General features: G+C 44.0%; 53 protein-coding genes. 12 read left to right on the top strand and 41 right to left on the bottom strand.

From position 1 onward, the window contains the following. Positions 1-20: 20 nt before the first annotated feature. The 23 genes from ACVBIO_RS03345 to ACVBIO_RS03455 form a co-directional block, all read right to left on the bottom strand. A complete protein-coding gene (locus tag ACVBIO_RS03345) occupies positions 21-743 on the bottom strand; it encodes a hypothetical protein (protein WP_447171944.1) in 723 nt (240 codons plus the stop codon). A 12-nt stretch (positions 744-755) separates the two neighbouring features. After that, positions 756-1,445: a hypothetical protein gene (locus ACVBIO_RS03350; protein ID WP_447171945.1), complete on the bottom strand. Its 690-nt coding sequence runs from the start codon at positions 1,443-1,445 to the stop codon at positions 756-758. Next, on the bottom strand, positions 1,445-1,942 hold the full coding sequence (locus ACVBIO_RS03355; RefSeq protein ID WP_447171946.1) for a baseplate complex protein: 498 nt from the start codon (positions 1,940-1,942) through the stop codon (positions 1,445-1,447). The genes ACVBIO_RS03350 and ACVBIO_RS03355 overlap by 1 nt, the downstream gene beginning before the upstream one ends. Continuing rightward, on the bottom strand, positions 1,942-4,194 hold the full coding sequence (locus tag ACVBIO_RS03360) for a phage tail-collar fiber domain-containing protein (RefSeq protein ID WP_447171947.1): 2,253 nt from the start codon (positions 4,192-4,194) through the stop codon (positions 1,942-1,944). The genes ACVBIO_RS03355 and ACVBIO_RS03360 overlap by 1 nt, the downstream gene beginning before the upstream one ends. A gap of 9 nt (positions 4,195-4,203) precedes the next feature. Beyond that, positions 4,204-4,866, bottom strand: coding sequence for a hypothetical protein (locus ACVBIO_RS03365; RefSeq protein WP_447171948.1), 663 nt, complete (start codon positions 4,864-4,866; stop codon positions 4,204-4,206). Beyond that, entirely contained in the window at positions 4,867-6,063 is a 1,197-nt protein-coding gene (locus ACVBIO_RS03370) for a baseplate J/gp47 family protein (protein ID WP_447171949.1), read from the bottom strand. Next, positions 6,056-6,409, bottom strand: coding sequence for a DUF2590 family protein (locus ACVBIO_RS03375; RefSeq protein WP_447171950.1), 354 nt, complete (start codon positions 6,407-6,409; stop codon positions 6,056-6,058). Before ACVBIO_RS03375 ends, ACVBIO_RS03370 begins: the two co-directional genes overlap by 8 nt. Then, entirely contained in the window at positions 6,406-8,160 is a 1,755-nt protein-coding gene (locus ACVBIO_RS03380) for a phage tail tape measure protein (protein ID WP_447171951.1), read from the bottom strand. Before ACVBIO_RS03380 ends, ACVBIO_RS03375 begins: the two co-directional genes overlap by 4 nt. A 44-nt stretch (positions 8,161-8,204) precedes the next feature. After that, the gene (locus ACVBIO_RS03385; protein ID WP_447171952.1) at positions 8,205-8,330 is read right to left on the bottom strand and encodes a DUF6890 family protein; all 126 of its coding nucleotides are present in this window, start codon (positions 8,328-8,330) and stop codon (positions 8,205-8,207) included. Positions 8,331-8,392: 62 nt separating this feature from the next. Beyond that, positions 8,393-8,656 (bottom strand): putative phage tail assembly chaperone, encoded by a 264-nt coding sequence (locus ACVBIO_RS03390; protein ID WP_447171953.1) that lies wholly within the window; start codon positions 8,654-8,656, stop codon positions 8,393-8,395. Then, positions 8,653-8,919, bottom strand: a complete 267-nt coding sequence (locus ACVBIO_RS03395; RefSeq protein WP_447171954.1) for a hypothetical protein — start codon at positions 8,917-8,919, stop codon at positions 8,653-8,655. The genes ACVBIO_RS03390 and ACVBIO_RS03395 overlap by 4 nt, the downstream gene beginning before the upstream one ends. Next, positions 8,916-9,305 carry a 3TM-type holin gene (locus ACVBIO_RS03400; protein ID WP_447171955.1) on the bottom strand — a complete coding sequence of 130 codons (390 nt, stop codon included), beginning with the start codon at positions 9,303-9,305 and terminating at the stop codon, positions 8,916-8,918. Before ACVBIO_RS03400 ends, ACVBIO_RS03395 begins: the two co-directional genes overlap by 4 nt. A 10-nt stretch (positions 9,306-9,315) precedes the next feature. Further along, the gene (locus ACVBIO_RS03405; protein ID WP_447171956.1) at positions 9,316-9,864 is read right to left on the bottom strand and encodes a glycoside hydrolase family 108 protein; all 549 of its coding nucleotides are present in this window, start codon (positions 9,862-9,864) and stop codon (positions 9,316-9,318) included. Then, positions 9,861-10,076 (bottom strand): TraR/DksA C4-type zinc finger protein, encoded by a 216-nt coding sequence (locus ACVBIO_RS03410; RefSeq protein WP_447171957.1) that lies wholly within the window; start codon positions 10,074-10,076, stop codon positions 9,861-9,863. Before ACVBIO_RS03410 ends, ACVBIO_RS03405 begins: the two co-directional genes overlap by 4 nt. Before the next feature lie 13 nt (positions 10,077-10,089). Further along, positions 10,090-10,539 (bottom strand): phage protein, encoded by a 450-nt coding sequence (locus tag ACVBIO_RS03415; RefSeq protein ID WP_447171958.1) that lies wholly within the window; start codon positions 10,537-10,539, stop codon positions 10,090-10,092. Between the two features lie 24 nt (positions 10,540-10,563). Beyond that, positions 10,564-11,682: a DUF2586 domain-containing protein gene (locus tag ACVBIO_RS03420; RefSeq protein ID WP_447171959.1), complete on the bottom strand. Its 1,119-nt coding sequence runs from the start codon at positions 11,680-11,682 to the stop codon at positions 10,564-10,566. A gap of 13 nt (positions 11,683-11,695) precedes the next feature. Further along, the gene (locus ACVBIO_RS03425) at positions 11,696-12,349 is read right to left on the bottom strand and encodes a hypothetical protein (RefSeq protein ID WP_447171960.1); all 654 of its coding nucleotides are present in this window, start codon (positions 12,347-12,349) and stop codon (positions 11,696-11,698) included. Beyond that, complete coding sequence (locus tag ACVBIO_RS03430) at positions 12,346-12,834, bottom strand: phage tail protein (protein WP_447171961.1); 489 nt, start codon at positions 12,832-12,834, stop codon at positions 12,346-12,348. Before ACVBIO_RS03430 ends, ACVBIO_RS03425 begins: the two co-directional genes overlap by 4 nt. Then, the gene (locus ACVBIO_RS03435; RefSeq protein WP_447171962.1) at positions 12,831-13,322 is read right to left on the bottom strand and encodes a head completion/stabilization protein; all 492 of its coding nucleotides are present in this window, start codon (positions 13,320-13,322) and stop codon (positions 12,831-12,833) included. Before ACVBIO_RS03435 ends, ACVBIO_RS03430 begins: the two co-directional genes overlap by 4 nt. 118 nt (positions 13,323-13,440) lie before the next feature. Then, a complete protein-coding gene (gpM, locus tag ACVBIO_RS03440) occupies positions 13,441-14,109 on the bottom strand; it encodes a phage terminase small subunit (RefSeq protein WP_447171963.1) in 669 nt (222 codons plus the stop codon). 38 nt (positions 14,110-14,147) lie between these two features. Further along, positions 14,148-14,708 (bottom strand): hypothetical protein, encoded by a 561-nt coding sequence (locus ACVBIO_RS03445; protein ID WP_447171964.1) that lies wholly within the window; start codon positions 14,706-14,708, stop codon positions 14,148-14,150. A gap of 81 nt (positions 14,709-14,789) precedes the next feature. Continuing rightward, positions 14,790-15,824, bottom strand: a complete 1,035-nt coding sequence (locus tag ACVBIO_RS03450; RefSeq protein ID WP_447163802.1) for a phage major capsid protein, P2 family — start codon at positions 15,822-15,824, stop codon at positions 14,790-14,792. Between the two features lie 49 nt (positions 15,825-15,873). Next, a complete protein-coding gene (locus tag ACVBIO_RS03455) occupies positions 15,874-16,770 on the bottom strand; it encodes a GPO family capsid scaffolding protein (protein ID WP_447171965.1) in 897 nt (298 codons plus the stop codon). Positions 16,771-16,976: 206 nt separating this feature from the next. Here ACVBIO_RS03455 and ACVBIO_RS03460 point away from each other — a divergent pair, with 206 nt between their 5' ends. Both ACVBIO_RS03460 and ACVBIO_RS03465 read left to right on the top strand, forming a co-directional pair. Further along, positions 16,977-18,782, top strand: a complete 1,806-nt coding sequence (locus ACVBIO_RS03460) for a terminase large subunit domain-containing protein (RefSeq protein WP_447171966.1) — start codon at positions 16,977-16,979, stop codon at positions 18,780-18,782. A gap of 85 nt (positions 18,783-18,867) precedes the next feature. Then, complete coding sequence (locus tag ACVBIO_RS03465) at positions 18,868-19,890, top strand: phage portal protein (RefSeq protein ID WP_447171967.1); 1,023 nt, start codon at positions 18,868-18,870, stop codon at positions 19,888-19,890. A gap of 76 nt (positions 19,891-19,966) precedes the next feature. Here the strand turns inward: ACVBIO_RS03465 and ACVBIO_RS03470 are convergent, their stop codons facing one another. From ACVBIO_RS03470 to ACVBIO_RS03485, 4 genes are all read right to left on the bottom strand, one after another. Next, on the bottom strand, positions 19,967-20,374 hold the full coding sequence (locus tag ACVBIO_RS03470; protein WP_447171968.1) for a hypothetical protein: 408 nt from the start codon (positions 20,372-20,374) through the stop codon (positions 19,967-19,969). Positions 20,375-20,560: 186 nt separating this feature from the next. Then, positions 20,561-20,710, bottom strand: coding sequence for a hypothetical protein (locus tag ACVBIO_RS03475; protein WP_447171969.1), 150 nt, complete (start codon positions 20,708-20,710; stop codon positions 20,561-20,563). 33 nt (positions 20,711-20,743) lie between these two features. Continuing rightward, the gene (locus ACVBIO_RS03480) at positions 20,744-21,103 is read right to left on the bottom strand and encodes a GNAT family N-acetyltransferase (RefSeq protein WP_447171970.1); all 360 of its coding nucleotides are present in this window, start codon (positions 21,101-21,103) and stop codon (positions 20,744-20,746) included. A gap of 48 nt (positions 21,104-21,151) precedes the next feature. Further along, positions 21,152-21,583, bottom strand: coding sequence for a hypothetical protein (locus tag ACVBIO_RS03485; protein WP_447171971.1), 432 nt, complete (start codon positions 21,581-21,583; stop codon positions 21,152-21,154). Positions 21,584-21,793: 210 nt separating this feature from the next. Between ACVBIO_RS03485 and ACVBIO_RS03490 the strand changes: the two genes are divergently transcribed. Further along, a complete protein-coding gene (locus tag ACVBIO_RS03490; protein WP_447161160.1) occupies positions 21,794-22,045 on the top strand; it encodes an ogr/Delta-like zinc finger family protein in 252 nt (83 codons plus the stop codon). Here ACVBIO_RS03490 and ACVBIO_RS03495 read toward each other — a convergent pair. The 8 genes from ACVBIO_RS03495 to ACVBIO_RS03530 all read right to left on the bottom strand — a co-directional run bounded on the left by ACVBIO_RS03495 (position 21,969) and on the right by ACVBIO_RS03530 (position 26,743). Beyond that, positions 21,969-22,181 (bottom strand): hypothetical protein, encoded by a 213-nt coding sequence (locus tag ACVBIO_RS03495; RefSeq protein WP_447163835.1) that lies wholly within the window; start codon positions 22,179-22,181, stop codon positions 21,969-21,971. The two genes, ACVBIO_RS03490 and ACVBIO_RS03495, sit on opposite strands and share 77 nt — an antisense overlap. Positions 22,182-22,363: 182 nt before the next feature. Then, positions 22,364-24,667: a replication endonuclease gene (locus tag ACVBIO_RS03500; RefSeq protein WP_447171972.1), complete on the bottom strand. Its 2,304-nt coding sequence runs from the start codon at positions 24,665-24,667 to the stop codon at positions 22,364-22,366. Next, positions 24,667-24,921: a hypothetical protein gene (locus ACVBIO_RS03505; protein WP_447171973.1), complete on the bottom strand. Its 255-nt coding sequence runs from the start codon at positions 24,919-24,921 to the stop codon at positions 24,667-24,669. The genes ACVBIO_RS03500 and ACVBIO_RS03505 overlap by 1 nt, the downstream gene beginning before the upstream one ends. Then, positions 24,918-25,154: a hypothetical protein gene (locus ACVBIO_RS03510; protein WP_447161155.1), complete on the bottom strand. Its 237-nt coding sequence runs from the start codon at positions 25,152-25,154 to the stop codon at positions 24,918-24,920. The genes ACVBIO_RS03505 and ACVBIO_RS03510 overlap by 4 nt, the downstream gene beginning before the upstream one ends. After that, positions 25,155-25,388, bottom strand: a complete 234-nt coding sequence (locus ACVBIO_RS03515; protein ID WP_447171974.1) for a hypothetical protein — start codon at positions 25,386-25,388, stop codon at positions 25,155-25,157. It abuts the gene before it with no gap. Positions 25,389-25,466: 78 nt separating this feature from the next. Further along, positions 25,467-25,913 carry a hypothetical protein gene (locus ACVBIO_RS03520; protein WP_447171975.1) on the bottom strand — a complete coding sequence of 149 codons (447 nt, stop codon included), beginning with the start codon at positions 25,911-25,913 and terminating at the stop codon, positions 25,467-25,469. Positions 25,914-25,925: 12 nt separating this feature from the next. After that, positions 25,926-26,468, bottom strand: coding sequence for a phage regulatory CII family protein (locus tag ACVBIO_RS03525; RefSeq protein ID WP_447171976.1), 543 nt, complete (start codon positions 26,466-26,468; stop codon positions 25,926-25,928). Between the two features lie 68 nt (positions 26,469-26,536). Beyond that, complete coding sequence (locus ACVBIO_RS03530; protein WP_447171977.1) at positions 26,537-26,743, bottom strand: DNA-binding protein; 207 nt, start codon at positions 26,741-26,743, stop codon at positions 26,537-26,539. An 85-nt stretch (positions 26,744-26,828) separates the two neighbouring features. On the opposite strand from ACVBIO_RS03530, the gene ACVBIO_RS03535 reads away from it, so the two are divergent. From ACVBIO_RS03535 to ACVBIO_RS03560, 6 genes are all read left to right on the top strand, one after another. Further along, positions 26,829-27,512: a helix-turn-helix transcriptional regulator gene (locus ACVBIO_RS03535; protein ID WP_447171978.1), complete on the top strand. Its 684-nt coding sequence runs from the start codon at positions 26,829-26,831 to the stop codon at positions 27,510-27,512. 19 nt (positions 27,513-27,531) lie between these two features. Next, entirely contained in the window at positions 27,532-28,731 is a 1,200-nt protein-coding gene (locus tag ACVBIO_RS03540) for a BRCT domain-containing protein (RefSeq protein ID WP_447171979.1), read from the top strand. An 82-nt stretch (positions 28,732-28,813) separates the two neighbouring features. Continuing rightward, the gene (locus ACVBIO_RS03545; protein ID WP_447171980.1) at positions 28,814-30,217 is read left to right on the top strand and encodes a WYL domain-containing protein; all 1,404 of its coding nucleotides are present in this window, start codon (positions 28,814-28,816) and stop codon (positions 30,215-30,217) included. Between the two features lie 2 nt (positions 30,218-30,219). Continuing rightward, complete coding sequence (locus ACVBIO_RS03550; protein ID WP_447171981.1) at positions 30,220-31,260, top strand: phage integrase; 1,041 nt, start codon at positions 30,220-30,222, stop codon at positions 31,258-31,260. Then, complete coding sequence (locus ACVBIO_RS03555) at positions 31,260-32,531, top strand: AAA family ATPase (RefSeq protein ID WP_447171982.1); 1,272 nt, start codon at positions 31,260-31,262, stop codon at positions 32,529-32,531. Before ACVBIO_RS03550 ends, ACVBIO_RS03555 begins: the two co-directional genes overlap by 1 nt. Before the next feature lie 13 nt (positions 32,532-32,544). Next, the gene (locus ACVBIO_RS03560; protein ID WP_447171983.1) at positions 32,545-33,207 is read left to right on the top strand and encodes a hypothetical protein; all 663 of its coding nucleotides are present in this window, start codon (positions 32,545-32,547) and stop codon (positions 33,205-33,207) included. Between the two features lie 358 nt (positions 33,208-33,565). Here the strand turns inward: ACVBIO_RS03560 and ACVBIO_RS03565 are convergent, their stop codons facing one another. Together ACVBIO_RS03565 and nfsA are read right to left on the bottom strand one after the other, a co-directional pair. Beyond that, a complete protein-coding gene (locus tag ACVBIO_RS03565; protein ID WP_447161143.1) occupies positions 33,566-33,907 on the bottom strand; it encodes a zinc ribbon domain-containing protein YjdM in 342 nt (113 codons plus the stop codon). Between the two features lie 1,057 nt (positions 33,908-34,964). Next, positions 34,965-35,687: an oxygen-insensitive NADPH nitroreductase gene (gene nfsA, locus ACVBIO_RS03570; protein ID WP_447171984.1), complete on the bottom strand. Its 723-nt coding sequence runs from the start codon at positions 35,685-35,687 to the stop codon at positions 34,965-34,967. 297 nt (positions 35,688-35,984) lie between these two features. Between nfsA and ACVBIO_RS03575 the strand changes: the two genes are divergently transcribed. Next, the gene (locus tag ACVBIO_RS03575) at positions 35,985-36,545 is read left to right on the top strand and encodes a CBS domain-containing protein (protein ID WP_447161141.1); all 561 of its coding nucleotides are present in this window, start codon (positions 35,985-35,987) and stop codon (positions 36,543-36,545) included. A 262-nt stretch (positions 36,546-36,807) separates the two neighbouring features. After that, the gene (locus ACVBIO_RS03580; protein WP_447171985.1) at positions 36,808-37,806 is read left to right on the top strand and encodes a lipid A deacylase LpxR family protein; all 999 of its coding nucleotides are present in this window, start codon (positions 36,808-36,810) and stop codon (positions 37,804-37,806) included. A gap of 65 nt (positions 37,807-37,871) precedes the next feature. On the opposite strand, the gene ACVBIO_RS03585 is transcribed toward ACVBIO_RS03580, so the two are convergent. Genes ACVBIO_RS03585 through bshA form a run of 3 tightly spaced genes read right to left on the bottom strand, consistent with a single transcriptional unit; the run spans position 37,872 to position 42,113 of the window. Next, on the bottom strand, positions 37,872-38,693 hold the full coding sequence (locus ACVBIO_RS03585) for a hypothetical protein (RefSeq protein ID WP_447161139.1): 822 nt from the start codon (positions 38,691-38,693) through the stop codon (positions 37,872-37,874). A 43-nt stretch (positions 38,694-38,736) separates the two neighbouring features. Next, the gene (locus tag ACVBIO_RS03590) at positions 38,737-40,941 is read right to left on the bottom strand and encodes a cation:dicarboxylate symporter family transporter (RefSeq protein ID WP_447163765.1); all 2,205 of its coding nucleotides are present in this window, start codon (positions 40,939-40,941) and stop codon (positions 38,737-38,739) included. Continuing rightward, complete coding sequence (gene bshA / locus ACVBIO_RS03595) at positions 40,938-42,113, bottom strand: N-acetyl-alpha-D-glucosaminyl L-malate synthase BshA (RefSeq protein ID WP_447171986.1); 1,176 nt, start codon at positions 42,111-42,113, stop codon at positions 40,938-40,940. The genes ACVBIO_RS03590 and bshA overlap by 4 nt, the downstream gene beginning before the upstream one ends. A 366-nt stretch (positions 42,114-42,479) precedes the next feature. Between bshA and ACVBIO_RS03600 the strand changes: the two genes are divergently transcribed. After that, on the top strand, positions 42,480-43,826 hold the full coding sequence (locus tag ACVBIO_RS03600; RefSeq protein WP_447171987.1) for a DUF6923 family protein: 1,347 nt from the start codon (positions 42,480-42,482) through the stop codon (positions 43,824-43,826). Here the strand turns inward: ACVBIO_RS03600 and ACVBIO_RS03605 are convergent. Beyond that, positions 43,823-44,101, bottom strand: a 279-nt coding sequence (locus ACVBIO_RS03605; protein WP_447171988.1) for a transposase, incomplete at its 5' end; no start/stop codon positions are given. The genes ACVBIO_RS03600 and ACVBIO_RS03605 overlap by 4 nt on opposite strands.

Below are 44,101 nucleotides of genomic sequence, written 5' to 3' on the forward strand. Positions count from 1 at the left end.
CTTCCTTTTGTTTTGCCTAACTACTTACCTGCAGTAACTGTTGATGAACCATCACCATGTGGGCCACCTGTAAAGTGGCAGATGTGGGCACAAGTGACCACGGCCTTGCCACCGTTGAGCTTTATGGTGTCGGCATCTTCGGTGATGTTCTTGGCTTTGATGTTTAAATCTTTGGTGATTGTCATGCTCATCTTGCCCTCGACCAGTGTTAGCTGGTCTTTTAGCACTTTGATTTCTTGCGACTGCTTAACCAGTAACTTATGCATTTGGCCCACTGTGGTGCGAATGTCTTTGTCGGTTTCGGTGATGAGGTTGCCAACATCATCGAATAGCTGATAAACCCCATCGCGCACTTGGTTACGGCTTTCGCCTGCTTTGATTGCTGGCAGGTCCCAGCCAAATGGTAATACTGTTCTGATAAATGGTTTATCTGGCCTGCCGTAAGCAAAGCCGATTTCAACAATTGAGCCAATAGCCGGAGGCTCTAACCGCCCTGCTTTGTCTCCTGCACCTGGTAATGGTAATGGCACTGCTTGCAGTGGTTTAGATTTAGTTTCGGTACCGTTTTCATCTAGCAGCTGCACGTCAACGGCATAACGTGGATAGAATGCATCACTACCGCGTTCGCCATCTTCTTTTGGTAGTTCTGGCAGTGCGACCACTTTTGCCCAGCGCGGTAAGTGCAGGCCTGATGTTAATTCAGGGAATAACCGCCGCACGATACGTTTAATTACTGTTTCCACTTTATCAGCTCCTTACCAACTGATGATCATTTCAGTTTGCTTGAACTCAACTGATTTAATGCGCTCATTATTAGCGGTGACATTTGGGCGCACCATTGGCGCCGCTGGCATGGTTGCCGTTCTGCCTGCTTGGTGGTTGGTCATTAAGGCATTGGGGATCACAACCGGCTTATTGTGCCAGTATGAATCTTGATAACTTCCAATATAGATTTGACCATTGCCTTGTTGTTGCCAGATAAAGTCTGGGATTTGATAGGCACGGCCAATGTTATCTAGGATTTCATAGCCCGAGCCATCGCAATAAAAACACGGTATTGATGCGTTGGCGTAGGCTTTATCTGGGACGACAAAACTCAAGCCTGTTTGCGCGCTGACTTCATCAAGCACTTGGCGCATGGTTGGGTGACGCAGCATTACGCTTAAGTTAAACGCTAGTGATGCGGCCAACTCACGACAAAACAAGGTATACCAACCATTAACGGCTGGCATAACTCTTTCAACGTAACCGATAAACACCCGATCAACCATTTCGCCCCAGCCTAAATCAAGAGCCACTTTATCCAAGCGATTCACTTTAGTATTGACGGTAATTTGGCAAGTACCTGGCGAGTCACTTTTTAACACTAGCCAATGGTTTTTTAACTCCACTTGCTTAGCGTTAACCGTGGCACGGGCAATAAAGCGAGCGTTCGGTTTATTCATTAGGTTCTCAACTCACCAAAATTTTCAGTTAACAGCTTATCCAGTGAAGCGTATTGCACACCGGACTGTTCGACTTCACCGCCTTGTTGGTTGGCGGTTGCTTGTGGCAAGCGTTGCTCCTTTTTCTCTGGCACTGAGCGATATTCACTTAAAGTGAAGTTAACACGCCATTGCCTTGTGGTTTGCTGCTCAACTGCATCAATTTTGCTGGCAAAGCGCACTTGCTTAACACCAAGTGCACTCGCGGTGTGATTGCTGATGCGGTAGATCATTCTTGCGCCCACCTCGGTCGCCTCAGCCATATTGAATAAGTCTGATAAGTGCCCTGCTTCAGTAAAAGGAATGAAGCCGGCTACACTTATCATTTTGGCCTTAGCGCCCGTTTCGGCGCTATCGGTGCTTGAGCTCTGGCCGCTGGCGTCTTCACTGGCGAGTTCTTGACTCGCCGTGATCTGCAAGCTTTTGAGTTTAATTGCTGTAGAGTTTAGGGTTAGCACTATCTTGCTCTCCATTTCACAGGGTAAGAACCGTAGTTTTCCGTACCATTTGAAATGTTAATAAACCTAACTTTAATGGTTCCTGTTCCCGATTGTGTAACTTGAGGTAAAACCGGCACAATCTCATCATTTTGAGGATCTATTTCGACCGCGTAATCTGTCAGCGTTTTTTGTAAACCTGTAATAATACTTGAGCCTCCTAATAACGCCTCAACTCTCCCTGATGCTACGAACCCAGTATTAATTATGTCATTTGTTTTAATTAGTTTTCCTGACCCGTAAATAACTATTTTATCATCATCAATGACCCCTTTAGGGTCATTCAAGAATACAGTTGCGCTATCTTGTATAAGAATATGTTGTATATTCTCATCGCTTCCTATGATTTTTGGGTTGTTTATATAAACTACAGCGCTATTCATCACACGAAACAAGTAAGTATTCTTCTCTGTAGCCTTTGGTGTTGCAAAGGTTGGATAGTTGAATGTAACTTCCGAATCTGACTGGCATCGAATAGCTTCTGTATTTGCTCCTAAAGTGCCTGCGTCCTGTTCGAAATTCGGGCTATTAAATATAATACCAAACGCGCTCCCAGCTATATTCACATGCGGTGCCCCACCGCTACCCGAGTTATAACCATTGAATACGAAGTTTTTACACCCACCAATAAAAAGACCATTAATTGTTGGTTGCGAACTATAACAGTTGTTAAACGTATGATTGATTAACTGGCCGTCCCCTATAAATTTAAAGCTTTCTCCGCAAAAGTTAGCTCTAACATTATCAAACTGATTACTAAACGCATTCCGACTAGACTGATAACCAACACCAAACCAATTTAAAGATATATCTTCTAAATGTATGTTTGTTACAGTTTGCGCATCAGTCAAATCGATCCCTTTACCGGTCCCAACATTTCCATGCTGAAAGCCTTCTTGATAAAAAGAAGCCGATTTTATTTTTGTTGATCTTAATTGTTTACCTGCTTGTACCTTGAAAGCGCTATCCGACGATTTTGGGGTTTTAACTGTAGTACTTATGTCACTTACACCTATTAAACCAACGCCGTAAACGCTTGCAGTTGTCAGCTTAAAAATATAGTCCCCACTATCAATATTAATTACTCCATTTGGATTTTTCCCAGCAATGACTGCTATATTATCAGAACAATCAACCCCAGCATTAACCCCCCATTCCGCGCCATTAACACTTTGATACTGCAATACAGCTACGAGCCCTGGTGCAACATCTAATATATCAACCCCATTAGGAATAAAAATGGCCGGACGTATTTCAAAAAGAGCATTAGCTCTATCTGTTGCAATAACCCTTGATCCAAGCTTTCTGTATTTCCCACTTTCAATTTCATTTATGGTTGTATATATAGCTGTTTTATCGAGTTTTTCACTCAAACCCTCTGTATTTCTCAAATCCTCAACATCATCTGCCGCATTAACTACTGCGAGCTTATACACGTAATGCTGTACACCTTGCACGTCAATGTAATCGTCCATTTCGCCATTAGTGACGGTAAAGGCAACTTGTGGCGTCCAAACACTATTAGCGGTACCGCTAAACCACGCATCTACATACACAAACTGCGGATATGACTGCAGGGTTAAAATGTGTTCTTGCTTAAGTTCGATACGCAGGCCTGACACATAACCCACACCTGGCAACACGCTAAAGCTGTTGGCCGTTGCGCGTGGTGCCACTTTAAAGCCGTCTTCAATAAACCAATCTTTGCCGTTCATATCAGCGGCAAGCTGTTGCGTTAGCTTATCCATACCACCTAAGCGTGCGGTAAAATCTAGCTGCCACGTTTCTGGCGCTACGTTAATACCAGTGAGATCGGCAATACCTGAATACTCAATACCAAAATTACGGTTTAGAATATTACCAGCCACACCCGGCTCGGTGATGGTTTTTACCGTAGTTGGAATATGGTTAATTGCCACTAAGGTTTGGTTAACTGACGAATACAAACCTACCCAGTTAAATTCAAACGGGCCAGTAAGGCTATCTAGCACGGTTGAGTAAACCACCACGTTGTCATTAATGCGGCCAACCTGCTGTACAATTTGCTCATGTACCTTATGTTCGGTAGGTATGCCCTCTTCGCGGTTAATTGGCGCCGTTGGGTCTTGGTTTGGTACGTTGGCGAAAATAAAGGTATCAATATCCAGCTGCTCATTAGCTTGTGCTTTAGCTGCAAAGAGTTTTTCACCTGCGATTGTAATAACTGAAGCCATGTTGTTTCCTTATCTCTTACTAATGAGCTGTTTTTGAACGGTCGTTTTATTGGCAACCGTAAAGTGTGATTCGTTATCCATTAGCGCTAATCCAAGCGCTGGGCGCATATCATCGCTTAGGCTGGCAATTCCGGTTAAGCTGTCTAAAGCAAAGTCTGACGGTGGCGCAACAAGTGGCATGCTCGCAATGGTGTCAAACTGGTAACGTCTGGTTGTACGGCCATACTGGCGACAAATGTTGTCAATTAGCCCCGCCCTTTCGGCTAAGTCACTATCTAGTAGCTGCAAACTCACCACGTCCCAATCGGTTTCACTCACTCGTTCGTCAATGGTGATCCATGGTGTGCCGAGCTTTTCAAACATGTAATACCAGCCCTCTTTACTCCCTGCGCCTTTAGCAAATTTAAGGGCGAACTTTACTCGCGTTCTATAAAGCTGCTCGGTCTCACCTGGTATTTGTTCAATATCTCGTTCCCACGCTAACAAATGCACTAAGGCTAATTCGGCGGTCATGGGGTCGAGTTGCTTAGACGGGAACGCTAGCAAGTCGGCAAAGCGTTGCCAAAACAACACTGCACCTTGGCGTAGTTTGTCTATCTCGCTGGCTGGCCGCGCTAACCAGTACGGCATCTTGGTTAGGCTGTGCCAATTGATTTTGTCTAGTCGCATCATTTATGCATTACCGTTATTAATGGTTAACTCGCCAATACGCGGCACATCGTTACCGCTGGTAATATCCATTTGGTGCCAGTTCAATGACTCAAGCCCTGCAAACTCTTTATGCAACTCTTGGCCTAAGCGGCTAAAGCTAAAGCGGCTAGCGGGCTCGGTTCGGGTGGCGTTGTAGTTGCTGTTTTCGCGAAATGCGCAGCGTATGTAATCTTCAACACCTGCAAGCAATGCGCTAACTTCATCGGCTAGCAATGCAGGTCGTGGGTAAACGGTTACACCAATATTGGTGATCATCGCTGGTATAGCCATAACCTGCAGATCATCGCCATGGCCATGAAAGCCCTTTTGCATCACGTACTCGTTTAAGTCATCAATCAGTGCGCTTGATGGCTCGCCCGTATCAAGCAAAATTAAGGCGTTCGCCGTACCTGGACCACGTGGCGCATCATGTTCAAAAAACAAGTTGTCTGCGTTAAGGCCTGCGCGTTCGGTTAGCATAGCGCGGTAAACCGCATCGATATGCCAAGGCGCAGCTGCAGTAAATGCGTTACGGGTACGTAGCTTTAAATCTTCATTGCTTTCAGCATCGGCGCCCAGTACATCAATCCAATCAGCTTCATTGGTAACACTGCCAATGCCGGTGACTGACTCTGGCAAAATATGGTAATAACCTGCGCCAAGGTTATAAGCCGCACCTGCATGTTCGGCTATAACGGGTACCAACACACTGGCGGCGTTCTCGGCTAAGATCACATCGGCAATGGTTAACACGCGATACACCACGCCATTAATGGCATCGGTTTGTATTACGGTACCAGCGCGAATCAATAGACTTGGGCCACTGCTGGCCGCTCGTAGAAACTTAATTTTGCCCTTGGTAAATTCGGTCTGCTTACGGGTTAAATCATGCTCCCACGCTTTGGCTTCAATAAAGGCATCATCGGTGGCGGTTTGTAAAAACAAGTTAGGTAAGATTTTTTCAACCAATACCTTGTTTACAATCCACGTGGCAGGCTTTGCCACAATGGCGGTGATCAACCGCCAAAATGGCGAGAACGGCGCATCGTTAGCAACAATACAACCCGCCTCTTCAACGTCTTGTTTAAATAACGCTTTCCAGCCGTCTTCCGTCGTTGGAATGCCTGCATCTTCAACTATTTTTTTAAAGTTAATGTCAGACACTGTTTTTTCAGCCATGGTTTTCTCCGTCTGTGCCAGTAGCAATAGCCGTACTTAACGGACCAAAATTAATCGTGTCGGCAAACACCCACCATTGACCTGCTTTGACTTGTTCCACTTTTACTGTGCCCGGCATAATGCGTAAGTCATCTTCGACCAATAACGTAATGCGGGTTTGGGTGTCGGCCGTTACGCCTGTGCCTCTGTCGCTCACTAATAAATTGGCAAGGCCAGATTCGATAATCGCGTGCACAATGTCTTGGGCGATAACCGCGCGATCAGTTAAATAAGTTGGGTTTAATCCGGCATCTAACACCAGATCACCATGCTGAATATGCAAATCACGAAACATGCAATCACTCATCCGTGCATCTCCACATAATTCATAAAGTTGTCGTCGCCCTTAGCTGGGTACACGTTAACCGTGCCCACACTGGTTGATTTACTCTGGTTAGCCGTTGATAGGTTTTGAGTAATACCGCCTCGTTCTACACGGGCTTGCACTGGCGCAATTGCTGCCACACTTGGCATGCTTGAACTCGACATTGATGCATCAATATCAACACCAGGTATTAAATTAAGCTTGTCGATAATCCACGCCATGGTGTCGCTAAACACACTTTTAACGCCTGCCCACACGTTGGCAAAAATACCGCTAATGGCTTTAACCCAGCCCCAATCAGACATAGTGGCTTTTAAGTCGTCCCAGTAATAAACCAAGGCGCCGACAGCGGCGATAGCTAAAGCAATACCCGCGACAATTAAGCCGATAGGGTTCATCATCATCGCCATATTGACCGCCAGCATTACCCCGCGTAACGAGGCCAAGCCCGATGTGAGCATGGCATTAATACCTGCCCAAGCCATCGCGCTTACACCATAAGCGGTCATTGCCATTTTTGCGGCGCCCATCATCACAGTAAAGGCACCACCTGCAATCACTAATCCCGTAAAGGCGATAGCGGTATAGCCAATATATTTAGTTAAATTAGGGAATGTTTCGGTAAACCAGATCACGTCGCTGCCCATATCGGCAATCCAGCCAACAAAGCTATTAAATGCAGGTAGTACGGCGCTGCCTAGCGCTGCGCGGATAACGTACCAACTCTGGCTTAAGCGTTCGCTTTGGTCGGTCATGGCTGCGGCCATCTCTTCGGCCTTGCCCATGCCTTTAACTTTACCAAGGGTATTGATTGAATCGCCAAGGCCGTTAATGTCGGCCATTAATAACTTAACAGTGGCAACCGCTTCTTGTGAGCCAAAAGCTTTGGCCAATGCATCGCCCTCGGCCACATCTAAGGTGTCGCCATACTTGCCTCTAATTTGGTTGAGAATATCGACCATCGGCAACATGGCGCCTTGGGAGTCGGTAAAGCTTAGGTTTAGCGCATCTTGCGCTTTACCCACACCCGCTAAAAATGATTTATATTTGGTACCCGCTTCACTGCCCGACATAGTTGATTGCAGCGTGCCTAAAATCGCCATCTGCTCATGCATGCCAATGCCTGCACTTGTGGCTTCGGCGCCGATACTGGTAAAGGCGCTCGACATCTCCGAACCTGTGGTTTTAAATGCCTGCACTGCTGTGGCGGTCATGCCTGTGACTTGGGCAACCCACTCGCTTTTGCCCATGTCATTGGCTTGATTTTTGAAGATACCAAACATGGTGCCCATGTAATTGGTAATGGTGGCGGCATCGGCTTTGGTAGCCGTTGCCAACACGTTACTTGATAAAGTAAAAGCGGATAAGTCGGCGTCACTTAGCCCTGCAATAGCGGACTGAATATCGTAGCTAGAGCTCACAAACTCAGTGGCAGATTTACCGTATTTAAGCGCGTATTCGTATGAGGTATCACTTAACTGTTTAAGTGCAGAGTCACGCACCCCAAGTGATTTCACTTCACCTAGAACGCGGTCCATTTCAATAGCTGGCATTAGGGCACTTTGCAACGCCAACCCTGCCGCCGCCATGCCACCCACGCCCGTAGCCATTTGCATGGTGCCCGCTTGGTAGTTAGCTGCTAGACCATTAAATTGCTGGCTAATCTTAGCGATTGGCTTAGTGATTTGGTCTATCAGTCCAACGGTGAACATTAACGGCTTAGGTAAGCTCATACTGCCTCTTTTAAAGAACCGCTGATGGCTCTTTCTCTCTATTCCTACTTACCACCGAACGCCTTACAAACGGCGTTGGTGACGATGGCTTCTAAATCTTCGCGCTGCCTTGTTAACAGCCATGCGGCGCGAGCAATACTGATTTCGCTGTCATCTTCATGCGGTAGCAAATGCCGCCGCACAATGAGCAATTGCTCAAGCTGGTTGTTGCCTATGGCGTCAACCAGCGCATTTATTTTTTTACGGCAATTTCAATCGCTGGTGCAAACTGCTGCGTGAGTAAACCCGCAATTTGCATCGATGCACCTGGCGAAGTTTCCAGAACGCCACGCAGTTGCTCCTTGTGGTCAGTGTCGACGGTACGCATCACTAGGTTATGTGCTGGAGCAACTTTGTTATCTGGCATAATTTCATTCAAATAACTGTTGTAGTCGTCAGTAGTTACGGTAAAGCTAATGTCACTGCCTGCGATGGTTAATACGATTGGCTTTTTCATGCTGCATCCTTATTTTTTCTATTGTTAAAAAAGTCTTTTAAGTTAGTGAATCCGTCTTTCATCTGGCGCTCGATACGGTCGCCCAAATCTTTTACGTCGTCTTTAGTGGCATAGTTTTCGGCCACATGGGTTTTATGGTCGCTTAGCTCTTTAGCGGTATTCTTTTGGCTGTTAAATATGCTGGCTAACAGCGGCACTAAAATGGTGAGCACAATGCCGCAAATCGCTAAGAACACACGGATCCAATCTAGGCTTTCGTTCATTTTGCTACTCCCTTAATCTTTTCTACCGTGCGCAAGCCTGCAAGTCCCAGCATGGCGAGGGTTAATTCCATCATCACCTCAAGCGGCAACTCTGGTGTGCCAGCATCAGGCCAAATCCATTGCAAAATAGGGTTAATTAAAAATGCGAATAAAAAACCAAAGCCGCATACCCACATTAAAAATGGTCTTGCGCCTGCAACAAATACTGAGCGGTGTTGCGCGGCCATGGTGTTAGCCAATGCCTGCATGAGCATCGGTTTTTGTTTAATTTCGGTGAGATCGTTATCTAACTGCTTACGTTCTTCGTCCGAGGTAAACAGCGCATCACCCGCTTTGCCAATGGCTTCAATTGGGTTAGTGCCTAAAATCGTACTAAACCAGCCCATGGAAAACTCCTTATAAATGCACGACGCGTTGTAGCCAGCCAAACTGATACTTTTCTTGGCTTTCGTCTTTCACTGCGATGTTGATACAAAAACTAATCCGCATACCTCGCACCGCTTCAATCAATACTTTCAAGCCGTTTTGCTTACGATGCTCAACATACTTATCAAGCGCATATAACGAACGGCTGCCTACAATGCCGTCAGCCACTAAGTCGGGATAAAGCGTTTGACGGTTATTCAGCACGTTAAGCACTTGCTGCAAACACTTGCCTGCGCGGTTAACGCCTGAGTTAACGCCAAAATCAAACAACTGCTCGGTGAGTGTTTCGCTAATGCGACAAATGTCATCAAGTTTTAATGGTGTCCAATAGCGGTCTTGGTAAATCTTGAATGCCAACTCATAAGGCAAGTCGCGCATTGCGCCTTGATAACCATTTTCACGCGCCACATTTAACGTGATGCCATACATGGTTTCACCGCCACGATCCGTTGGGTCGTTAACGTACCCGCCCTCACGTTCGATCAACTCTTCAATTAATCTGTTTTTTAAGTTGCTCATCGCTTTTGCTCACTTAACGTTTGGCAGTCAATACACAACTGCACACCTTTTACCGCTTGGCGGCGTGGCTCGGGGATCTCCTCGCCACACCGGGCACAATGGCTAGCACTGACTTGCTCGGCTTGCGCGACAAGAAGCTTCGTGGCGCGGCCTGCTAAGTATTGGTTTAGGGCTCGCGCTTGCACTCTTACTGACTCGTCGCCTTCGTCCATGCTAATTCACTGCCTATTGGTTAATGTTTTCGATTTCATCGGGGCGCAAATACGGCACGCCATCGATGTGCACAAAATCTGGGTCGGTGACATCAAACGGGATTTTAAACAGCGAGGCTTGACCACCTTTTTTGTCGATATCCAAGATATCGCTGAGTTTGATACGGCAACCAAAGGCTTCGACTTTCGTTTCGTCTTTAGACGTCTTGGCATAAAACATAATGTCGAACGGCTTCATGCCACGCCACGAACCCGCACTTTTAGCAGCGTTCGATATCAACTTAAAGTTGCTAGCATTGACCGATAGTTCACCGCTGGCCGATACATCACCATCAACATAGCCATCGGGTACACCGCTGGTTTGGCTTACGCCACTATTGTCGGTAATGGCAAGGCTTGCCGTGTCAACTTGGATCATGGTGTCGCCTAAGTTGACGTTAAAATTCATTCCAGATAAACGCATGTCTTTCTCCTGCTGCTCTGGTTATTAAAGGTTGCTTAGATCAAGCATGATGTTGACGGTAATTTCTTTCGGGCTGTTATATGGGCGCACAACCATGTAGATCACCACACTCTTATTCGTTGGCCACTCGATAGTAATGTCGCCATCTTTTGGCGGTTGAATATCACCTGGGAACTGAATGCCTAAAATGGTGTAGCTCTTACTCATGATGCGCAGTGGCTTGGTAAAGTAAGCCTTGTTCATTTCAATGCTGTTAGGCGTGGAGTTAAGTACTCGATCAGCTATGCGGCGAATCGCTAAAATACGCACTTCGCGGCTGGCTTTGTGCACTACACGAAGTTGCTCAATGTATTGATAGTCACCGCCTGCAGCATCAAGGGTTGAGCCATCGCCCCAATAAGTGCCCTCAAAGTCTGGGTACCACTGCGGCACACTTAAACGCGCATTGGCTAAGGTTTCTAACGTAGCAAGTTGCAGTGGCTCGGCGCTGCTATCCACTAGTGACTCACTCCCAAGCGTACCTAAGCCCATTACGCTACCCGTTGCCACACGCATTGGGCTGTCGGCAATACTCACGGCGGCATTACATAAGCGGCCAGCGAGTACACCCGCGTTATTGCCATGCAGCTGCGGCACCGGAATTACTAAGTGATTGGCAAGGCCAGTAACTAACGCCACGCTTGCGGCTTCAAATTCTGACCATGTTTGGCTGGCTTTATCGATACCCGCTAGCGCAACAATGCCCGATACAAAACGGCCTAGCTTGGCTTGCAAGCCAAATAGATAATCGTGTTTGTCACTGATCTCTTTTGCGGTTTTGCTAGGGTCACAGAACACCACTGTTTCAAAGCTTTGCACTTCGTTAGCGCGGTCAATGGCAGCAAATACGTCTTCGTCAACGGCAAGTGGATAAACGGCAGCGGTCCAGTTTTGGCCTGCGTTTAACTGCGCGGCAATCACTTGGTCGCGTAGTGGGCTATCGGCAAGAACGGCTTCAAGATCCGTTTGTGCACCAACGCTAAACAGCTGGCTTTCTTCATCAACATGACCAGCGCGACCAACAAAGAGAAAATGGCGTTCAATGGCGTTAACGTCACCTTGTCCCAAATTCAAATTGTTAACTTTTACCTTTCCTAGTGACATGGGGTATTCCTCTTTATCTTTGATTAACTTTATCTATGATGATTGCTAATTGGCGCTGTACGTTTTCAGTGCTGTCGCCTAAGAACGACCTTGCTTTTACTGGAATAGACCAATTTTGCTTGGGCTTCTTATTTCTTAATGCTTCGAGCGCCATTTCTGCCTGACCGACAGTCATACTTGCTGTCAATTCTTTAATAGTTGCCTTGCGGTAACCTTTGCCTTTTGATTTTCTTGCCTTAGCGCCTAGCTTTACTAACGCCTTGGCCTGCCCTCTGGTAATCGGTGCATCGTAATCAGGTTTGCCATGGATGCGCTTCATTCTGGCTGCACCCATTTTTTCGGTAGCGCCCTCTTGATGAAAAGCAGCAATTCGGCCGGTTAATTTGTTTTGGTGTTTAAGCTCCAGTCGGTTGCCACCCGTGACGTATGGCTTTAATCCTTTACCAAGCCGTTTTAATGATTTAGATTCGCTATTTTTTTTGCGGGGAGCAAAGCTCTTACCATCAATATCTTCTTGCCTGCGGATCCGTTCTCTAGCAAGCTTTCGCTCATACCTGCCTAACGTCCCCAATATAAGATTGCGCTTTTTTTCTGGCAGAGATATCAACAACAATTGCTGCTTAACGCTCAATGCCTGCTGCTTGTTCGGTGAAATAACTAAACTCATGCATCCCCCTTTTGCTGTAGATCAACGCTTTCGGCAATATTGATAGGCACTAAAGACACGCGATAACGACCACCATTAAATTGCACCGGACCGTTATCATCAGGAATAAGCTCAATGTCATCCATCAGCTGCAGTTCGATTAATATCGTGGCGTTGTCTTTGCTCACTACATCGATGTCGATTTCAGGATCATCTAGGCCGTAAACATCGCGGGGCCATTCGCTGTCAATCAAGTAGGCCGACACCATAGCGAGTAGGTTGTATGAGTTAATGCGGCGGTGCGGAAACTGCTCAAACGCGATAACGGCGTTGTACTTCCACTTTGCCACTTGGTAACCGTCAATGCCTTTGTCTTCACCGCTTAAAATCAGGGTGCCGCGTTCTTGCCAGGCATCGATGTTGTTGGCCTTAATCACCGGCTGCAAGCTGGCAAGTAAAAACTCGCACAATTGCTGCAACTGGGTTTTGGTTTGGTATTGGCTCATAGCGAGTGCACTCCCGCACGGCCAAGGCCTAACAATAAACGTACGCTACGATTGCTTTGCGCGAGTAGTGCATCTTGTTGGTTTGTATCACTGGCTTTGTTGTTGCCCGCCTCTTTTTGGTCGACGGCAGAAAAATAGCCCAGCAAGTCTGCATGGGAGCGGGCATACACTGCCGCGCGGTAAATGCTGACCTGCTGCTCACTGAAATAAGGAACTAGACTGGCGTCTAGGGCAAAAGGCACATCCTTGTTTTCTGTGTAGCCAGGGGCTGCTGCACTTGATGAAGATGGCGCTAAAACGTAATTCAGTATTTGTTGTTGCACTTCGGCAACACTGCGATTGAGTGAGTCAGCAATGGCTTGCTCTTCAAAGGTTTCAGGTATACGGCGATGCTTGCGAAACTCGCCCGTAGACAACGCAGGCCAACCGCTATCTTTGTCGATATCGATGCTTGCTTGTGCTGCTGCCTCAAATCCAAAACTACTCATAGCATGTTCTCATTCGCATTTAATTGGGTTCAGTGCGGTTAGCGTCGACGTGGTTATTAACAGTCACCCGTTAAACACTCGGCTAGCGCACTGGAGGGTTGGGAGTCGGTCCCTTGCGTTAGTTGGCTTGCTCTTGAGAGCCGTTCTCTTGCGAACCATAGGCCTCTAACGCACGTATTCTCATTTCAATCTTGTTACGTATGGTTTTTACCTGGGCATGCTTATGCAGGCTGGCGGCTTTTTCCAGTAGCGCATCTGCTTGCTGTAAGCGGTCAATGTCGCCCACTTGCGTTGGCTTAACATCACCGTTCGTTGTGCGCAGTAATGCCAAACCCGCGAATTTGTAATACTTGGCGGTAACCACTTCCGGTAATTTCCAACTATTCGCAACATGCTTAAACACCTGGCTAAAATACGGCTCAATGCTATGGCCGTTATCTGCTTGAATCTCGCACCAATCGAATACTGCATCGCTAATAAACCCTGCCCATTGGCGGCGAATAGTGCGCACCATAGGTTGGTTAAGCTCAATGGCTTTGAGGCCGAGTTCAATGCCTTGACTGAGGTCGTCAATGTCGAATAGCCAAACCACGCAATAAGCAAAAATAGGATTGTCAGAAATAGCATTTTTGTCGTTCTCCTTGTCGCTTTGTTGTTCTACTAGGTACTCAGTGACAATGGGTAACCACTTAGGCAGTAACACGTCACGTTTATGGGCAACTTTGTCTGCCCGTCTTACCAAGCCCTTGAGGCGTTTTAGGTCGTCCTCAAGTTCGATAAGTTGCAAGTGCAGGCTTGGCGCATATTGCGCGTCACCTGTCAGACCTACTTTTTCGAGCTGCTTTTGGCTTTGGCGTTTGTCTCGCCAGGCGAGGATGCTAGCTCCGCCGACGGCTTTTTTATTTCGCTTGCCGCCTCTTTAATGTCACTAGCAGCTTCACTAATGCTTTCTGCGCTATAGGCCAGATCACTTGATGTTTCGCTTACGTCATTGGCAGCGGTTTCAACTTTGTCAGCGGCTTGCTCCACTGTTTGAGCAGCATCGGCAACCGTGTCAGCGCTTTGCTGCAGTTCGGTATTAATATCGATGACTTTAATATCAGAGATTGCGCCATCTTCATCGGTCGTCACTTCTGCAGTAACCGACTTGTCATCACCCGCTGCAGGATCAACGTGAATTTGCATTTCTATAAAGCGCGTGTTTTGGGCTACCACTTCACGGGCTTTTTCGATGGCTTGCTCTTCTTCACAACCAAGCAGTTTGGCCAGTAGCGCTAACGCTTCATTTGTGGGTTTTGCTGTCACGTCTTTATGCTCGGCACAATCATGTGCTTGCTTGGCTTTTTGGGCGGCACAACGTTTTTGAAAATTGGCGATAGCACTCATGGCAATATCCTGTTTATTCGATTTAAATATGGAGTTAACAAGGGTTTGATTAGGCACTCAATGAGTGCCTCATCGCAGGGCTTACGCTGCAGGTACAGCGCCAATATTCATGTTGTTTTCATCAATGGCGGCATAGCCCTTGAACTCTTCAACGGCATAGCCTTCCATGCGCCAGAACTTGTCTTCATGTTGCTTGCGGTCTTCAACATTTTCAGACTTACGCGAGCGAGTGCCCACTTGGGTGTAAAGGTGCAGGTTAGAAAGCAGAGTCACGACGATACGCTTACCTGGGAAGAACGGCGGCGTGTAAGCACGCAAACCACCGATGGATTTATCCATCTGCTGTGCGGCCACTTTCTCGCTTGGCTTATCGGCTTCGTTCATCATCTTGGTTTGTGCAGTGGCGGTTAAATCGCTACCCACCAATACGACAAGGCGCGGATCATTACGTAATGATGGATGAATAAGGGTGTTTTTCAGTTCGGTGACAATCGCGTCAAGCGTCTTGTATTCACCAACTTTTAAATCTGCCGTTACTGCATCTGGGTTGAAATAGATTGGGTCGGTAACAATTTGCTCTGGCGCGTTCTCTTTAACGATTTGGTGCCAGCCTTTGTTAACGTCTTCGCCCATTGGGTTGTTAACAGGATCAGAGTTTTCAGCAACCGAGGTGCCATTAAAACCAACGCGGAGTAAATCCAGTGCGAAACGGCGGGTAGCGTTTTGGCTCATTAGCTTTACAAACTCATTTTGCTTGCCTGCGTTTGCCCATACCGCCAGTGTTGCCCACTTAACCGATGCACATGAATCAGTTTCAGTTAGCTCATAATTGTGACCACCGACGCCGTTGACAGTGTTAAAACGACCATCTTTTTTACGGCCGGTAGCGATACCATAATCACCGACTTTAACCACTTGGCCTTTAATCTGGTCAACGTCCATCATTGAGATCAGTGATAGGAACTCAACCGAATCAAGCAAAGCCGCTTTTAGTTTGGTTTCCATTGGGCCAGTAACGCTGAATTGATGTTGCACATCATCAACGCCGTAGCTCTGCGCCATGTTGCTGGTATATGCCAGCAAACAGGCTTTTGCGACTGGTGTTAAAAAATTCATTTTGCTCTCTCTTGTTTAGTGATGAATGTCAGCTATCAATTGCAGCGAGTTATACAACCGAGAATGATTCGCCAAGGCCTGCAGGATCAGGCTCTTGGCCACCCGTTTCTTGGCTTAGCGTCTTAAACTGGGTTTCCATGCCATCAACTTTGGCGGTTAAACCGGTAATCGCTTCATTAAGCGAGCTGAATTGCTCAGGCGTAATACCGCCTTGCTGCTCTTCTGCTGCCGCTTGCTCTTCTTCGGTTTCAGGCTTTTTCGCACTGAAAGCTTCTGTTTTTGCTTCAAGGCTTTCTAATCGGGTGCCGATAGATGCGAATTGGCCCATCAAGGCTTCATGCTGTTCTTTGGTCATGGGTTCTTCCTCAGAAGTAGTGCTTACATGCTCAGTGCTGTTTGCCTGATGCGGCGTAAGGGATTTAAAAAACTTGCCTAACGTGCTGAAAAACGCCTTTTGGTTTTCAGGGATGATCAGCTCTTCGCTGTCTACTGCTGGATAGCTAATAACAAGCTGCTCTGGCGCGCCGTATTGATGTGTTTCAAAACGCTCTTTAGCACCAAATTTAAGGCGGTCAGTGCCAAGGCTTGCAGGCTCATCGGTAACACCAAGGCCTGTTAGGTAGGCTTTGCCTGTGGCGGCAAAATTTGGATCAAGTTCAATCGAGGTGTAGACCTTTTGGTCATTCTCGTTAGCCATAATAAATTGGGAGTTCGGGTTCAACTTACCAAACAGCACTAACTTGCCGTCATGCTCTTCGGTTTTCACTTCTATCACGTCACCCCACGCGCCATACCAACGGCGGTGATCAGGCCAAATGCGCGCACCATAAGTTTTAGGATCATAGGTTTCAGCAATATCGACTAGCCATTGACGTTCAATTGGGACATTACGAAACGTTGCGCCCTCAGTTGCGATGCGTACCCAGTCTGTTTTCAATTGGCTCATTACATAGTCCGGTTAGTGATTTGAATGCGAAAAGTAGAGATATTGCAGGCAGCATAGCCAGCTGCAACGGCGCTGGCACTCGGTTTGGTTCGGAGTAATTCGGATATAGGGCTATATCCGAAACAGGCCGAACATTAGTCCGTTATTGCCTTGTAACTTATGAATACACTGAGGCCAGTTTTCACTTATATGAGCATTCACTTCCCTTGGCTAAGTACTCTCCTGAAATTCGCGAAGCGGTAAAGCGGCTCTATTTAAGGCGCTGGACACCGGACGAGATCCGTCTCGAACTCAACCTGCCTAATACGCGGGTGATTTACTTTTGGGCTGACAAATACAGTTGGCGCGATCTGCTGCGCGAGGAAGAAGTCGACGAGGCCATTGCTCGGCGCATTGTGATGCTGACTGATGTTGCAGATAAATCAGGTAATCAGATTAAAGAGCTCGACATGCTGATTGAAAAGCATGTGAAGCTGAAAAAGCAGCGCTTAATCAGTGAGGGCCATTCGTTCGGTGCTAATGCTAAGAGCAATACCACTAATAGCAGTGGCAACAAAGGCAAAGGTGGCGATCAGCAAAGCGGTGACGCACCAAGCAAGCGCAAAGGCCGTAAGCGTAAGAATGACGTTAGCCATTTAACCGAAGACGATTTTAAAGCCTGGTACGCCTCTTTATTTGAATATCAAAAGGTAATGCATCAAAACCTGCATCGGCGTATTCGTAACATTCTCAAGTCTAGGCAGATTGGCGCCACCTATTACTTTGCCGGTGAAGCATTCGAGCAAGCGGTGCTAACCGGAGATCCGCAAATATTCCTCTCGGCTTCACGTTCGCAGGCCGAAGTGTTCCGTACCTATATTGTGCAAATTGCGCAGCAGTTCTTTGAGATTGAATTAACCGGTAACCCGATTGTGCTGCATACAGCCCATGGCGATGCCGAACTGCGTTTTTTAAGTACTAACAGCAAAACCGCGCAGAGTTACCACGGTCATGTGTATGTGGATGAATACTTTTGGATAGGCAAGTTTGATGTACTCAACAAACTTGCCTCTGCTATGGCCACCCATAAGAACTGGCGTAAAACCTACTTTTCTACCCCATCAACCAAAGCGCACCCGGCATATTCATTTTGGACTGGGGATCATTGGCGCCGTGGTATGAGTGATCGCGAAGAGGTGGAGTTTCCAAGCTTTGATGCCATGCGCGACCGAGGCCGATTTTGCCCCGACAAGCAATGGCGCTATGTGGTCACCATTGAAGATGCCCTTGCTGGCGGTTGTGGACTGTTCGACATAGAGGAGCTGCGCGACGAATACAACGACGATGACTTTAGAAACCTGTTTATGTGCATTTTTGTTGATGATGCCGATAGCGTATTTAAATTCAGCGACCTTGAAAAATGCATGGTTGAGTCGGCGCGCTGGCAAGATCACAAACCCAAAGAGCAACGGCCATTTGGCAATCGTGAGGTGTGGCTCGGTTACGACCCATCACGAACGCGCGACAATGCCACCTTAGTGGTGATTGCACCAGGTGAAAAGAAAGGCGAGAAATTCAGAGTACTTGAAAAGCACTATTGGCGCGGCCTGAACTTTGCCCATCACGTAAGTGAAATTCAAAAAGTCTATGCACGCTATCGCGTGACTTACATTGGCGTAGATACCACAGGTATTGGCGCGGGCGTGTTCGACTCGATTAGTACTCTGTTTCCTCGCGAGGCCACGGCAATTCATTACAGTGTTTCAAGTAAAACCCGCTTGGTGCTGAAAATGATTGATGTGGTTGAAAGTGGCCGCATTGAGTGGGATGCCTCACACAAAGATATTGCCATGAGCTGCTTATCAATACGCAAAACCACCACCGACACAGGCGGGGCGATCACTTTTAAAGCCAGCCGCGATAACGTAACAGGCCACGCCGATGTGTTTTTTGCCATCGCCCACGCCGTTATTAATGAACCACTGAACTTTGCACATAAGAGAACATCGCAATGGCAGTTCCAAAACGGATGACCTTAGCCACGGTGTTAATACGGTTCAACGAACCCATTCATTCGAGCAAACTCTTTCAAATTAACGCACACAAGAGAACATCATCATGGGCGCTACAACACTAAACGCAGCTAACGACGATTCAATGACTGATACAACGACCGAAACGGCAAACGCGCCAGTGGTGTTCAGTTTACCAGAGCAAGTGATGCCCAATATGTGGCTCACCGATTATGACTCACTGTATTACAACGACGGCGAACAATATTGGGAACCACCCGTTGATAGACATTTGCTGGCAAATTTGACTCGCCGTAACGCACAACATGGCGGCATAGTGCAAAGCCGCGCCAACATGGCAACCAGCCGTTTTACCTCTGGCCCCATGACGGCCCAGCATGTTGAGGCTACATTTTTAAACTTGGTGCAGTTTGGTGATGTGGCACTGCTTAAAGTGCGCAATGGTTTTAGGCAGGTGGTTCGCCTGTTTCCATTACCGAGTTATCGCACCCGCGTGGGTAGTGATGGCGGCGCAGTCGTACTTGAGCGCAATAACCAAGTTAAGCGCTATAAAGCCAAAGATATTATTTGGGTGCGCCAGTACGACCCTGTGCAGCAAGTCTATGGTTGCCCCGATTACCTTGGCGGCCTGCAAGCTGCACTGCTCAATGAAGATGCCACACTGTTTCGCCGCAAGTACTACATCAACGGCGCGCACATGGGTTTTATTATGTATGCCACTGACCCCAACTTAGACGCTGATGTCGAAAAAGACATTAAAGAGAAAATTCAAGACTCTAAAGGCGTGGGTAATTTTAAGTCGCTGTTTGTTAATATTCCCAACGGTAAAGAGAAAGGCCTGCAGATCATCCCCGTGGGTAACTTTGAATCTAAAGACGAGTTTATGAACGTGAAGAACGTCTCTTCACAAGATGTACTCAACGCTCATCGTTTCCCACCTGGCTTGGCTGGCATTATTCCGTCTAATACTGCTGGCCTTGGGGACCCGTCAAAGTATGATGAGGTTTACTATAAAAACGAGACTAAACCGCTGATTAGAAAATTAGTCGATGCGGTGACGCAAGATAGTGAAGTTGGCGGGCGCTTGGGGTTGGTGTTTGATTTTTGATAGATATGGCAACTAGTTCAATAATTGCTAATACTACTTATTGTAGTATGAGCAATAACAAGTGCATTAGTTAAAACTATACAGTTAGAAATGCATTAACCATTTTGGTTAAAGTCTTCAAAGACACCCCGACAGTTCCAACTAAAAATAATTCTTTAAATGATTTATGTTCTTCCAACAAATCAGGAGCTTGACTTAAAGCCTTAAGTCCTTTTAGCGTTAAAGTTGCTTTAAAATGGTCTTTTTCTGGTTTTTCAAAATAAAGATAACCCTCCCTATCAAGAAAAAGAATGGTATCAATACAGTTCAAGTATATTTCTTTAAAGGAGTCAAACGCCTCCTTTATTTCTGTATGAACCTTAAAGTACCCCTCAACATCTACAGCTATTTTCTCTGGGTAAATATCTGCAGAGGCGGGAAACTCTTTACAAGCCAAGTGTAATATTTCAGTGAAAGCACATACAAATATTTCCTTCGAGTCCATTTTTCTCTCCTTTATGCGGCGACTGTAGCCGCGAAAATTTTATTACTTCCGTGTCGAGAACTCTTGTTAACCAGTTAATCCCCCTGTATTTAGTACGATGAGGAAGGAGGTTCATTCCCCCTTACCTTATATGCCATGTGGCAGTGATAGTGCATTAATGAATGCCCTCAAATTTATTTATCAGTTTTAGAGTTCCTCTCTATGTAAAATAGAGAACTCTTTATGCTCACCACAAACAGGGCAAGACTCTGGTACAGACTCTTCTTCATAGTAATTCTTACCATTATCACACTTCATACAGTAAGTGCTATAAACAGGCTTTTTCTCGGTACCCATATTAATGATTCCTTTATTCCTTTATTCCTTGAGCTATAACTCTAAGCGAAAATCGATACCACCATCTTCCACTTTAGTATCAAAAATAAAACCATGCTTTCGATAAAAGTCATGAACGGGGTAATCGTCAAATTGAGTATTTCCCCAAATTTCAAATACGCCTTTCTTCAACATTATTTCTTTCAGTTTCTCTACTAGTAAAGAACCAATCCCTTTTCGACGGATACCGTCGTCGTGGACGAGCACATCAACAATTTCAACTGAACGTACACTTCCTTCTCGAACAGCCCAATTAAGATACCCCAATTCAGACCTATCACCATTGATAAAACATTGAATACGACCAGAGCTATCTTGCCAATCCTCAGCGACAACGCTATATCCTTTAGACATGTTTATCTAATCTCCAACGTCTTTAGATAATATAAGTAGACATAACACCTAAATTGCTTCCTCTTCTATGCAATTTGGCAATCCTTCCCCCGCTAACGAGCATTCCTCTTCAAATGTAGCTTTCCGCAAAAAGAGTTTAACTTCATCTTCAGACTTTTCCATTTGAGCTTTCAATAATTCAACTCCACCGAAATGCCTCTCAATTAGCTGACTTTCGAATCCAAAGGTAAGCCCTTCAATGAAAGTACTGTCCACCTTCTCACGAGCATGCTCTTGAACTAACTTTCGATACTTCTCTCGTAACTCTTGCTCTTCTTTTCTACGTTGTTCTTGTTCTGCAGTATTTAACTTTTCTAACACTTTCTCTAATTGTGTATATTGCTCTTGAAGTTCAATTTTTTTATCTAAAATCTCGATTAACTCGTCTTTTCTTTCATCACTAAGATTAGCTATAAAATTGTCAAAATCCTTATCATCCATCTAGTGCTACCTCAGAAAAATATCAACCAATCAAACATAAAGTCAAACTAAATAAAAATCAAAACATTCATACTTTAACGCTTAATATTCTTCCTTTAGTTAGTACTTAATATTGCTTCGGTTGTGCTTTGAAAACATGATAATCACCACTGTTCAAAAACACAGTATTATCGAGTAAACTAAGCAGATTAAAACAATTGGGAGATTGTGATGCGAGTACTTTGTCCAGGCTGTGGTTCTGTTGCTATTATCGGTAAAACAAATCGGCTGAGTTTGGCCCATGCCGATCTGTATTGTTCATGCTCTAACCCTGAGTGTGGCCACACCTTTGTTGCAAACCTAAGTTTTAGCCATACTCTGAGCCCAAGCGCTCAAGCTGCAAGTGCTATTGTGTCGGAACTTGCTCGAGCCCTCTCCCCAACTCAGCGTCAACAGCTGCAGCAGGAACTAAACCTTCTGTGATGTATTGCTGTTCATAAATAGCCAATACATCTGCGAGTATCGCATTACATACATCCTTTTTTGCCTCAGTATCTAAGTTAGGAAACAGGCCATTCAACAGGTCTACTTTCTGGTACAGCATAGATTCATCAGTCATTTTTGTAATTCCATAATTGGCACACCAACTGTGGTGCCTAATCTATTATTCATATATATAAAATCGCGCAACCACCTGCTGCGCTATTTGAAAAAATGCCACAAACACACTTTGAAAAACGCGCAACTAGGAGTTTTCATTGAAAACTCCTTTGAATAAAACTTGATAGGGACAGACCACTATCAGAAGTAATCAAACTCGCAATCCTCTTCATCAAGCAAGCGTTCGAACTGCAACTGGCCGTTGCTTACCCACCAAATTCGTCCCGAATCCGTAAAAACCCTTAAACCTTTGGCAAGCTGCTCAAGCGAATAAGGATCGACTACACCATGAGAAGCAAGATAACGGCGTGACTCCTCTGAAAATCCAGCTGTTTGCTGCGACAAAACTGACTCTGTACAGTTATTCCCACAAGTCCGAGTATCGCCGCTGCCGCGACTCTTAGAGCAAGAGCAACTGCCAACGGCAACAGCTTTAGGCTGCTTCCACTTCGGTATAGGGAGTTTGTCTTCTTTGTTCTCAATACTGATGTTGGTTTTAAAAATCGCGGCACGCTCCTCTTTAAGCTTCTTGTAATTGACCTTCTCGTTTTCATCCATGGTTCTAAGGGTCCACTTTTCACCACGGGTAATGAGTGACCTCACTTTGGTATCAACACCATCAATAGTGGCCAACGCGCAAAGGCCAAGTACTCGCTTGGTCATTTCGCCAAACTCGTTGCCGCACTCGGTTTCTTCATATTCAAGCTTGATAGGGTTAACCGCCAAAGCCTGTTCAAAGGCTTTCCAGTTTGAACTTTCAGCTGCTGCCCTGGCATGTTCGATTTCGGCAGGTTGCGGGCACTCTTTTAAGCGCCTGAGTTCGCGCCATACTTGTACCGATGAAGAGCCGAAGAATTGAAACTGGCGCAGGCGATAACGACTAGCCCATGCCGCCGCATTTGCTGCACCATCACTTGCAGACAATCCAGATTCAAAATCTAACTCGCCCTGCATGTGCTCACCTTTGATGCCCTTAGACAAGTACTTAACGATGTAGCCCACTGCCGAACCTTTGGTTTTATCTATAGGTTCAATCTCTAAGCGGTGCTGCGCTGCGCCGTCTTCATCGCCATCAACCTCAAAGGCATATTTTTCGAGCAGGTCTTTTAGTACATCGCTATGATCCGGATGAACGAAGATCAACATATGCCAATGCGGTGTGCCGTCTTTGTGAGGCTCGCTTACACGTAACCCCTGAATTTTGATTTTGCGATATGATAAAGCAGAGCGGATTTTGCTCCATTGGCCAGAAAGATAGGCTTGAGTGAACTGGGCGTTTTCGCAGTTCCACTTATCTGAATTAAAGTGGTACTTACTAGGGGCCGTAAGCGTCACCATAAAGCCGACTTTGCCGCTTTCTTCTGCCACTTCTTCTAGGCCGCGCGCTCTAACAATCAGTTCAACCAATCGGTTTGATGGATTAGCCGTACCAGCCATAGCCGCATCAATCAGTGGCAAAATCACTCCTGATTCAGATTCAATCATGGTGTTCTCTAACCACTCACGACCACTTCTTTGCTGCTCGCACCACTCGTTAAAACTCTCGCGGCTTAAATAAGGGCTGTCTTCACCCACAAGGCCTGCGGCAACATTCAGATGCTCACAACATAAATCACGTAATGAGCGTAATTGATTAAGCCACCACTTAGGGCTAGTCATGCGCAAAATGGCGCACTCTGCTGCCTCAATAATTTGGTTTCGTTTTACGTCTGAGTAATAAGGCGGCTTAACTTGCCATTGCTTACATACTGCAGCTGCAGCGTCATAAGCCTTTAAAAAGGCCACATCACCGCTGTAATGCTTGGCGGTGTCTTTCACTTCATCTAAAACAATCAGAGCCAGTCGATTAGCCACATCTTTGAGTCTCTTGCTTTTGCGATATTTGATTAGGTCAAAGCCACCGAAATGCGTGGTTCTTCTGCCGTTGCTTTCGTTAACGTGTTTTGACGTGGTACTTAAAAAGCTGCCCACATTGTGGAATGGGTATTTGAGCCACACTTTATTGATAAAATCGGTGGTCTTGCGTAGATAAATATTGGCACTGCGGATCCGCTTACTTGAGTTACCACCCGCTAAGCTAAGGCGGCGCTGATACTCTGCACTGATTTTAAGTCGAAGGTTATTTGGCAGGTGACTCAAACGCGCATTGGCAAAACTGCGGTTACTATTAAGCACCGCATGATTAGGCGATACTTGCTCGAGTAGTTCGTTAACCTCTTTTAGTGCCTGGCGAGCATTGCCGTTCTTCGGCAATTCAGCGGTTCTATAACCATCAAGAAAGGTTAGCTGTTGGTATTGCTCAAGGGTTTTTGGCTCTACTTTTTCAATATGTTGATAGTTAGCCGCAAACAAACACGTGCGCCCTTTAGGCGGTGTTTTGACTAATCCACAAAAAACAACCGAGGGCAATGCCTCGGACTGTGGTGATAATGTAGGGCTATACATTACAGCCCCTCGATACCATGCATCGCTTTGGCTTTTTCCAGCGTTCGACGGATCCCTTTAGCCAAATTGGTAAGGTCATTAGCCAAGGCTTGCCAATATAAGCAGTTCAATGCGCCAGAATGTTTGGCTATTGATAGGTAGCTTGAGTCTTCGCAAGTATGCTGGTGCTCAACATACTGTTTTACGTCACTGACTAAAATGCGCTTTTCAGCCCGGTAATGGTTGAGTAAATGTCTGAAGGCAGCATTTTTCATTTTTTACTCTCCGCTTCGTTTTCTTTCACCTCTTGAATACATTTAGGGCAAGCTGTAGAACAAACTTCACCATCAGTTTCGTAGCCATGCCAACCATCGGCAGCGGCTTTATTAATTGCCTCCCCCACAGTGCTGACTCTCGAAATATAATTTGTGCCGGTACACATGAAACAAGTGATCACAAAGACTGATAAAACCTCAACTTCAGTGGGCTCAACATTGAGTAACTTCATCTAAGCCACCACTTGGTTAACGTGGATATTATTGCGAATGGCAATCAAACGAATACGCAGAGTTTTAGCCACTGGCAACTCAAGTGCTTCAGCAATGCCCAGCAAGGCTTCAATCACTGATTCGGCAACTATGGGCTCAATGGGGTAGTTGGAATGGTTTAAAGCGGTAATGACTCTATTTGCTTCATTGCGAATAGCATCATCTGTTGTTAAACTCTGTTTTGTCGGTTTCATAATGTAAATCCTGTAAGGTCTATTGATTGATTCGACACGGCCACATCCGCTGTAACGGAAGTGGCTTTTTTGTGCCTGTTAATAGCTAACTTGAGCCATTGCGGCCTGATTACTTGCCAACTCCCCTGCAAGTTCTGCAAAACTGTCTTCTGTTGGAGTCTCAATTTTTGCGGTAATGAATTGCTCTCGCCCCAGCCCAACCGAGCTGATTTCTTTTACTAATTCACGAATGGCTAGCATCGACATACGCACCGCCTCTTGTTCATCGAACGTCATGTTTTCAAGCGAAATATGAATGTGGGTACTCGGTTTTAGGCGGGCGCCAAATAGGATGATGGCTTTCTTTTGCTTTGAAAGGCTGCTGTATAAACTGGCCGCGCGGTTACGCCCAAGCATAGAACGCACAGCGGCAATACTTTGCTGACTAGATGGGGAAGCAATATCGTTAGCGGCAGCTTTTTCAATATGTAAGTCGGTTTCTATTCTGGGCAGAGATTCTGGCGCAGTTTGTTTTAGAGCTTTCATATAATTCCCCTTCTACATCAGCCCAGGCATGGGCATGGCTTGCATTGCATCGCTCGCAACAGTGAGTACCGGAATGGCTTGAAACTTCTGCTCTACGTCATGCACAAAAATGGCTAACTCCGCCATCACGTAAGACGCTCGTTTTACTGTTTCATGGCGCATCCGCTCAGTGACGCGTTTGGTCGCTTTAACATCTAAAGCCAGCGCGCCTAACTGTGCGGTATTGGCATTAATGTCTAGCGCCCTATCGGTTAACGCGGTTTTGCTTGCATTGGCTAAGTCGCCCAGTGACACCGAAGCCGCACAACCAAGATCCATCAACACCCCATCAACAATGCAGCGATTACCACTGGCCTTGCTGATTTTCACTAATTCACTCACCGTCAATTGATGCGGTTGCTCGGGTAGCAACTTATTGCGCAGCATTTGCGGGCGTTTCATTCCTGCAGTCTTGGCGATATCGCTTATCACCTCGTCATTTGCAAATTGACGCAACGCACCTGTTAAGTGAGCTTGCTCATTTGAATACTGTGTGTTGCTCGAATTGGCATACATAGACGCAAAACTCCATTTTGCTACTCTTCAATTGAAGATAAAAACATTCAAATGACGACTTTAATGTTTTAGCTCACTAAGCAAAGCTCTGAGGCTTCTTTCATTAGAGCCAACATATTGATATATGGGCGTTCTTGCGGTCTGCATTTAGGGCGAATAGGTAGGCGTCCTTCACGGACTAGGTAGCGGACGTTATCCACTGAAGTGCCAGTACGGCGGGCATACTCTTCATATGACAAGAAAGGTGCGTCAATGTGTAGTGATAGATTACTCATTTGATGATATCCTCGATTTTATGTGTACTTCTGTAATGTGGCGTTACAGTGTGTTAATTTCTAATCTGATTGGATTATTGATCATATGAGTGATTATTTCAAGGCTAAAAATGCAAATTACAAAATTCCTGTCAATGAGCCAGCAAATTATGATGGTGGAAGATTGCTAATCGAGCGATTGATTCATCTTTTTAATGTCAAGAATAGGCTTGAACTTGCTGATTTGATCGGAGTGACACCAGGAACATTGTCAACTTGGACGACTCGACAAACTACTCCACATGAACTGTTAATCAGAGTGCATTTAGCAACAGGAACTCCTATGGAATACCTTTGCTTTGGCACGGGGAAAAGTTTTGGTTCAAAACAAAATGAAGATAGCAAAACACCATTGAATCAAATTCTTACTGAGTCAGATGAAGCTTATAAGATGCCACTGTTAAACGTCCGAGATATTAACAATGGCCAATTGCGAGATATTGAAAAACTCAGAATTGATAATGGTTTCTTTTCGATTAACTCGATACAACCGAATTCAGGCGATTTTTTACTCAAAGAAGTGGGTAAGCACCTTTTCATTAACACCCATGAGACGGCAGTCACTAAAGGTTCTTATCTGTTCAGCGTAAATGACAGGTATCAAATAGGTGAATTACGTCAGCTACCCGATGGTAAAACCTATTTTTATGACGATGGTGAAAAACACGAGATAAACGAAGAAACAACTAAGATCCACGGCAAGGTAGTATCAATTTTAGAAAGCATTTAAGTAATTAAAGGGATTGGTTATGAAAGCATTTGAGATTTGTTTTACTGGTTTTAACGCTGTTGAACGAAATGAGTTAGAAACACAAGCTGAATTGGTAGGTCTATCGGTCAAAAAAAACGTAACCAAGAACCTTCATATTCTTTGTATTGGTGAGAACGCTGGCCCCAGTAAAGTAGATAAAGCTCGCGAAGGCGGTTCGGTCGTTATCGATAAATCTCAATTTGTACATTTTGCAGATACTGGTGAACTCCCGCAAGCTACAGTCGAACAAATACTAACTCTAATCGAATCCCGAACCCCCATTAAACCAAAGCAACAAAAGCAACAAAACCCTAGTGATGTCTTTTTAAACAAGGATGCCCAACCATACGGCCGCTGTAATCAGGCTGCTAATATCGAAAAAGCAATTGCTTCACTACATGGCATTCTTTTGGGGATCACCGCAGATGACAAACTTAAGCCCGCTGAACATGCTTTCCTCAATTTGTGGTTAAAAACCCATGAAGATATCTCTATTGACCCCGATATTATTGATATCGTCGATGTACTCAACGATGTGTTAGAGGACGGTATTATTGATGAAGATGAACATGATGATTTGTTCTGCTTAATAAATGATGTGAATGATGTACGCGGATTCAATGAACCTGGTAGCCATAACCAGATAAACCAACTACTTGGTCTACTTCAGGGAATTTCAGCTGATAACGAAATCAATGAAAGAGAAATTGATGCTCTTGTTATTTGGCTAAATGCAAATCAGCAAATTTTAGAACAATGGCCTGCTAGTGTCGTTTCATCAAAGCTATGTGAAATTTTAGAAGATGGCATTATCACCGAAGACGAAAAGAAAGACCTGTTGCTAACAGTGCAGAAAATCACGGGTAACCGTTTCTGTGAAACAGGTGATGTAACAGACAACACTACCGAATGCTTTGATGATATAAGCGAGATCCCGCACGATAACATTGGTTTTTGTTTCACTGGAAAGTTTAAATCTGGTAGCCGTAAAACTGTAGAGTCTAAAGCTCAAAGTCTTGGTGCTATGACAAGCAAAGATGTGTTGCTCTCTACCCAGTTTTTAGTGATTGGTACCCTAGCGAGTCGAGATTGGAAATATCTAAGTCATGGCCGAAAAATTGAAAAGGCTATGTCACTTAAAGAGAAAGGGCATGAGATTTATGTCATATCTGAAGAACAGTGGCTAACGGCTATCTAATTTGTTCAGTCATTAAAGAAACATGACAACAAATATCGCTATGTAGAAAACATTAGACAGTGTTTAACAAAGAGAGCTTTTAATGGATTATTCATACTTCTTAAATGATGCCGGGGACTATACAGCAAAACGCTTACAAGCTCCTAAAACCTCAGCTATAAAATTCAAAGACATGACGGACTTAGCTGACTTTCGTTTTGAATTAAAAGATTGCAAACCAAGTTCAGAAGACCAGTTTGTCGAACTATATAATAATTTCTTCGATTCAACTTATTCATATGATGTAGAGGTAGAGTCTTTTTCAGAGGCTGTGACCGCAAATCGAAACAAGTTTCTGGGTTCGAATACTTGGTTAAAACGTCTGTGGGATGACATAGAATATCTATATGACCCAGATGAAAATGAAGATGAGTATGAATGGCAAGCTGTTGATGACAGTGTTGCTAGTGCGCTAATAAAAGCAGATTTAGCAGTAAAAAAGACTGAACTTGAGCAGGACGACTGGTCAAATTATTTCTATTCAAAAACTGTTGCTGAATTAAAGTCTATTGCAAAACCACTTGGTATTAAAGTCTCTCAAGTTAAGTCTGGTCTAGTCAAAGACTTACTTGCTTGCCAAGATAAAAATGAATGGGTTGTTCCACTTCCCACCATTATAAAACTAAAGCCTCAACTAAAAATATTTATCCAAGAAATACAATCAAAGTACATTAATGAACTTGAAGTCACGTTACTAAAAGGCAACTACCCTAGAGCTTACCAAGCTCTGATCTGGAAAGAGGTCGCAGATTTCGATACGTATTGCTTTGTCCAGATGTTAGCAAAAGATAAATTAACCAACTTTAATGACGTAGATGGTGTTGTAGAAAAGAGTATTGAGTACAGCAACGATGACTACAGTATTTTTTTCTCTGAGTCTCATGAAGGTAACACTCCATCAGTTGATGAAATAATGGAGCAGAAAACGACTAATGAGACTGTTTCTAAATTAGACAACTCCGTTCGAATTATCTTTGATTATATTGACTCTAGTGGACAATCAAGTAATCGAGAATTCCGCTTAGATAAAATTATTCAAGCTGATAATACATATCTTCACGGCTTCTGCTTCCTTAGGAACGCTGCTCGTCACTTTAGGTTAGATAGAATTCAAGGTGATATTATCATCAAAGATACTGGCGAGGTTGTATCCAAAAACTATTGTATTAATTACTTTGGTGGTAAAACAGTAAAGCCAAATGAATTTAATAAAACTAGTACAAAAAAAACATCTAGTACTGAAGTTAAATATGAAACATCGACCTTTAGCGCAGACTCATTAAATCGAACTGTCAGTCCACTTTTGTTTATCGGGATTTTTATCATGCCGATAATTTTCTCTTGGTTCACGCTTCGTCAAGGTCACTCTTTACGCTCTAAGATAGTTTCATTTAGTTGGCTAATTTGTACGTTGTTATTAAGCTTTTCTGGCGAGCAAAATACTTAACCATGTCTATTCGTAACCTAAAAGATAGCAGCGACAAACCTTGGCTGTGCGAATGTTATCCCAATGGCCGCGATGGTAAGCGCATACGTAAAAAGTTTGCCACTCGTGGTGAAGCTACGGCTTTTGAATTGTTCACCATGAAAAAGGTCGATGACAAGCCTTGGTTGGGTGAAAAAGTTGATAACCGCCGTTTATCTGAGTTAATTAAACGCTGGCATGATCTGCATGGCCAACAACTGACTAAGCCTGAGCTGCGGTTGCGAAAGCTTGATTTGATTTGCAATGGCATGGGCGACCCGATTGCAAGCAAGATCACCGTAAATGACTTTGCCAATTATCGGCAAATGCGCCTCGATGGTGAGATTGAAGACGCCCAAGGTAAGATGAACAAGGTTAAGCCAAACACCATTAACCATGAACACGCTTATCTCAATGCAGTATTTTCAGAGCTGAAAAAGCTAGGCGAGTGGAAGCTACCCAACCCACTCGATGGCATATCACAATTTAAAATTGAAGACACCGAGCTGGCGTTCCTCTACCCAGAGGAGATCCCCATTGTTCTAACCGAATGTGCTAACGCTGAATACGAACACCTCACCACTATTGTGCTGATCTGTTTAGCCACAGGTTGCCGCTGGTCAGAGGCCGAAGGTTTGCGCGGTAGTCAAATAGCCCACAACCGCATTACCTTTGTAAAAACCAAAGGTAAGAAGAATAGAACGGTGCCAATAGCAAAAGAACTGGCCGACAAGATACCGCGTGCAAGAGGCCCTATATTCAGGCCTTGCCGCAAGTCATTTGAACGTGCGATTAAACGCACCAAGTTGAACTTTCCCGACAGACAGATGACCCACATTTTACGCCACACATTTGCCAGCCACTTTATGATGAACGGCGGCAATATTCTGGTACTAAAACAGATACTCGGCCACTCCGACATCAAAGACACCATGCGTTACGCCCACTTCGCCCCCGATCACCTGGACGACGCAATCACCAAAAACCCAATAGCTAATTTGGATCTTACTAAGGTAAATAAATAATGAACAACAGCTTATTTATCACAAACATTGCTCTAAAAAACCATACTTTCATTCAAGATATAAACATATATGTCGATTCAAGTGAAAAGAGAAATCTAATCATAACTGGCAAGAATGGCTCTGGTAAAACAACCTTACTAAAGACAATCGCTCATCAGTTAAACGCCCTGCGTAATAGTCACTATTCTTATGCAGAACTATACAGTGATATTGAAAGTAATCGCGCTAATATTCAAAGATGTAGAAAAGAAATACAAGAGCTCAAATTAAACACCCCACATGATGCGGTAAGAAATGCACAACTTTCCAATGAAATTGAACGGTTTACAAATCAAATCGATGATACAAAAAAAATTATAAATAATGAATATGATAACATTCACATTTCTTTCAATAATAGTGATAAGGATTATCTAAAGAAACACAAATTTTTAATAGCAACATTTGAAGCGAGGCGAAAGACAGTTGTCAATAAAGTATTAAACATATCAAGTCCTATTGCACCTAAGGTTTCATTTGAAGAAAGTGCATCAGACTATTTTCTTCAATATTTAGTTAATCGAAAATCACAACAAGCTTTCGCTTACTCAGACGGAGAAACTAGAGAGGCTGAAGAAATAGGTGAATGGCTTACTAGTTTAGAAGAATATTTCTCACTACTTTTTGAGCGAGAATTAAAACTGAAATTCAATCGACAAGAACTCCTGTTCACAATGCAAGATCAAAGTGGGAATGAACTAGATTTCAATACATTATCAGATGGCTACTCTTCGGTAATCGAAGTAGTCACAGATATTATCATGAGAATGGAAGAAAACCAGTTTGGTAACTATAACCAAAACGGTATCGTTCTTATTGATGAGGTAGAGACTCACCTTCATGTATCTCTTCAAAAAAGCATACTCCCATTTTTAACTAAAGTTTTCCCAAACATCCAATTTATCGTTACAACTCACTCTCCATTTGTGCTGTCATCTGTTGATGATGCTGTTATCTATGATATGGAAATGAAGCAACGAATCAGTCAAGAAGATAATCTTTGGGCATACTCATACGAAGCTCTTGTTGAGGGGTATTTTGAAATAGAGAAATTTTCAACAATTTTGAAGAAAAAAATAACTCAGTTTGAACAATTATCAGCTTTATCTGATGACAAGCGATCTCGAGAAGATAGAAAGCTCCTTAGGCAGTTAAAAAAAGAGCTTGAAAATGTTCCTCTTTTTAAAAACCCTGCAATTGAAGCTAAGTTGAAATCTTTAGGTCTTAAGTAGAGTGTAATAAATCATGATTCATTTTACTAAGACAATCCCTGGGCCTTCTGCAGCTTTACAAACTAGAAAAAACAACGGCAGCAATGATTACCGACTACCTGCTGTATGGGTACAACTAAAAACAGACTTTCATAAAAAGTGCTATTTGTGTGGTTTAAAAACAACTTCTCCTCGCATAGAACATTTTAGACCCCATAACAAAGGAGCAGATAGAAATTTAATGTTCTCATGGGATAACCTTTTCCTTGCTTGTGAACATTGTAACTCAATAAAGTCTAATCATTACCTAGGGCTAATAGACTGTACTTCAGAACATCCCGATCGACATATGTCGTTTCACTTAGACCCAATCGCAGATATTGGAAAAAGAGTTATTATAAAAAAGCTCCCAACGAGCACAATCAATGATGACACTGTGAACCTACTATCTGAAATATACAGTGGGACGGCTTCCTGCAAAAAGTTAGGTGCTGAAGTTATCGTAGACGAACTAATTGATGAGCTTAATGACTTCCATGATTTACTAGATTCATATACACAAACACAGAATCCAGTAGAATTAAATGACTTAATTTGGGAGGTTAATAACAAAAGCAAATTCACCGCTTTTAAGCGATGGATGGTTAAAGACAACCCAGACTATAGCGAGCTATTGGCTCAACATTTTATCAACTAAAATTGATATCAAATGGCGACAGAATGGCGGCAGCCATTTAGAAAGGCTAACACCTTCTAACAGATGCCAACCCGTAACATATTGAAATTATTCTAATCACGCGTTATTACGGGCTATTAGATAGGATGTAGGCTTTTTGGACGCGGGTTCGAGCCCCGTCAGAACAACATCCCGCCAATACTAGGTTAGCAATAACCTTCAAAGGCCGCTAAACCCTTACCAGACGGGTTTAGCGGCTTTTTTGTATCTGCAACTTTTCCACACAAATAATTGATACCACCAATTTTAGACACAAAAAAACCTGCACTGGGGCAGGTCTTCTGTACATTGAAGCAGTTCTAGCTGCTTGGCAGTTCGATTAGTTCTGTTTTTTAACGAACTTAGACTTAAGCATCATTGCGCCGTGACCATCAACTTTACAGTCAATATCGTGGTCGCCATCAACAAAACGCTTAATAACCGCTTTAGTACCTACTTTAAGTACTAACGAAGAACCCTTAACTTTAAGGTCTTTGATTAGTGTTACTTTGTCTTCTTCAGCCAATAAGTTGCCAACGGCATCCTTTAAGATGATTGCGTCTGGATCCACGATAACTTCGTTTGGATTCCATTCATGAGCACATTCAGGGCAAACTAAGTTTGAGCCATCTTCGTATACGTAGATTGACTCACATTTTGGGCATGGTGGGATAGCGCTCATGGCATTTTCTCTTTAATAAATTATTTGTTGAATCCTATTAATACGTCACACCTAAAGCTGACGATTAAACGACTCACCTTTAAAGACACATTATAATAAAAATTTCGAATATCAGCTAGGCTCAAAAATTAGTCTTGTGAACAGGCCGCATTTTACATATGACATAGTTCGATCAAGTTAACAAAACCACCAAAAACAGATTAATTTACGTTCAACTTATCTAGCTCTAGTTGTTTTTTCAACGCGTGCAAACCACTGCCAACGATTCTGATCACAGCAAATGATAGATATTGATGTAGCTCTCACCGAATGTGACAACATTCGATTAGCGCCATAATCTGAACTTGGATTGCTAGAGATGGCTTAAAGCGCACACGTCTCTTTCTAGCTTCGACAGTTAGCAAGCCTGAGATAAATACACGAAAGGAGCGTTTTGAACAGAAGTAACTCAAACAGAAAACAAAAAAGGCTTACTAAAAAAGTAAGCCTTGGGAATGAGTGAAAAGCGCGTCGGGGTTAGCCATTACATACAACAACTCAGGGTTATGCTACATCCCTCGTTGACCGCGCTGTAAGCCCAGAAACTACACGGTTGCTACTCTTAGAGCCATGACCTCACACCTACATATTAGCTAACGTCTGCATTTACTTTACACACACACTTTACACACACTACATACTCTCATAAATGCTTAGCTAATAGACTTACTACTTACAAAATAGTCACTGTCTAAGATACGCTTTTCATTATTCAGTATAGCCGATTTTCGCCCAGCCACAGGGCTGACAGTCAATATTTACCACTAATTCCCCCCTATTTCAGATGGGGCGAAAATAGCTTATTGTTTTAATAGGCTTTCAGCCTGTTAGCGCTCTCAAATATTATTTTAATGAAATACTAAACGGGTTTAAAAGCATTGACTCAAGCGCGTTTACGCTTAGCTCGAAGGAGCAGAGATTCTAACTGAAGCCTTACCGTTTAAGCACTATGTTCAAACCTCTCAGACGGTCAACAATAACAACAACGGAATCAATTGAAACTTATCCCATAAGGTAGTTACTTAATGCTGAACCCTTGGCTATTAATATACGCTCGCATAAATGGCCTCGACTCTTTATTCAGTGTCGATGTGATCTGTTCTGACCAAGAAACATGTTTATTATTGCTACTTCTAGCAGCGTAGTACTCTCTAACATGTTGATCATAAACGACGAGTATTGCCTTATCCATCGCTTGATAGCGATCTTGATGCACCACAATACTCAGCGGTAAACGAGGTTTGACTTCAGGCACATTGGCCGGATATCCCAAGCACATGCCAAATAAAGGCATCACGTTTTTAGGCAGACCTAAAAGTGCTGTCACCTGCTCAGGATCATTGCGGATCCCACCAATGTATACGCCTCCTAACCCCAAAGATTCGGCTGCAATGATGGCATTTTGTGCCATTAAACCGGTATCGATAGCCCCTATCAAAGTTTGCTCTGTAAAGCCTAATTGTGCATCGGGATGTATTTGATGATGGCGATTAAAATCAGCACAGAACACTAAAAACTCAGCTGCCGACTCGACATAACTTTGTCCACCTGCGAGCTTGGCTAACAGCGCCCGAACCTCTGGAGCACTCACACGTATAATGCTGGAGCATTGAATAAAACTTGAGCTAGAAGCGGCATTGGCACAACGTAAAATCTGCTCAAGCTTTGGCGCTTCGATAGCCTGTTCCGTGAAATGCCTAATCGATCGGTGCTGTATAATTGTTGCTATGGTCTGATTCATATTCAGTTGGTTCTCTTATGTTCACAAGACTTAGCCAAGCAGCTACTCTCGCTGGTAATGAAAAAGGTTTTATATTCAATAAGTAGCTGTATTAACTACGCATATACGACTTAACTAAAACCTAAAACAGTAGAAAAAAACATCGATTTGGTAACGGATACATCAAAAGCTTAACTAAAATTAAATGTAATTCATAATTATTGACCCAACAGGCACTTGAGGAATAGGTTAGTCATTATGGAACGGAGATCACATTCTGCCATCTCGGTCAGCCATTTTTAGTCATGGAGTATTCTGATGCGAAACCTCGAATTATTTAGTACTGCCTCTATCGATCACCTTATGTGGTCAACCAAAGAGTATGAAACCAATCTCAACGAGTCAGCCCTGACTATCTTTACTGATTTTGATCACACTCAACCTATGGTTGTAGACGCCTCGACGACTGCAATTAATACCGCTGAGATTATGGAGAAAACCCATGCCTTTATGCGACTAGTTGTAGATAAAGATAATAAATTTCTAGGAGTGATTAGCAAGCATGAACTGTCCCCACACAGGATGATGAAACTTGCTGCAAAACACTCAATGCATATTAATGAGCTGCAAGTTACCGATATGATGGTAGCGCGTGACGATTTAATGGCTCTTGATTTCCAAGAAGTGCTGACGGCCAATGTCAGCGATGTTGTCAGGACCTTACAAGAGAATGGTTTACATCATATGTTGGTTATCGACCATCAGAAGCACCATATACGTGGGCTTATTTCCGCCAATGATGTGGCCAGAAAACTCAATGTGCCAATTAATATCCAACAGCCACCTTCATTTATGCAAATATTTAAGGCAACAAAATAAGTTAGGTAACTCAAGTCTATTCATAGAGCGATAAACTTGAGCTCTGAGATTAATCAATCTAAACGTCAAACCGTTTCGTTTATCCTCAGCGTTTAACAAAATCCCCTGAGTAACCGCACTGTTACTCAGGCTCGCAGCCTCTTTCCCCCTCATGCCCAGTAGCGCTTGCACCGCTTAATGATTTAAGGCTATGCTAGGTGCGTTAGCGTTATGTAGATCCTAGCCTGAAATCATACATTCCTGACCTATGAGGAGTCATGCATTGACCTTCTTATCTCCCCTGCGAGCATGTTGTGCTCTTAGTTTGGCTAGCGTGCTGGTTTTCATCCCCCGCCCCTCCTTAGCAGATCAATGGCACTTTAGTTTTGATAATGACGTGGTTATTGGTCAAGATGGTGATTACTCCAATGGGTTTGTATTTGGCTGGCAAGCTCTCCCTCAAGCAGACTTTACTCAAGCTCCTTGGCCCTTTAGTTGGCAAAAAAGTTTACGGCTCTCCAGCCATAGCCATACTGCCCAGTGGGGGGCCAAAGTCTATCAAAGGATGTGGACCCCAACTGAGATTAAGTTTGACTATGCTCAGCCCAATGAACGTCCTTACGCCGGCATACTGGAACTTGAAAGCTTTACAGGTAGCTTTAGTGAGACGTTAGCGCAAAAGAACTGGTTTAGCATTGGTGTTATCGGCCCCGCGTCGGGTGCACAGACTATGCAAGAGTTCGTGCATAAAATTACCTCTTCAACCCCTCCTAAAGGATGGCAATATCAAGTCGAAAACCAACTTACTGTGCAACTGGCTTATGAGGTTGATGCATTAGCATTTAGGCAAAAAAGTACTGACGATAGCCAATGGGAACTTAGTGGTTATAGCCATAATATGTTGGGAAATTTTCGCTCAGAGGCGAGCCTTGGCCTTACGCTACGCTGGGGAGATGATTTAGCAAAAACATTTGGCCAATTGAGTAGCCATGCAGGTCATTTTGGTCAATACAGCGCGAGTGCACGCCAACATGGTAGCTGGACAGTATACGCCCGTGCGCAAGCGGGATACCGCTTCAACGACCTGACTATTGACGGCTCATTACCCTATGACTCGTACCTGCAGATAAAGCACCAACAAGCCAGAGCTAGCACTGGTGTTATTTGGGCATTCCCCACTTGGTCTGTCAGTTGGAGTTTCGATCTCTACACCAAGGAATATGAGTCAGATCCTGATAAATGGCATGGTTATGGCGTATTGAGTTACAGTTTTATGTTGTAATTCAATAAGGCTTAGCTCGCTGTTAACGCCCTTTTCACGCCCTTTTCACGCCTCTGACTCGGCACTTAAAAACTAAAGGCCCAGCCAATCTGTGGGCCCTTTTCAACAAAGTCCATCTGATATTTTACACCATCGACTTCTGAGTCATTGCCAATTTGCAGGTAACGATAACCAATCCACACATTATGTAGGTCGCCGAACCGATATAGAGCCGAGGCATTGAAGCCATAATCTCGATCATTGTCACCATAGATTTTAGTATCGGCGCCTACTGACACGCCCCAAGCTTTTGTCATCCAATATCGATAAGTGGCCCCCACCAACCAGTCGAACAGATGCTCATTCGCAATCGGTACCTGAGTATTAATATTGATCAGTCCATCATCACTCAATGGTTTTATATTTAAATCAATTTTACTAAAGATATGCCGGACACCTGTAAATACACGCAAGCCAGGCGCGACTTCATAGCCCGCTAGCAAATCGTTAACGGCTAAATGCATATCGGTTTCGACATTGTGACCCGGGGAGATAATACCGCCAGAGATGGGCCCTTTAAGGCCCTCGGTCTGACTATCACTTTTAATCCTTAGGTAATTAACTCTAAGGCTATAGAGCCAATCCCCTTTCTGAGCATACAGCTCACCAATAACACCGAAGTTCAAGTTATCAATGATGTCTTTAAACGGCACGTCGATATCAACTCGCTCGCTATCTGCAGCAATTGAGCCAGAGATATCTGGCGCCCAAACCATGGGGAAAGCGATTAAATAGTTCCACTGCAGCTCTCCCTCATCATAGGAATCCGGGCCAACCTCATACTCTTCACTTGCAAAGACTGTAGAGTGAGTCATCAACATGAGTAATACCAAAGACGCTTTTTTCACCCGCTATACTCCTAACCATTTATGGCCCATTGTTTATCGACACTTAATCTACCCAATGCAACACATCTTTAATAACCGACCACCTAGGCTGTTTTGGTTTAGCGTTCTCACCTAAAATCCAATATCCATAGAGCTTGTCGACAAAACCTGACGACTTTTGTAGCTCCAACCAACTGTTTAAAAAGGTTTGTAATGACCCATTGTCAAGAGCCACCGCATAGGATGCTGGAAATGATTTAATCTCTTCTCGATTATAAAGAGTGGTGTATTCTGGGTATAATATTGTCCAGGTTTTACCGGCCTCTAGGCTTATCATCAGGCCATCCCATGTATTACCGTCGTCTTCAAAAAACATCCTATCCGATTGTATGGTTTCAAATTCAAGGTTAGGAAATTTCTCCTCTAAATGCGGAATGATTGAATAGCTGCCAACAGAAGCGATGCGAACTTTGCCCGCATCTTGGATCAATTTATCGGTTTTAAACTCATCGGCTCGATGGTCTTTCACCACAAAGGCGTAGTGCAGATCGAGTACAGGCGTAGTAAAGCCCACCAGCTCTAATCGCTGAGTTGTCATCTGCAAGCCCGATATCGCAATATCAAACTGGCCTTGATTAATCCCTTCAAGTACATTAGCAAAAGTATAAGGGATGAACGCAATGCTTAGATCCATCTCTTGGGCTAACTTTTTCATTAGCTCAACATCAAAGCCAACCAACTTTTGCTCCGCATTGTAGAAAGAAAACGGCACTTGTATCGGGTTATAGCCGACTCTAAGTACACCACTTTCTCTTATCTGTTGTACACTGCGAGGCCCATTCGCTGCTGCGACATCCCCCCAACTGTATGCGATCACTTGATCCGGCACTTTTTCTGCAGAGCTCATCTGCGCAACCACCTCATCCATCTCATATTCAGTATCTACAATCGAACTCAATAACCAACTTGAGCCTAACAAACATATACCAATAAACACTGGCGTTAACGCACTGTATATCACTAAACGCTTCATGCTGATTTTCGCGACACCCACCAGCATTGCCGTGCCGCCAACCGCTAAAATAAAGATATTCATCGCTGCTAATAACGAGGTAAAGCGACTGGTAAACAAACTTGAAACCATATAAAGCTGGAATAAGTCAGAAGACAGCTCTAATGAATCTAGCAACATAGGGATAGTTAAATAGACACTACCAAACAGGCTAACCAGACCATTTAATGACATAGGCAGATAAGTCAAAAAATCCAGCTCTTGGCCAGAAAACCACGCCGCAAACAGGACAAACACAATAGTAAGTAACTTACCGAGGTTAGGGAAACTAAACACAACCGGAATGATGATATTGGCATAATCATCACTTTGCTGACTGCCAATATTATATTTATGGAATAACTCTTTAGTCCGCTCAATTAAAATCGGGATCACGATAAAAATATTACCCGCTGCAAATGCGGTGACCATGGCATCTTTAGCAATACCGGTTATATCGCGATAAGAAAATGGCGTGATCACGGCCAGAATGGCTGGTAACACCCAATAAGTTAAAATAATAGTCATCACTACATGAGCAACAAAATACACCTGCAGCTTTTGAAACTCATCGAAATCCATGGTACCAGCTGTTGCGGCAGTCATGGCAAAAATGCCTATAGGCATCAACTTTACAATGCTTTGAGTCACTTTATTAAACGACTCACCCAATAGCTGCATCGGCTTCATTAACGAGTCTTTATTGTCGATAGAGATAAGCGCTATTCCCGTTGCAACACAAAATAGAACAATCGCAGGAATATAACTATTTGATAATGAGAAGAATGGATTTGAAGGGATATAAATATCAAGCAGATTAATCGAATTAGGATCTTCAAGCGCTGTCAGGCTAAAGAACTCCCCTGCCTGCCAGTCAGGAAATGTGTACTTAATAAAGTACATCGTCAGCAAACCAAAAGCCCAGATAACCAACATTAACTTACCGACTTTCACGCCAAGAGATTTGGCTTGCTCCATACTTAGGCTACCTAAGCTAGAAATCAAAGATACGATAATGTACGGAATAATGGTCATCTGCAGCAGCTTAATAAAAGCATCACCGATAACCGACATCCAGGCCAACATCTCACCAAAAAACAATCCCGCAGCAATACCTGCTGCAAACGACAATAACACCAACGTCGACATACTCATTTTTTGTTTTGGCTTATCGGCAGACTCTTTTTCTGGCGCTATTGCTGCAGTTTTGCTGGTCATGTAATGCCTCCTTGCTGACCCATATCGGCTACCTCTGTTTGAGAGTCCTTAATGGCGTCTTGATAACACTTAAGATATTGTAAAATCTTCTCTTCTGGATTAAATAGTTTAGCCGCTCGAGCTCTTCCAGCCTTGCCTAGATTTTGTTGCGTGTGTGGTTCAGTCAAGATGCCCTCCATGGCTTTGGCCATACCTAACGCATCATTAGGGTCAAACATAAAACCTGTTTTACCATTGTCTACCACTTCAGGAACACCATCGACGTTACTGCTAACCGTTGGAACGCCACAGGCCATCGCTTCGAGTAACACCATACTAAAAGACTCTCGATAACTCGGTTGGATCATGCAATCAGCATTAGGGAGATAATGCTCAACATGGGTAACATCTCCCACAAAGACAACATGCTTTAAAATCCCCAACTTTTCACATTGCTGCTTGATACCATCAATATCAGGGCCACTCCCGAGCAGTACCAGCCGAGCTTTGACTTTCCTAAGTAGCATGTGAAATGAGCGGATCACTGTGTCGCTGTTTTTTAGCGGCCTAAAATTAGACACATGCATCACGATTTTCTCATCGTCTCTCGCTAACTGACGTCGAACATTAATGTCTGCAAATTTGGGGGAGAAAACGTCTAAATCAATAAAATTATGAATAACATCAATCGACTTACTTTTATCGAAATGACTGTATATATAGTTACGTTGATAGCTCGAAACCGTCGTGACCTTACTACTTTTATGGATACTGAAACGATTAAGTGGATACAGAGGTTTATCTTGACCAACAATCGTCACATCGGTGCCATGAATAGTCGTGATGGTTGGAAACTTATGCTCGGTGATTTCACCCGCTAGATAAGCGCATAATGAGTGAGGAATGGAGTAGTGTGCATGTACAACATCAAGCTTAAATTGCTCGACCACTTCCACTATTTTAGCCGTCAATGCAAATGTATATAGAGGATCGGAAAACAGGGGGTAATTAATGGCTTCAACGGAGTGAAAGAATAAGCATTCTGAATCCTCTATCAATTTAAAAGGCCGAACACTGGAGATAAAGTGAACTTCATGGCCAAGCTTAGCAAGCCCTAACCCTAATTCTGTTGCTACCAGCCCCGAGCCCCCGATACTTGGGTGGCACACTATCCCTATGCGCATCTTCGACATAAATTCCTCACCACCAAAATAGTTAAGAGAATGTTACAGCAAAAGAAAACTTAGCATCATTAGGAACTTAATCCAAGTAAATCCTTTTACGCTATTAATGAATAGTTATCATGAAAATAAAGGTGAATATTAGCGGTTGATGTCATCATTCGAGCCGATATGGTGAGTCACACCTTTCCCTCAACTCTTACATCTAACACCTCACTCCTCACTCCTCACATATATTTTGATTTGCAAAATGCAAAAACTGATCTTTACCTTAATCTTTCAAAACAAATAAACCAATGAAAGTAAACAATAAAAATTAATGGCACAGCTTATGCTTTCACTGAATATATTAATAATATCGACAGTGAGAGATGCATTATGAAAATATCCAAAACAATCCCATTACGCTGCTCCCCATTAATTTTAAGCTTATTAATTTCTGCCAGTGTCAGCGCGTCCGCTCCCTTTAGTGCCTGTCCAACTGAAGCATTTGTGATCCAGAAGCAATCTAATACCCCCAAAAGCTACGGTGTAAACCTAGCAACTGGTAGCTATGTGGTGTTATCTGAGGATATGGGGACAGGCAACGGCTACAACGGCGTTGGGTTTAATTACCATGATAACTACATTTACGGTTGGGATTATGCAACGGGATCATTAGGCCGTGCCGGCAACGATTATCAAATTATCTCCCTTTCTGTTACCAAAGATACAACCGCTGCGAGTGCCGGTAATTTCTATGTCGGAGACGTCGCAATCAATGAAAACGTTTGGTATGGCTATCGAAAAGGTAAAGGGTTATTCAAAATCCCTCTTGATAACCCTGCAAGCTATAACATGACCTTAGTGCCTGGCAGTACCGCCTATGCGACCTATAATATTACCGACCTCGCCTTTCATCCTACCGATGGTTACATGTACAGCATTAGTAATGGATCTACAGGTAGGCTGTTGCGTATCGACCCCGCTAGTGCAGAAGCCACCGACTTAGGCGTGGTCATTACCTCAAATTCGGGAAACTTTATTTTTGGCGCACAATTTTTTGACCCTGATGGCAACCTTTATGTCAGTAATAACAGTAACGGTAATATCTACAAAGTTAACGTTGATTCGGCTTCACCAAGCGCGGTGTTATTTGCGTATGGCCCAGCCTCATCAGCCAACGATGGAGCCCGCTGCGCGTTAGCAGAAGTGGTGGTAGGTGATAGTGTCGACTTTGGTGATGCTCCTGATTCTTACGGTACCCGATTAAACTCAAATGGTGCCAGACACAACATCAGCGATAATCTCTATTTAGGCGCGAGTGTCGATAATGAGTCTGATGGTTATGCCGCGCCACTCTCCGATGATGCCAGCGATAGCTCTGATGACGAAGATGGCGTATCAATGCCTACGGGGTTTGAGCTTGGCGAGAGTGCGATACTACTCGTTACTGCTAGCGGTGGAGATGGCTACCTTAATGCTTGGTTTGACTGGGATCAAAACGGCGAGTTTGACTTAGAAGAACAGATTATCTTAGGTGAACCACTTGATAATGGTCTCAACACCCTCAGTATTGAAGTTCCTAGCTGGGCGAAGGCCGGACCAACTTGGGCACGCTTTCGTCTCAGTACTCAACAAGATATCACTCCAACAGGTGGTGTTGGCGACGGTGAGGTTGAAGATTACCCGGTAACCCTTACCGAAACTGGCGTGACCATTAATTATACCAAACTGGAAAATTAACTGGTCACACTTGCCCAATCCCTAGAACACAATTTTGTCACTCGCTCTGAACTCTCAGTAAAGGTATTCCAAGCCTCACAAACACTATCGACAATATCTTCATAATTTTTGAAAACTCTATTAGCAAGGCAGTGTTGCCGCATCCAGCTCCATACTTGTTCAATTGAATTTAGCTCTGGTGAATAGGGCGGTAATTTAATGATGCTGACATTTTTGAATTCATCTGCAATACCGTCTGAATGCCAACCGGCACCATCCATGAGTACTACAGCATG

The organism is Shewanella sp. 0m-8, from assembly GCF_052977265.1.

Bases quoted from the DNA above. Each gene is read 5' to 3' on its own strand.
- ACVBIO_RS03510 (WP_447161155.1), bottom strand. From the start codon at position 25,154: ATGAAGTTACTCAATGTTGAGCCCACTGAAGTTGAGGTTTTATCAGTC.
- ACVBIO_RS03520 (WP_447171975.1), bottom strand. From the start codon at position 25,913: ATGAAAGCTCTAAAACAAACTGCGCCAGAATCTCTGCCCAGAATAGAA.
- ACVBIO_RS03550 (WP_447171981.1), top strand. From the start codon at position 30,220: ATGTCTATTCGTAACCTAAAAGATAGCAGCGACAAACCTTGGCTGTGC.
- ACVBIO_RS03600 (WP_447171987.1), top strand. From the start codon at position 42,480: ATGAAAATATCCAAAACAATCCCATTACGCTGCTCCCCATTAATTTTA.
- bshA (WP_447171986.1), bottom strand. From the start codon at position 42,113: ATGTCGAAGATGCGCATAGGGATAGTGTGCCACCCAAGTATCGGGGGC.
- ACVBIO_RS03485 (WP_447171971.1), bottom strand. From the start codon at position 21,583: ATGGATGATAAGGATTTTGACAATTTTATAGCTAATCTTAGTGATGAA.
- ACVBIO_RS03360 (WP_447171947.1), bottom strand. From the start codon at position 4,194: ATGGCTTCAGTTATTACAATCGCAGGTGAAAAACTCTTTGCAGCTAAA.
- ACVBIO_RS03375 (WP_447171950.1), bottom strand. From the start codon at position 6,409: ATGAGTGATTGCATGTTTCGTGATTTGCATATTCAGCATGGTGATCTG.
- ACVBIO_RS03505 (WP_447171973.1), bottom strand. From the start codon at position 24,921: ATGAAAAATGCTGCCTTCAGACATTTACTCAACCATTACCGGGCTGAA.
- ACVBIO_RS03415 (WP_447171958.1), bottom strand. From the start codon at position 10,539: ATGCGTTTATCTGGAATGAATTTTAACGTCAACTTAGGCGACACCATG.
- ACVBIO_RS03470 (WP_447171968.1), bottom strand. From the start codon at position 20,374: ATGGACTCGAAGGAAATATTTGTATGTGCTTTCACTGAAATATTACAC.
- ACVBIO_RS03450 (WP_447163802.1), bottom strand. From the start codon at position 15,824: ATGAATTTTTTAACACCAGTCGCAAAAGCCTGTTTGCTGGCATATACC.
- ACVBIO_RS03495 (WP_447163835.1), bottom strand. From the start codon at position 22,181: ATGACTGATGAATCTATGCTGTACCAGAAAGTAGACCTGTTGAATGGC.
- ACVBIO_RS03575 (WP_447161141.1), top strand. From the start codon at position 35,985: ATGCGAAACCTCGAATTATTTAGTACTGCCTCTATCGATCACCTTATG.
- ACVBIO_RS03480 (WP_447171970.1), bottom strand. From the start codon at position 21,103: ATGTCTAAAGGATATAGCGTTGTCGCTGAGGATTGGCAAGATAGCTCT.
- ACVBIO_RS03565 (WP_447161143.1), bottom strand. From the start codon at position 33,907: ATGAGCGCTATCCCACCATGCCCAAAATGTGAGTCAATCTACGTATAC.
- ACVBIO_RS03555 (WP_447171982.1), top strand. From the start codon at position 31,260: ATGAACAACAGCTTATTTATCACAAACATTGCTCTAAAAAACCATACT.
- ACVBIO_RS03540 (WP_447171979.1), top strand. From the start codon at position 27,532: ATGAAAGCATTTGAGATTTGTTTTACTGGTTTTAACGCTGTTGAACGA.
- ACVBIO_RS03400 (WP_447171955.1), bottom strand. From the start codon at position 9,305: ATGGGCTGGTTTAGTACGATTTTAGGCACTAACCCAATTGAAGCCATT.
- ACVBIO_RS03370 (WP_447171949.1), bottom strand. From the start codon at position 6,063: ATGGCTGAAAAAACAGTGTCTGACATTAACTTTAAAAAAATAGTTGAA.
- ACVBIO_RS03590 (WP_447163765.1), bottom strand. From the start codon at position 40,941: ATGACCAGCAAAACTGCAGCAATAGCGCCAGAAAAAGAGTCTGCCGAT.
- ACVBIO_RS03430 (WP_447171961.1), bottom strand. From the start codon at position 12,834: ATGAGCCAATACCAAACCAAAACCCAGTTGCAGCAATTGTGCGAGTTT.
- ACVBIO_RS03390 (WP_447171953.1), bottom strand. From the start codon at position 8,656: ATGAAAAAGCCAATCGTATTAACCATCGCAGGCAGTGACATTAGCTTT.
- ACVBIO_RS03515 (WP_447171974.1), bottom strand. From the start codon at position 25,388: ATGAAACCGACAAAACAGAGTTTAACAACAGATGATGCTATTCGCAAT.
- ACVBIO_RS03410 (WP_447171957.1), bottom strand. From the start codon at position 10,076: ATGGACGAAGGCGACGAGTCAGTAAGAGTGCAAGCGCGAGCCCTAAAC.
- ACVBIO_RS03395 (WP_447171954.1), bottom strand. From the start codon at position 8,919: ATGAACGAAAGCCTAGATTGGATCCGTGTGTTCTTAGCGATTTGCGGC.
- ACVBIO_RS03545 (WP_447171980.1), top strand. From the start codon at position 28,814: ATGGATTATTCATACTTCTTAAATGATGCCGGGGACTATACAGCAAAA.
- ACVBIO_RS03435 (WP_447171962.1), bottom strand. From the start codon at position 13,322: ATGAGTAGTTTTGGATTTGAGGCAGCAGCACAAGCAAGCATCGATATC.
- ACVBIO_RS03535 (WP_447171978.1), top strand. From the start codon at position 26,829: ATGAGTGATTATTTCAAGGCTAAAAATGCAAATTACAAAATTCCTGTC.
- ACVBIO_RS03525 (WP_447171976.1), bottom strand. From the start codon at position 26,468: ATGTATGCCAATTCGAGCAACACACAGTATTCAAATGAGCAAGCTCAC.
- ACVBIO_RS03490 (WP_447161160.1), top strand. From the start codon at position 21,794: ATGCGAGTACTTTGTCCAGGCTGTGGTTCTGTTGCTATTATCGGTAAA.
- ACVBIO_RS03380 (WP_447171951.1), bottom strand. From the start codon at position 8,160: ATGAGCTTACCTAAGCCGTTAATGTTCACCGTTGGACTGATAGACCAA.
- ACVBIO_RS03420 (WP_447171959.1), bottom strand. From the start codon at position 11,682: ATGTCACTAGGAAAGGTAAAAGTTAACAATTTGAATTTGGGACAAGGT.
- ACVBIO_RS03445 (WP_447171964.1), bottom strand. From the start codon at position 14,708: ATGAGTGCTATCGCCAATTTTCAAAAACGTTGTGCCGCCCAAAAAGCC.
- ACVBIO_RS03530 (WP_447171977.1), bottom strand. From the start codon at position 26,743: ATGAGTAATCTATCACTACACATTGACGCACCTTTCTTGTCATATGAA.
- ACVBIO_RS03365 (WP_447171948.1), bottom strand. From the start codon at position 4,866: ATGATGCGACTAGACAAAATCAATTGGCACAGCCTAACCAAGATGCCG.
- ACVBIO_RS03465 (WP_447171967.1), top strand. From the start codon at position 18,868: ATGGGCGCTACAACACTAAACGCAGCTAACGACGATTCAATGACTGAT.
- ACVBIO_RS03560 (WP_447171983.1), top strand. From the start codon at position 32,545: ATGATTCATTTTACTAAGACAATCCCTGGGCCTTCTGCAGCTTTACAA.
- ACVBIO_RS03455 (WP_447171965.1), bottom strand. From the start codon at position 16,770: ATGAGCCAATTGAAAACAGACTGGGTACGCATCGCAACTGAGGGCGCA.
- ACVBIO_RS03350 (WP_447171945.1), bottom strand. From the start codon at position 1,445: ATGAATAAACCGAACGCTCGCTTTATTGCCCGTGCCACGGTTAACGCT.
- ACVBIO_RS03500 (WP_447171972.1), bottom strand. From the start codon at position 24,667: ATGTATAGCCCTACATTATCACCACAGTCCGAGGCATTGCCCTCGGTT.
- ACVBIO_RS03405 (WP_447171956.1), bottom strand. From the start codon at position 9,864: ATGAGCAACTTAAAAAACAGATTAATTGAAGAGTTGATCGAACGTGAG.
- ACVBIO_RS03475 (WP_447171969.1), bottom strand. From the start codon at position 20,710: ATGGGTACCGAGAAAAAGCCTGTTTATAGCACTTACTGTATGAAGTGT.
- ACVBIO_RS03425 (WP_447171960.1), bottom strand. From the start codon at position 12,349: ATGAGTTTAGTTATTTCACCGAACAAGCAGCAGGCATTGAGCGTTAAG.
- nfsA (WP_447171984.1), bottom strand. From the start codon at position 35,687: ATGAATCAGACCATAGCAACAATTATACAGCACCGATCGATTAGGCAT.